At 62.7% G+C, this 55,849-nt stretch carries 56 protein-coding genes (2 of these 56 running past the window's edge); 22 read left to right on the forward strand and 34 right to left on the reverse strand.

The annotated features are described in order from the left end of the window. The 4 genes in view from AB6809_RS15735 to AB6809_RS15750 are tightly spaced (at most 21 nt apart) and all read left to right on the forward strand, a layout consistent with a single transcriptional unit that may run on beyond the window. Positions 1–493, forward strand: partial view of an efflux RND transporter periplasmic adaptor subunit gene (locus AB6809_RS15735; RefSeq protein ID WP_244230966.1) — the 3' portion only. The gene continues 872 nt to the left of window position 1, outside the view; the window shows 493 of its 1,365 coding nt (coding positions 873–1,365); its start codon lies off the left edge, out of view; it ends in the stop codon at positions 491–493. Positions 494–512: 19 nt separating this feature from the next. Then, positions 513–1,217 (forward strand): ABC transporter ATP-binding protein, encoded by a 705-nt coding sequence (locus tag AB6809_RS15740; protein ID WP_029970058.1) that lies wholly within the window; start codon positions 513–515, stop codon positions 1,215–1,217. A 21-nt stretch (positions 1,218–1,238) separates the two neighbouring features. Further along, positions 1,239–2,393: an ABC transporter permease gene (locus AB6809_RS15745; RefSeq protein ID WP_029970057.1), complete on the forward strand. Its 1,155-nt coding sequence runs from the start codon at positions 1,239–1,241 to the stop codon at positions 2,391–2,393. 6 nt (positions 2,394–2,399) lie between these two features. Next, a complete protein-coding gene (locus tag AB6809_RS15750) occupies positions 2,400–3,566 on the forward strand; it encodes an ABC transporter permease (RefSeq protein ID WP_006048456.1) in 1,167 nt (388 codons plus the stop codon). Between the two features lie 187 nt (positions 3,567–3,753). Here AB6809_RS15750 and AB6809_RS15755 read toward each other — a convergent pair whose 3' ends face one another. From AB6809_RS15755 to AB6809_RS15770, 4 genes are all read right to left on the reverse strand, one after another. Further along, complete coding sequence (locus AB6809_RS15755; protein WP_258196082.1) at positions 3,754–4,017, reverse strand: hypothetical protein; 264 nt, start codon at positions 4,015–4,017, stop codon at positions 3,754–3,756. Further along, positions 4,014–4,448, reverse strand: coding sequence for a hypothetical protein (locus tag AB6809_RS15760; protein WP_029970056.1), 435 nt, complete (start codon positions 4,446–4,448; stop codon positions 4,014–4,016). Before AB6809_RS15760 ends, AB6809_RS15755 begins: the two co-directional genes overlap by 4 nt. A gap of 255 nt (positions 4,449–4,703) precedes the next feature. Then, positions 4,704–5,534 (reverse strand): MFS transporter, encoded by an 831-nt coding sequence (locus AB6809_RS15765; protein WP_310034659.1) that lies wholly within the window; start codon positions 5,532–5,534, stop codon positions 4,704–4,706. Continuing rightward, complete coding sequence (locus AB6809_RS15770; RefSeq protein ID WP_029970054.1) at positions 5,531–6,388, reverse strand: class I SAM-dependent methyltransferase; 858 nt, start codon at positions 6,386–6,388, stop codon at positions 5,531–5,533. Before AB6809_RS15770 ends, AB6809_RS15765 begins: the two co-directional genes overlap by 4 nt. 130 nt (positions 6,389–6,518) lie before the next feature. Here AB6809_RS15770 and AB6809_RS15775 point away from each other — a divergent pair, with 130 nt between their 5' ends. After that, a complete protein-coding gene (locus AB6809_RS15775; protein WP_029970053.1) occupies positions 6,519–7,457 on the forward strand; it encodes a LysR family transcriptional regulator in 939 nt (312 codons plus the stop codon). 1 nt (position 7,458) lies between these two features. Here the strand turns inward: AB6809_RS15775 and AB6809_RS15780 are convergent, their stop codons facing one another. Together AB6809_RS15780 and gstA are read right to left on the reverse strand one after the other, a co-directional pair. Then, positions 7,459–8,220 (reverse strand): Imm50 family immunity protein, encoded by a 762-nt coding sequence (locus tag AB6809_RS15780; RefSeq protein ID WP_165919804.1) that lies wholly within the window; start codon positions 8,218–8,220, stop codon positions 7,459–7,461. An 88-nt stretch (positions 8,221–8,308) separates the two neighbouring features. Then, positions 8,309–8,920: a glutathione transferase GstA gene (gene gstA, locus AB6809_RS15785; protein WP_029970050.1), complete on the reverse strand. Its 612-nt coding sequence runs from the start codon at positions 8,918–8,920 to the stop codon at positions 8,309–8,311. A 241-nt stretch (positions 8,921–9,161) separates the two neighbouring features. Here gstA and gcvA point away from each other — a divergent pair, with 241 nt between their 5' ends. After that, positions 9,162–10,076: a transcriptional regulator GcvA gene (gene gcvA / locus AB6809_RS15790; RefSeq protein ID WP_310034655.1), complete on the forward strand. Its 915-nt coding sequence runs from the start codon at positions 9,162–9,164 to the stop codon at positions 10,074–10,076. Here gcvA and AB6809_RS15795 read toward each other — a convergent pair. From AB6809_RS15795 to AB6809_RS15810, 4 genes are all read right to left on the reverse strand, one after another. Next, positions 10,058–10,783: a hypothetical protein gene (locus tag AB6809_RS15795; protein WP_029970047.1), complete on the reverse strand. Its 726-nt coding sequence runs from the start codon at positions 10,781–10,783 to the stop codon at positions 10,058–10,060. The genes gcvA and AB6809_RS15795 overlap by 19 nt on opposite strands. Positions 10,784–10,939: 156 nt before the next feature. Beyond that, positions 10,940–12,259, reverse strand: coding sequence for an MFS transporter (locus tag AB6809_RS15800; protein ID WP_006048452.1), 1,320 nt, complete (start codon positions 12,257–12,259; stop codon positions 10,940–10,942). Positions 12,260–12,436: 177 nt separating this feature from the next. Further along, positions 12,437–13,195 (reverse strand): SDR family oxidoreductase, encoded by a 759-nt coding sequence (locus AB6809_RS15805; RefSeq protein WP_013587565.1) that lies wholly within the window; start codon positions 13,193–13,195, stop codon positions 12,437–12,439. A gap of 60 nt (positions 13,196–13,255) precedes the next feature. Further along, complete coding sequence (locus AB6809_RS15810) at positions 13,256–14,695, reverse strand: aldehyde dehydrogenase family protein (protein WP_006048450.1); 1,440 nt, start codon at positions 14,693–14,695, stop codon at positions 13,256–13,258. A 284-nt stretch (positions 14,696–14,979) separates the two neighbouring features. Here AB6809_RS15810 and ppa point away from each other — a divergent pair, with 284 nt between their 5' ends. After that, entirely contained in the window at positions 14,980–15,507 is a 528-nt protein-coding gene (gene ppa, locus AB6809_RS15815; protein ID WP_006048449.1) for an inorganic diphosphatase, read from the forward strand. 286 nt (positions 15,508–15,793) lie between these two features. After that, entirely contained in the window at positions 15,794–17,908 is a 2,115-nt protein-coding gene (locus AB6809_RS15820) for an FUSC family protein (RefSeq protein WP_029970044.1), read from the forward strand. A gap of 68 nt (positions 17,909–17,976) precedes the next feature. Here the strand turns inward: AB6809_RS15820 and AB6809_RS15825 are convergent, their stop codons facing one another. Next, entirely contained in the window at positions 17,977–18,294 is a 318-nt protein-coding gene (locus AB6809_RS15825; RefSeq protein ID WP_029970043.1) for a GIY-YIG nuclease family protein, read from the reverse strand. Between the two features lie 7 nt (positions 18,295–18,301). Then, positions 18,302–19,471 (reverse strand): GNAT family N-acetyltransferase, encoded by a 1,170-nt coding sequence (locus AB6809_RS15830; RefSeq protein ID WP_006048446.1) that lies wholly within the window; start codon positions 19,469–19,471, stop codon positions 18,302–18,304. Positions 19,472–19,619: 148 nt separating this feature from the next. Here AB6809_RS15830 and AB6809_RS15835 point away from each other — a divergent pair, with 148 nt between their 5' ends. Then, a complete protein-coding gene (locus tag AB6809_RS15835; RefSeq protein WP_029970041.1) occupies positions 19,620–21,377 on the forward strand; it encodes an NAD+ synthase in 1,758 nt (585 codons plus the stop codon). A 115-nt stretch (positions 21,378–21,492) separates the two neighbouring features. Then, positions 21,493–21,831, forward strand: coding sequence for a P-II family nitrogen regulator (glnK, locus tag AB6809_RS15840; protein WP_006048444.1), 339 nt, complete (start codon positions 21,493–21,495; stop codon positions 21,829–21,831). Between the two features lie 208 nt (positions 21,832–22,039). Here the strand turns inward: glnK and AB6809_RS15845 are convergent, their stop codons facing one another. From AB6809_RS15845 to AB6809_RS15865, 5 genes are all read right to left on the reverse strand, one after another. Then, positions 22,040–23,164 (reverse strand): porin, encoded by a 1,125-nt coding sequence (locus tag AB6809_RS15845; protein WP_029970040.1) that lies wholly within the window; start codon positions 23,162–23,164, stop codon positions 22,040–22,042. Between the two features lie 640 nt (positions 23,165–23,804). Continuing rightward, positions 23,805–24,584, reverse strand: coding sequence for an ABC transporter ATP-binding protein (locus tag AB6809_RS15850; RefSeq protein WP_029970039.1), 780 nt, complete (start codon positions 24,582–24,584; stop codon positions 23,805–23,807). A 41-nt stretch (positions 24,585–24,625) separates the two neighbouring features. Next, a complete protein-coding gene (locus AB6809_RS15855) occupies positions 24,626–25,339 on the reverse strand; it encodes an ABC transporter permease (protein ID WP_006048441.1) in 714 nt (237 codons plus the stop codon). Further along, positions 25,336–26,025, reverse strand: coding sequence for an ABC transporter permease (locus AB6809_RS15860; RefSeq protein ID WP_006048440.1), 690 nt, complete (start codon positions 26,023–26,025; stop codon positions 25,336–25,338). The genes AB6809_RS15855 and AB6809_RS15860 overlap by 4 nt, the downstream gene beginning before the upstream one ends. A gap of 312 nt (positions 26,026–26,337) precedes the next feature. Next, entirely contained in the window at positions 26,338–27,114 is a 777-nt protein-coding gene (locus AB6809_RS15865; protein ID WP_029970037.1) for an ABC transporter substrate-binding protein, read from the reverse strand. Between the two features lie 481 nt (positions 27,115–27,595). Here AB6809_RS15865 and AB6809_RS15870 point away from each other — a divergent pair, with 481 nt between their 5' ends. Further along, the gene (locus AB6809_RS15870) at positions 27,596–28,306 is read left to right on the forward strand and encodes a pirin family protein (RefSeq protein WP_029970035.1); all 711 of its coding nucleotides are present in this window, start codon (positions 27,596–27,598) and stop codon (positions 28,304–28,306) included. A 218-nt stretch (positions 28,307–28,524) separates the two neighbouring features. Here the strand turns inward: AB6809_RS15870 and AB6809_RS15875 are convergent, their stop codons facing one another. Beyond that, positions 28,525–29,058: a periplasmic heavy metal sensor gene (locus tag AB6809_RS15875; RefSeq protein WP_006048437.1), complete on the reverse strand. Its 534-nt coding sequence runs from the start codon at positions 29,056–29,058 to the stop codon at positions 28,525–28,527. A gap of 219 nt (positions 29,059–29,277) precedes the next feature. Here AB6809_RS15875 and AB6809_RS15880 point away from each other — a divergent pair, with 219 nt between their 5' ends. Both AB6809_RS15880 and AB6809_RS15885 read left to right on the forward strand, forming a co-directional pair. Beyond that, the gene (locus AB6809_RS15880; protein ID WP_006048436.1) at positions 29,278–30,003 is read left to right on the forward strand and encodes a response regulator; all 726 of its coding nucleotides are present in this window, start codon (positions 29,278–29,280) and stop codon (positions 30,001–30,003) included. Next, the gene (locus tag AB6809_RS15885; protein WP_006048435.1) at positions 29,987–31,306 is read left to right on the forward strand and encodes an ATP-binding protein; all 1,320 of its coding nucleotides are present in this window, start codon (positions 29,987–29,989) and stop codon (positions 31,304–31,306) included. Before AB6809_RS15880 ends, AB6809_RS15885 begins: the two co-directional genes overlap by 17 nt. Before the next feature lie 121 nt (positions 31,307–31,427). Here the strand turns inward: AB6809_RS15885 and AB6809_RS15890 are convergent, their stop codons facing one another. Together AB6809_RS15890 and AB6809_RS15895 are read right to left on the reverse strand one after the other, a co-directional pair. After that, positions 31,428–31,694: a hypothetical protein gene (locus AB6809_RS15890; protein ID WP_006048434.1), complete on the reverse strand. Its 267-nt coding sequence runs from the start codon at positions 31,692–31,694 to the stop codon at positions 31,428–31,430. 114 nt (positions 31,695–31,808) lie between these two features. Beyond that, complete coding sequence (locus AB6809_RS15895) at positions 31,809–33,500, reverse strand: sensor domain-containing diguanylate cyclase (RefSeq protein ID WP_029970034.1); 1,692 nt, start codon at positions 33,498–33,500, stop codon at positions 31,809–31,811. Between the two features lie 672 nt (positions 33,501–34,172). On the opposite strand from AB6809_RS15895, the gene AB6809_RS15900 reads away from it, so the two are divergent. Both AB6809_RS15900 and AB6809_RS15905 read left to right on the forward strand, forming a co-directional pair. Further along, entirely contained in the window at positions 34,173–35,924 is a 1,752-nt protein-coding gene (locus AB6809_RS15900) for an ABC transporter permease subunit (RefSeq protein ID WP_006048432.1), read from the forward strand. 103 nt (positions 35,925–36,027) lie between these two features. Beyond that, positions 36,028–37,374, forward strand: a complete 1,347-nt coding sequence (locus AB6809_RS15905) for an AAA-associated domain-containing protein (protein ID WP_029970031.1) — start codon at positions 36,028–36,030, stop codon at positions 37,372–37,374. A gap of 82 nt (positions 37,375–37,456) precedes the next feature. Here AB6809_RS15905 and AB6809_RS15910 read toward each other — a convergent pair whose 3' ends face one another. The 3 genes from AB6809_RS15910 to AB6809_RS15920 form a co-directional block, all read right to left on the reverse strand. Beyond that, positions 37,457–37,999 (reverse strand): hypothetical protein, encoded by a 543-nt coding sequence (locus tag AB6809_RS15910; RefSeq protein WP_006048430.1) that lies wholly within the window; start codon positions 37,997–37,999, stop codon positions 37,457–37,459. Then, positions 37,996–38,610, reverse strand: a complete 615-nt coding sequence (locus tag AB6809_RS15915; protein ID WP_029970028.1) for a hypothetical protein — start codon at positions 38,608–38,610, stop codon at positions 37,996–37,998. Before AB6809_RS15915 ends, AB6809_RS15910 begins: the two co-directional genes overlap by 4 nt. Before the next feature lie 242 nt (positions 38,611–38,852). Then, positions 38,853–39,911: a sigma-54-dependent Fis family transcriptional regulator gene (locus tag AB6809_RS15920; protein WP_006048428.1), complete on the reverse strand. Its 1,059-nt coding sequence runs from the start codon at positions 39,909–39,911 to the stop codon at positions 38,853–38,855. Positions 39,912–40,225: 314 nt separating this feature from the next. On the opposite strand from AB6809_RS15920, the gene AB6809_RS15925 reads away from it, so the two are divergent. The 6 genes from AB6809_RS15925 (at position 40,226) to otsA (ending at position 45,050) form a co-directional block, all read left to right on the forward strand. Further along, on the forward strand, positions 40,226–40,543 hold the full coding sequence (locus tag AB6809_RS15925) for a YqjD family protein (protein ID WP_006048427.1): 318 nt from the start codon (positions 40,226–40,228) through the stop codon (positions 40,541–40,543). Positions 40,544–40,645: 102 nt separating this feature from the next. Further along, complete coding sequence (locus tag AB6809_RS15930) at positions 40,646–40,927, forward strand: hypothetical protein (protein WP_029970026.1); 282 nt, start codon at positions 40,646–40,648, stop codon at positions 40,925–40,927. Positions 40,928–41,226: 299 nt separating this feature from the next. Then, positions 41,227–42,627 (forward strand): sigma-54 dependent transcriptional regulator, encoded by a 1,401-nt coding sequence (locus AB6809_RS15935; RefSeq protein ID WP_006048425.1) that lies wholly within the window; start codon positions 41,227–41,229, stop codon positions 42,625–42,627. A gap of 130 nt (positions 42,628–42,757) precedes the next feature. Continuing rightward, positions 42,758–42,973 (forward strand): hypothetical protein, encoded by a 216-nt coding sequence (locus AB6809_RS15940; protein ID WP_006048424.1) that lies wholly within the window; start codon positions 42,758–42,760, stop codon positions 42,971–42,973. 153 nt (positions 42,974–43,126) lie between these two features. Then, positions 43,127–43,390 carry a hypothetical protein gene (locus AB6809_RS15945; RefSeq protein ID WP_029970025.1) on the forward strand — a complete coding sequence of 88 codons (264 nt, stop codon included), beginning with the start codon at positions 43,127–43,129 and terminating at the stop codon, positions 43,388–43,390. A 226-nt stretch (positions 43,391–43,616) separates the two neighbouring features. After that, on the forward strand, positions 43,617–45,050 hold the full coding sequence (gene otsA / locus AB6809_RS15950; protein ID WP_029970024.1) for an alpha,alpha-trehalose-phosphate synthase (UDP-forming): 1,434 nt from the start codon (positions 43,617–43,619) through the stop codon (positions 45,048–45,050). Between the two features lie 170 nt (positions 45,051–45,220). On the opposite strand, the gene AB6809_RS15955 is transcribed toward otsA, so the two are convergent. The 5 genes from AB6809_RS15955 to AB6809_RS15975 all read right to left on the reverse strand — a co-directional run bounded on the left by AB6809_RS15955 (position 45,221) and on the right by AB6809_RS15975 (position 48,942). Beyond that, positions 45,221–46,669, reverse strand: a complete 1,449-nt coding sequence (locus tag AB6809_RS15955) for an MFS transporter (RefSeq protein ID WP_081653042.1) — start codon at positions 46,667–46,669, stop codon at positions 45,221–45,223. Positions 46,670–46,817: 148 nt separating this feature from the next. Then, positions 46,818–47,321: a YbhB/YbcL family Raf kinase inhibitor-like protein gene (locus tag AB6809_RS15960; protein WP_006048419.1), complete on the reverse strand. Its 504-nt coding sequence runs from the start codon at positions 47,319–47,321 to the stop codon at positions 46,818–46,820. A 172-nt stretch (positions 47,322–47,493) separates the two neighbouring features. Then, a complete protein-coding gene (locus AB6809_RS15965) occupies positions 47,494–47,940 on the reverse strand; it encodes a very short patch repair endonuclease (protein WP_006048418.1) in 447 nt (148 codons plus the stop codon). Positions 47,941–48,190: 250 nt separating this feature from the next. After that, complete coding sequence (locus tag AB6809_RS15970; protein ID WP_006048417.1) at positions 48,191–48,577, reverse strand: hypothetical protein; 387 nt, start codon at positions 48,575–48,577, stop codon at positions 48,191–48,193. A 95-nt stretch (positions 48,578–48,672) separates the two neighbouring features. After that, complete coding sequence (locus AB6809_RS15975) at positions 48,673–48,942, reverse strand: hypothetical protein (RefSeq protein ID WP_006048416.1); 270 nt, start codon at positions 48,940–48,942, stop codon at positions 48,673–48,675. Positions 48,943–49,500: 558 nt separating this feature from the next. Between AB6809_RS15975 and AB6809_RS15980 the strand changes: the two genes are divergently transcribed. Further along, positions 49,501–49,971: a hypothetical protein gene (locus tag AB6809_RS15980; protein WP_310034637.1), complete on the forward strand. Its 471-nt coding sequence runs from the start codon at positions 49,501–49,503 to the stop codon at positions 49,969–49,971. 71 nt (positions 49,972–50,042) lie between these two features. Here the strand turns inward: AB6809_RS15980 and AB6809_RS15985 are convergent, their stop codons facing one another. The 6 genes from AB6809_RS15985 to AB6809_RS16010 form a co-directional block, all read right to left on the reverse strand. Next, complete coding sequence (locus AB6809_RS15985) at positions 50,043–50,993, reverse strand: LysR family transcriptional regulator (RefSeq protein ID WP_006048414.1); 951 nt, start codon at positions 50,991–50,993, stop codon at positions 50,043–50,045. A 217-nt stretch (positions 50,994–51,210) separates the two neighbouring features. After that, positions 51,211–52,095, reverse strand: a complete 885-nt coding sequence (locus AB6809_RS15990) for a LysR family transcriptional regulator (RefSeq protein WP_216649244.1) — start codon at positions 52,093–52,095, stop codon at positions 51,211–51,213. 46 nt (positions 52,096–52,141) lie between these two features. Continuing rightward, complete coding sequence (locus AB6809_RS15995) at positions 52,142–52,819, reverse strand: ABC transporter permease subunit (RefSeq protein WP_029970016.1); 678 nt, start codon at positions 52,817–52,819, stop codon at positions 52,142–52,144. 1 nt (position 52,820) lies between these two features. Next, positions 52,821–53,558, reverse strand: a complete 738-nt coding sequence (locus tag AB6809_RS16000) for an amino acid ABC transporter permease (protein WP_029970015.1) — start codon at positions 53,556–53,558, stop codon at positions 52,821–52,823. 26 nt (positions 53,559–53,584) lie between these two features. Beyond that, a complete protein-coding gene (locus tag AB6809_RS16005) occupies positions 53,585–54,505 on the reverse strand; it encodes a glutamate/aspartate ABC transporter substrate-binding protein (RefSeq protein ID WP_029970014.1) in 921 nt (306 codons plus the stop codon). A 31-nt stretch (positions 54,506–54,536) separates the two neighbouring features. After that, positions 54,537–55,849, reverse strand: the 3' portion of a protein-coding gene (locus AB6809_RS16010; RefSeq protein ID WP_029970013.1) for a hypothetical protein. 10 nt of this gene lie beyond the right edge of the window; only the last 1,313 of its 1,323 coding nucleotides appear in the window; the start codon falls outside the window, past its right edge; its stop codon occupies positions 54,537–54,539.

A 55,849-nucleotide genomic window follows, 5' to 3' on the forward strand; every position in this document is an offset into this window, starting at 1 on the left:
CATCGCCGACATGGACACGCTCGAAGTCGAGGCGGATGTCGCGGAGTCGAACATCGCGAAGATCGCCGTCGACGCGCCTTGCGAGATCCAGCTCGACGCGCTCCCCGAACTGCGTCTCGCAGGCCGCGTATCGCGCATCGTGCCGACCGTCGACCGCTCGAAGGCGACGGTGCTCGTCAAGGTGCGCTTCGTCGATCGCGACCCACGCGTGCTGCCGGACATGAGCGCAAAGATCGCTTTCCTGTCAAAGCCGGTGCCGCCGCAGGACCGGCGGCCCGTCGTCGCGGCGCAGCCGGCTGCCGTCGTTCAGCGCGACGGACGCAGCGTCGTCTTCGTCGTCAAGGACGAGACCGTGCATCAGGTGCCGGTCACGACGGGCGCGAAACTCGGCGACCTGATCGCACTCGACGGCGTGCGCGCCGGCGACGTGCTGGTGCGTGCGCCCGACGCGCAGTTGACGGACGGCGCGAAAGTCAACGTGGCGAAGCCATAACATGAGCGGGCAGCCAGCTATGAACCGCGCGAATGGCGCTGCGCCGCTCGTCGAGATATCGCACCTCGTGAAGTCGTACCGGCGCGGCGTGCAGACGGTGCCGGTGCTGTCGAACATCACGCTTTCGATAGAAGAAGGCGACTTCATCGCATTGATGGGGCCGTCGGGCTCAGGCAAGAGCACGCTGCTCAACCTGATTGCGGGCATCGACCGGCCCGATGGCGGCGTGCTGCGCGTGGGCGGGCTCGATATCACACAACTGTCGGAAGCGGCGCTGGCCGACTGGCGCGCGGCCAACGTCGGCTTTATCTTCCAGTTCTACAACCTGATGCCGGTGCTGACAGCGTTCGAGAACATCGAGTTGCCGCTGATGCTCACGAGACTCACGCGCAAGGAGCGGCGCGAGCGCGTCGAGCTGGTGCTCGAGATGGTCAATCTCGCGAACCGCGCGCATCACTATCCGTCGGAGCTGTCGGGCGGACAGCAGCAGCGCGTCGCGATTGCCCGCGCAGTCATCACCGATCCGACGCTGATCGTCGCCGACGAACCGACCGGCGACCTCGATCGCACATCGGCGGAAGAAGTGCTCGCGATGCTGCAACGTCTGAACCGCGAACTGGGCAAGACCATCATCATGGTCACGCACGACGCGCATGCCGCAGGCGCCGCGAATGCGCTCGTGCATCTGGACAAAGGGGAGCTGACCGATGGCGACACACGCTGATCGGCGCGACGGCAGCCTGTCATGCACGCGCTGAAGCTGATTACGCGCAACGCGCTGCGTCACAAGCTGCGCACTGCGTTGACGGTGCTCGGGCTCACCATCGCGGTGCTCGCATACGGGCTCCTCAATACGGTAGTCGATGCATGGTATGCGGGCGCCGCGGCCGCATCGAATGCGCGCCTCGTCACGCGCAACGCCATTTCGCTGACGTTCTCGCTGCCGCTCAGCTACGAGAACCGCATTCGCGGTGTGGAAGGCGTGACGCTGGTTGCGCGCTCGAGCTGGTTCGGCGGCGTGTATCGCGAGCCGAAGAACTTCTTCGCGCAGTTCGCCGTGTCCGACAACTATCTGGACCTCTATCCCGAGCTGATCGTGCCCGCTCAACAGCGCAGCGATTACGTACGCGACCGCAAGGGCTGTCTCGTCGGCCGGCAACTCGCGACGCAGTTTGGCTTCAAGGTCGGCGACGTCATCCCGATCAAAGGCACGATCTATCCGGGCACCTGGGAGTTTGTCGTGCGCGGCATCATGGATGGCCGCGACGAATCCACCATCACGCGGCAACTCATTTTTCATTGGGACTATCTGAACGAATCGGTGCGCAAAATGCCGGGGCGGCGCGCGGATCAGGTCGGTGTTTACGTGCTGGGCATTGCTGTTCCCGAGGAGGCCGCCGCGATCTCGCGCAACGTCGACGACGTGTTCAGAAACTCCCTCGCCGAAACGCTGACCGAAACCGAGCAGGCGTTCCAGCTCGGCTTCGTCGCGATGTCGAATCAGATCATCGCGGCGATCCGCGTCGTGTCGTATGTGGTGATCGTCATCATCATGGCCGTGATGGCGAATGCGATGGCGATGAGCGCCCGCGAGCGCACCGTCGAATACGCGACGCTCAAGGCGCTCGGCTTCGGGCCGGGCTTTCTCGCGCTGCTGATGTTCGGCGAGTCGTTGACGCTGTGCATCGCGGGCGGCGGGCTCGGCATGCTGCTGACGCCGCCCGCCGCCAGTATCTTCCGGCAGGCAACGGGCGGTGTATTCCCCGTCTTCCACGTGTCACGCGACACCGTGCTGTTGCAGGCGGCGTGTGCGGGTGTCGTCGGCGTGGCGGCGGCGATCATTCCGGCGATCCAGGCGGCGCGCGTGCGGATCGTCGAAGGCCTGCGGGCCATCGGGTAGCGCATCGTGGCCATTCCGCTTTCATATATTGCTCGCAACCTGTGGACCCGCCGGCTGACGACGGCGCTCACGGCGGGCGGACTCGCGCTCGTCGTATTCGTGTTCTCGACGGTGCTGATGCTCGACGCGGGCCTCAAGAAAACGCTCGTCTCGACGGGCGAAGAGGACAACGTCGTCGTGATCCGCAAGGGCGCGGAGACGGAAGTGCAGAGCGCGATCGACCGCAATCAGGCCAACGTGATCGAGATGCATCCGGCCGTCGCGATCGGCGGCGACGGACGAAGGCTCGCGTCGAAAGAGTCGGTCGTGCTGATCTCGCTAGCGAAAATCGGCTCGGGCAAGCCGTCGAACGTGGTGATCCGCGGTGTGTCGCAGGCGGGCATCGGCTTGCGGCCGCAGGTGCGGCTCGCATCGGGGCGCTTCTTCACGCCGGGTTCGTCGGAGATTGTGGTCGGCAGCAGCATTGCGAAGGGCTTCGCGCGCACGCAGCCCGGCGAGCACTTGCGTTTCGCGCAGCGCGAGTGGACCGTGGTCGGCACCTTCGACGCAGGCGGCAGCGGCTTCGATTCAGAGATCTGGGGCGATGCCGATCAGCTAATGCAGGCGTTTCGCCGGACGAGTTATTCGTCGATGGTCGTGCGGCTTTCAGAGAGCGATCAGTTTGAGCGCTTCAGGAGCGATATCGACGTCGACCCGCGCCTCGCCGACGACGCGAAACGCGAGCGAACTTTTTACAGCGACCAGTCGAAGGCGCTGTCGACGTTCCTCAACATACTCGGCTTCACGCTGTCGGCCATTTTTTCGATTGCCGCGATGATCGGCGCGATGATCACGATGTATGCGTCCGTAGCGAATCGCGTGGCCGAGATCGGCACGTTGCGCGCGCTCGGCTTCAAGCGCGCGAACGTGCTCGCGGCGTTCCTCATCGAAGCGATGCTGCTGGGGCTCGTCGGCGGACTGGCGGGGCTTGGCTGCGCAGCGTTCATGCAGTTCGCGTCGTTCTCGACAACCAACTTCCAGACCTTCGCGGACCTGTCGTTCCGCTTCATCCTGACGCCCGCTATTGTCGGGAAGACATTGGCGTTCTCGGTGACGATGGGGCTGGTCGGCGGCTTTTTGCCCGCGTTGCGCGCGTCGCGGATGAATGTTGTGGATGCGTTGCGGGCGAGGTGAGTGGATGGCGTGTGGGGAGTTGGAATTGCCGGTAGGTAGTGTTTGCGGGAGTGGTGGCGGCCAGGAGTACATCGCTCAACGTTGGAGTCTCTTTCCAACTCCGAGAACGGAGCACACTTCGACCGGATGACTTGGCGGTGTTCTAGTCGTTCAACGTAGTAGAACTAGCGGCTCGCTAAGCTCACCCCTAAAGCGCTTCCACACACTTACCGCCGAAATGCACGGCAATCACGCCGATTACAAGCGCGACAACGGCGCGCAAAAACCACACCTTGAACGCAATCGCAACGTCAAAAACGTCGAACGCCTGGATCAGGCCGAAGAGTCCGAAGCAGATCGACGCGATGCCCAATGCGAGCAAGGAGACAGCGAGCGTTTGAAGCCGGGACCTGCGGGGAACGTCCGCCGTTGCCGCCGGCAATTCCTCGCGCGGCTTACCAATCGGCCTCACGTGCTCAGCTTCCGCATTTGCTGACCCGGGGCGCTCGGCGAGCGCAGCGCGTCGTCGGACGGCTCACCGACGGTGACGAACTGCACCATGAAGCACAGTACAAAGCAGAGAATCATGAAGCAGCGGCCCGTCGAGAAGAAGGCACTCTTTCCGGGGACGATGAAATTCACGGTAACTGTTCTGTTATCGGCGACGACGCCCTGCGCGATCGTGGCTCGCGAGGTGGGTCCCTGCAGTGCGGCTGGCGTCCCTTGCACGAAACGGGTACCGGCTAGTGCCCCGACGAACGAACAGACTATATGCAGCTGCATCAGCCATAGCGGCTGGGCATGCCCTGGGTTGACGAGCATGAGATTGACGTAGGCCACGATACCGGCACAGGCAGCGCTCAGTGCGAGGGCCAGTAGCCAGGATTTCAATCGCAAGTTCATGAATTTCCGCATCGATAAAAAACGTTCTTATTGGATTTCGGTAAAACGCGAATTTTCTTTAGCGATTCGTTGATTGGCGCCATGCTGATTCGGACCGAAAATGCCTCGGCAATGTCATGACTTGCAGAAAGACGAGTAACTGCGAGCCGCCTTACGCTGAGGGCGCAGCAGCAAAAAGAACGCGGAAACATGCGTTCCGGTGGCATGTTGCCTCCTGTCAGATGTTGTCTCGCGCATTGAAGTCCATGATGCAAATCAGCGGGCGCGTCGCCGGATCAACTGACGCAGCGACAGCGCGTGCAACAGGATCGAGCCCGGCACTACAAACGCAGGTGTCAGCACGTCGGGATAAGCGCCCGCGCCGATGCTCGGCATAGCCGGATGGATCAACTGCAACGGGCCGGGCGAGGTGAGCATCCCCAAAGTAATCGCGACGGCGAAGTCGGCGAGGCCGAAGAGGTTCCAGGCGATCGCAGCGTTCCGCCCTCGACTCGCACCGCTCGCCACGGCGATTGCCACCGGCACGGCGAACAGGCCGGTCAACACATCGCCAATTCCCGCCGGCAACGCGAAGACGCCTGGCAGCAGTCCATGCAGCCAGGCAGCGAGCGCCCAACTGCCGAATACGCGGTAAAGCTGAAGAGCGACGAGCCAACTGGCCGGCATCGCATCGAGCACGCGTCCCACCCGCTTCGACAACAGCAACAGCGGTGCGCCGATCATCACCGGCAGGAAGATCGCCAACGGCAACAACGGCAATGGTGAGACGCCTGCGCGGAAAGCGCCATTGATCGCCGCGCTCCAGACGACAGCGAACCAAAGCGTGTCTGGGATCATGACCGCGAGCCAGGTGGCACGGCGTTGGGCCGGCGTGAGGTCTGTGCTTTCGAGGCCGAGCCACAAACCTAGTGCAATCAGCGCATGAGCACTCAACTGATGAACTGTGGTCGGAACGCCGCTGGTCGGGATAATCGGCTGCCAATAGATCAACGCGATCCATAGCGCGACCAACGGGACGAGCCAAAGCAGGCTGCGCCACGCTGGACCCGGCGAGACGCTATCGACGGGAACGCGGACGGCGGTCATTGACCATTCTCCAGGTGATGCGCAGTCTTCGCGGATGCCGCCTCGAACACCGCTGTCAGTATGCCGAGTCGGCCTTCCAGGATATTTCGCCCAAGGTTGGTCGTAAGCTGCGCGAAGTCCGGACCCATCACCACGCCGAGATTGGGCGAGGGCGGCGGCCCTGACGCACGCAGCTCTGCAAACCAGGCCTTTGCAGTGTCGGTGTCGTCTTGCCATGCCAGCGTGCGAAGACCTGCTTGCTCGATCGCCTCGCGCGTTGCATCGGCGGTCAGGAGAAAACTTGTTGCCGGCGTTCGTGCCCAAGGCACGGGGTAGTGTGGTTCGCCGCCGTTTGCAACGACGACGTCGAACGTCGCAAACCTGCCGCCTGGCTTCAGCACGCGTTCGATCTCCCGGTAAAGCCGTGCGCGATCGGTGATGTTCATCGCCACGTGCTGCAGGAATACGGCGTCGAATTGGGCGTCTTCGAAGGGAAGTTCCAGCGCGCTCGCCGTATGGAACGACACCTGTTCGCTTTGCCCCGTTCGCTGCGTGAGATAACGTGCGGCATCCACGAACGGCTCGCTGAGATCGATACCTGTCACGCGGCAACCATACGTAGCGGCCAGAAAACGGGCCGGCCCGCCGACGCCCGAACCGACGTCCAGCACCGACATATCCGCGGTGATCCGGGCCAATCCGGCAAGCTCGGCGGTGGCGGCAAGACCGCGTGTGTGAAACTGGTCGAGGGCGGCCAATTGCTGCGGTGTTAGCGGCTGATCCTCCGGTCCAAAGGCACTGAGGGCGACCTTCAGCCGCCCGGTCAGGCCGGTCGCGCGATAGTGACCGCGCACGTCATCCAGTGCATCGTTCATTGCAGGTTTCTCCACGGTCCTGGCGGGTTGTCGAAGGCTTGCGAGCCGGCGTTGGCGCGACTGCTCGTCGACAGACATAGGTGTACCATCGTCACTCGCGAGCGACTATTCCTCACAATGTTGACGGGCTATGAAGCAGATCTTCACAGTCAGGCAGGGCGCGCTGGATGGCGTGGAGGCGTTTCTGAGCGTTGCCCGGCATCGCAGTTTTCGCCGGGCAGCCGCGGAACTCGGCGTGACGCCGTCGGCCATCAGCCAGGCGGTGCGTGTACTGGAAGAACGCATTGGCGCAGCGCTCTTCATGCGGACTACGCGCAGCGTCGGACTGACTGAAGCCGGCGAACAATTTCTTGCGCGCGCGAAGCCCGCCTTCGAGGAGCTTGTCGCCGCCAGCGAGGTTGCGCGTGGCCTCGGGCAGCGGCCCACCGGATTGCTGCGTCTTTCAGTGCCGCGCGCGGTGGTGCCGATCCTCCTCGAACCCTTGATCGCAACTTTCTGCGAGGCTTATCCCGAGATCGAAGTGGAGATCGCCGCAAGCAACGAGCTGATCGACCTTGCAAGCGAAGGGTTCGACGCCGGCATACGGCTCGGTCAGTTCGTCGACGCCGACATGGTCGCGGTGCCGTTGACGCCGCCGTTTCGTTTTGTTGTCGTCGGCAGCCCTGCATACTTCGCGGCGCGCAGCCGGCCCGAGCACACGGACGATCTGCGTCAGCACGCGTGCTTGCGATGGCGCAGGTCCGGCGGCGCGCTGGCGCCGTGGTCATTCAACGACGACGGCAACGCGATCGAGATCGCCGTAAGCGGCCCTTTCATCGCCCATGATTTCCCCACGATGCTCGGCGCGGCCGTCGAAGGCATAGGCCTTGCCCAACTGCCTGAGCCGATGGTCGCTGAAGGACTGCGAACCGGGAAACTGGTAGCTGTGCTGGAGCGGTTCGCACCGATGATGCCGGGCGTGTTTCTCTACTATCCGAGCCGCCGGCAGATCATGCCGAAGCTGCGCGCGTTCATCGATCATGTGAAGAGCCGTGCGGCGGGTAGCAGGAAAGTCCCGGGGACGAGATGACTTACGGCTCGATACGTGTCACGGTTGCAGCACGGCAGTAAAGCAGAATGTCCAAACCTGTCGACGGATTCAGGTCGACCTGGATGCGACCATCGTCGCAGTGAGAAAACCGCAAATCATAAATCCACGACGGATCAGACACGTTTTCAGTTGTGAACCCGCTTCCCTCTACTTCCTCAAGAAAGAATGTAATCCTGCAAGGCGCATGATGCCCGTTCCATGCCGGATTGTCCTGTCCACTATGACGGATTACGAGCTCCATATCGGTATGCCATGCTCCGTTCGCATTCACCCGGCGCAGGGTTACTTCAAGTACCTCGGCATCGTGAAAGTTGGGCCAATAACCAAAGATACTTCGTATCAACCAGGCATGCTTGACCGCACTCTCGTCCGTTTCCTTGCGGTTCTTGTATCGGTCCGATTCCCACGACTCCGGCAAACCCTCGACTATCAGCTCCAGCTTGTTTACGAGGTATCGTTCCGCCTCTTCGAGCGATCCCCGGAAGTCAAGCGTAGTCGCGCCGCTTGCGAGGCGACCATTGCCCTTCTCCTGTACGATTTCAAAGCCATAGATGAAGGTACCGTCGTCGCGCTGAATGAGGTGATAACCAATGTCATAAGGCAAGCGCCTTTCATTCTGCCGAACGCATCTAAACGTCTTGGCGTAGTTTGACTGAAGCTGCATTTTTATCTCTCTCTCGGTACTACTGGTCATCAATCCTTCTATGCCGCGCTTGGGATCGGACGCTGTATCCGCGCTCATATAGGAAATCGCCGACGTTCTAACAGGCATCATCGTAGAGCGCAAGCTATTTGCAGATCGATCGCGATACTGTCGCTCTCGCGTAGCTTTAGACCGCGGGCGCGGCTTCCTCGGCTGCCAACGCGGCTCGAGTTGAACGGCGTGCGCCAATGCGGTCCTGAAAGCGTGCGAGTGCCGGCCAGCGCTTGATGTCTATCGAGAATATCGGCAGCCACGACAGCACCGTGTACAGATAGGCGTCGGCCACGCCGAACTCGTCGTGCAAGTAGTCTTTGCGCGAAAGCGTGGCGTCGAGATTGTCGAGGCGCTTATAGAACTTCTCTTTGACGATGTCCTTCACGCTCCCAGGAATCTCGCTGCTAAACAGCGGGGCGCAGCCAGCGTGAATTTCCGACGTGATGAAGTTCAGCGTTTCCTGGAGTCGCACACGTTCCCAGGTGCCGTTCGCCGGCGCGAGCATCTTCTCCGGCTTCAGGTCCGCCAGGTACTGAAGAATCGCCGGCCCTTCGGTGAGCACTTCGCCGTTGTCGAGTACGAGCGCGGCGACATAGCCCTTCGGGTTCACGTCGAGGAAACTGCGGCCGTCGGACGTCTGCTTCGTCTTGTTGTTGACGCGGACCAGTTCGAACGGCAGGCCGAGTTCGCGCAGAACGATATGCGGCGACAGAGAGCACGCATTGGCGGCGAAATAGAGTTTCATGAGTTAGGTCCTTCTGTTGCGGTCAGATCGAGCGCGAAGCATCGCAACAAGCTGGTCTCCTGGCAAACGACATCTCGCCTGCTACGATATGAGAAATTGTCATGACGGCAGCGAGATGCCGAATCGACCGCTTAACGAGCGTGGTCTGTCTACAGGTCTGCTATACACGGTGCAATGCAAAATGGCGGGGAAACTTCCCTCACTGAACGGCTTGAAAGTATTCGAATGTGCCGCGCGTCATATGAGCTTCACCAAGGCGGCCTCCGAACTGAATGTGACGCAGACGGCGGTTAGCCATCAGGTACGGCGTCTCGAGGATGAACTGGGCATCCGCCTGTTTCATCGCTTCAAGGAGCGCCTCGAATTGACTGCGTCGGGGCAGGTCTATTTGCAGGGAGTGAGCCTCGCGTTTGAGCAGTTACGCTTCTCCACCGAGCAACTGCTCGAAGGCTCCAACAAGAGTACGCTCACCATTTCCACGCTTGCCACGTTCGCATCTAAATGGCTGCTGCCACGCTTGGGGTCATTTCGTCTTAAGCATCCCGATATCGACATTCGCCTGAGCGCTTCGACTGACTTGATCGATTTCGTGGCCGGTGGCGCGGACGCGGCAATTCGTTACGGCAGCGGCGAATGGAAAGGGCTGCGCGTGGACCGGCTGATGGACGACGAGATCTTCCCGGTATGCAGTCCAAAGCTGCTGACGGGCAGTCATCCATTGACGAGCGTCGACAATCTCGCTCATCACACGCTATTGCAGGTGAGCGGCGTGACAAGCAACGATTGGAGCATCTGGCTCGACGCGGCCAAGCTGCCAACCAATTTGCGCGGGGGCGCGCGGCTGACTTTCGATCTCGCGCTGATGGCCGTGCAAGCCGCGGTAGAGGGTCACGGCGTGTGCATCGGCCGGCGTGCTTACGTGGAGGACGACTTGCGCGCGGGCCGCCTTATCGCGCCGTTTGGCAAGTCGGTCATAACCGACCGCGCGTTTTATCTCGTCTCGCCGCATGATCTCGCCAACTGCGCGAAGGTGGTGGCGCTGCGCACGTGGCTCATGGGCGTGATTGGCGATTCGCGAAATGAGGCTACCGTTGGGCTCGCCGATTTCGATGACAACGTTGACGCGGTCGGTGACGATCACATTGCGCTGTCGTAGAACGTATGAAATTGAGTGATCGGCGCGCTGACAGCCAATGCTTGAAGCGGAAAGCAGGATGCGAGTTCTCTCACTGTCGTTGTCTTCGAAAGCCTGCGCAAAAAGTCCTCAGTAAAGCCAACTTTCAATCCTCCGTTGCGGTCGAGAAATTGGCCCCATAAGGACATGTTACGAAAGCGGTTGTCCGCAACCGTAGCGCTTGCGATATACGCTTCCGGAAAGAGTCGCTGATAGGCCCGGAGGTTATAGAGCCATGAAGTCCCGAGTACGCTTTCGGCCTCTGGTTCGTATCTGCGTACGTGATCGAATAGCGCCCGAAGTTCGGAAAGCCGCATCGGCAGCCGATCAATGCTCAACGGCGAGACGGTCGCGGTATCGGTGTTCTGAAAGTGCAAGCGTATGGATTGGCTATCCGGTGTTGCATACGAAAAGCAGCCGAATGTCGCCACCAACGGTGTCTCTCTGCCTGCCTGCGCATGGGCGAGATAAAAGCTATATGTCCAGTCGCTCGCGTGCGTGGTTTGGCTTAATCCTTGTATATATCGGCGCCACGTCGGGTGGTCCTGATCGAACGCTCTGCCCAGCCCGAAGCGCACGTACAAGTTTGTATAGTCGAGAAGTGCTTGCTCCAACGGTATCGCTGCCAGCGCAGCGACCACGCGCGCAAAGCGAAGTTGCAGGTCGAAAAACTCTTTGCCGTATCTCATGTGCGCCCTCGAAAGCGTATAAACCAAGGTAAACGTACAGAGACCTATGGTTCGTCGGGGGCAATACCGTGAACTCGACGACATCGCGTTTGTAACAGCATAAAGCCCCAGCGGCACAACGCCGCTGGGGCTTCAACATCGGCAACTCACTTAAACTCACCGATTAACCATCCTCGCGGGCACACTAATCGCCAGCAGTCCCCCAAGAACCAGAAACGCCGCGAGCATATACATCCCCGAATCATTAGCCGCAGTCGCCTGCTTCAACCATCCCACCGCATACGGACTCAAAAACCCCGCAAGATTGCCAATCGAATTAATCATCGCAATCCCGGCCGCGGCACCCGTTCCCGCAAGAATCGCCGTCGGCAAACTCCAGAACAGCGGCAACGTAGTGAGAATGCCCATCGTCGCAAGCGTGAGAGAAGCCATCGCGAGCACGGTGTTGTGCGTGTACACCACCGAAAGCACCAGTCCAACGGCGCCCGCAAACGCCGGTAACGCAATATGCCAGCGACGCTCGCGCATGCGGTCCGCGCTGCGCGCAACCAGCACCATCGCCACCACCGCCGCCGCAAACGGAATCGCGGAGAGCAGGCCGATCGCGAACGCATCCGTCACGCCAGTCGCCTTGATGATCGTCGGCAGCCAGAAGCTCACGCCATACAAACCCATCACGAACGAAAAGTAAGTGAGGCTAAGCATCAGCACGCGGCCGCTCGTCAGCACCTGGCGAATCGGCATGTCGTGCTTGGTCGCTTCTTCCGCGGAAACGTGGCGCTGCAGCAGTTCTTTTTCTTCGTCGGTCAGCCACTTGGCCTTCGAAATACGATCGTCGAGTGCGACGAAAACCAGAATGCCCACCAGCACCGACGGCAGCCCTTCGAGCAGAAACAGCCACTGCCAGCCGTGCCAACCGTTCACGCCATTGAACGTCTTCAGGATATAGCCCGACACCGGCCCGCCGATCACTCCCGAGAGCGCAATCGCCGTCATGAACCACGTCGTCATGCGTCCGCGCCGATGCGACGGATACCAGTAGGTGAGATACAGAATGATGCCGGGAAAGAAACCCGCTTCGGCAATACCGAGCAGAAAGCGCATCACGTAGAACATGGTCGGCGTGGTGACGAACATGGTCAGCATGGAGATCACGCCCCACGACACCATGATCCGCGCAATCCACACGCGCGCGCCCACCTTGTGCAAAATCACATTGCTTGGGATCTCGAAGAAAAAGTAGCCGACAAAGAAAATGCCTGCGCCAAAGCCATAAACCGCATCGCTCAGGCCGAGGTCGCTCGTCATTTGCAGCTTCGCGAAGCCAACGTTCACGCGGTCGAGATACGCGACCACGTAGCAGAGCATCAGAAGCGGCGCGAGCCGCCAGTTGACCTTGCGATAGGTCGCCTCTTCGAAAGTGGAAGGCGGCGCTCCCGCGCCGGGATGGTGGAGCGGATCTGCGGGACTAGCCATGGTGTCTCCTCTTTTCTTGTGGAATTGAAGTGCCGCGTCGATCGATTCTAGCCGTGCGGCGCGGCTCGCACGTCAATTAGATACCGGGGGAAAACACTGAGCCCGGCAAGCGCCGTATGTGAACGGCGCTTGCTCAGGGCAACGCCACCAACGCCAAACCCAACGCCAGAGCCACGACTACACGCAGCGCCCGCCATCCACTTCCAGACACACGCCGGTGATGAACTCCGCTTCGTCCGAAGCCAGATAGAGCGCGGCGTTCGCAATGTCCTGCGGCGTCGAAAAGCGTCCCAGCGGAATGCCCGCGAGAAAGCGCTTGCGGTTCTCAGGCGTATCTTCGACGCCCATGAATTCGGACAGCAAAGCCGTTTCGCCGATCACCGGATTCACGCAGTTCACGCGGATGCGGTCCGGCCCGAGTTCCACCGCCAGCGACTTGCTCGCGATGATCACCGCGCCCTTGCTGCCGTTGTACCAGACGAGTCCGGGGCGCGGCCGCACGCCCGCCGTCGACGCGATATTGATGAAGCTGCCGCCGCCTTGCTCGCGGAAGTACGGCACGAACTCCTGCACGCTCCAGTAGATGCTCTTGACGTTCACCGCGTACACGCGGTCGAACTCGGCTTCGGTCACTTCGAGCACCGGCTTGTTGCGATGCGTGGTGCCCGCATTGTTGACGACGATCTGCACGCTGCCGAAGTCTTCGAGCGCCGCCTCGCGCAGCTTTTGCCAGTCCTCGCGTTGCGCGACGTTGCCCGCCACGGCAATCGCCTTGCCGCCCGCCAGCGCGATTTCGCTCGCGACGCGCTCGGCGGCGGGGCCGTTGAGATCGTTGACGACGACGTTCGCGCCTTCGCGCGCGTAGGTCTTCGCGATGCCTTCGCCGAAACCCGAGCCGCCACCCGTGACGATGGCCGTTTTACCTGTCAACCGCATGATGTCTCCATTGTTTGTCGTAGATGTTGATGCGTAAGTCGGGGCATGCAGAGACACGAACTACCCGTGCCGGATCGCAATCGTCTTCAGCACCGTAAAGCCATACAGCGCCTCGAATCCTTTCTCGCGTCCGTGGCCCGAATGTTTGACGCCGCCGAACGGCAACTCGACGCCGCCGCCCGCGCCATAGTTGTTGATGAACACCTGGCCCGAGCGCAGACGCCGCGCGAGACGCATCTGGCGCGCGCCGTCGCGTGTCCAGATGCCGGCCACCAGGCCGTATTGCGTGCCGTTGGCGAGCGCGAGCGCTTCGTCTTCGTCGCTGAAGGACATGGCGGCGAGCACGGGGCCGAACACTTCGTCGCGGGCAAGGCGGTGGCTCGCGGGCACGTCGCGCAACAACGTGGGCGCCTGATAGAAGCCGCTTTCCGGCGCCTCGGGAATCACTTCGCCGTGCGCGGCCATCGCGATGCCGTCATGCTGCGCGTCGGAGAGAAAGTCCCACACACGCTGCTGCTGTTTCGCGTTGATGAGCGGCCCGCAATCCAGATCCGCATGCGACGGACCGACGCGCAGCGCGTTGAACGCGCCGCTCAGCCGGTCGAGCAGCGGCTCGTAAATCGCGCGGTCGATCAGCACGCGGCTGCCCGCCGAACAGGTTTGCCCGGCGTTCTGCACGATCGCGGAAACGAGCACGGGCAGCGCGGCGTCGAGGTCCGCATCGGCGAAAACGATTTGCGGGGACTTGCCGCCAAGCTCGAGCGTGACGGGCACGTGGTTCTCTGCGGCCATTTGCGTGACGAGCTTGCCGGTCTCCGGCGAGCCGGTGAACGAAATATGATCGATGCCCGGATGACGCGCGAGCGCCGCTCCCGCGTCGTGTCCATAACCGGTGACGACATTGAGCGCGCCCGCGGGCAGGCCCGCTTCGGCCGCCAGTTCGGCGACGCGCAGCACCGAAAGGCACGCATCTTCGGCGGGTTTGACGACGCACGCATTGCCCGCCGCGAGCGCCGCGCCCACGCTGCGCCCGAAAATCTGCATCGGATAATTCCACGGCACGATGTGGCCGGTCACGCCGTGCGGCTCGCGGATCGTCATCACCGTGTAGCCGGCCTGGTAGGGCAGCGTCTCGCCATGCAGCTTGTCGGCCGCGCCCGCGTAGAACTCGAAGTAGCGCACGAGCGCAGCCGAATCGGCGCGCGCCTGCTTGAGCGGCTTGCCGGTATCGCGTGCTTCGAGCTGCGCCAGTTCTTCCTGATGCGCGGCGACGAGCATCGACAGCCGGTACAGCACGCGTCCGCGTTCGGCCGCGCTCGCCGCGCCCCATGCACCTTCGAACGCGCGGCGCGCGGCGTGCACGGCGGCGTCGATGTCCGCCGCGGTGCCGCGCGCGAGTTGCGTGAACGGCTGGCCGTCCGAGGGATCGAGCACGGCGATGGTCTCGCCGCCTGAAGCAGCGGCCCACTCGCCGCCGATGAAGTGTCGGGCTTCTTCCATGCAGACTCCTTGACATGTCCGCAACCGGCGCACGTTCCACAGAAGTTCGACGGAACGCTGAACGAACGCCGTTACGCGGTGTTCATAAACGAGAGGCACAATCGAGCGACGCCTGATGATTATCGCGCCGATCCGCCGACGGATGCCATCGGCCGATTGGCTATAATGGCGCATTCCGCACTGTCCGGCCGCAGCGCTCGCGTTCGGGGCGAGTTTCATCATGCATCGCCTCGGGCCACGCGCCGCATGCCGTGCTCCGAATTCCATCTGACCAGAGAGCGCTCATGAGCTTCAATAACGTCCCCGCAGGGAAAGACCTTCCGCAAGATTTCAACGTCATCATCGAAATCCCGGCGCAAAGCGACCCGGTGAAGTACGAAGCCGACAAGGACCTGGGCCTGCTCGTCGTCGACCGTTTCATCAGCACCGGCATGCGCTATCCGGCCAACTACGGCTTCATTCCGCAAACGCTGTCGGGCGACGGCGACCCGGTCGACGTGCTGGTGATCACGCCGTTCCCGCTGCTGGCAGGCTCGGTGGTTCGCGCCCGCGCGCTCGGCATGCTGCAAATGACCGACGAATCGGGCGTGGACGCGAAGCTGATTGCCGTGCCGCACGACAAGATCTGCCCGATGACCGCAAGCCTGAAGTCGATCGACGACGTGCCGGCCTACCTCAAGGACCAGATCAAGCACTTCTTCGAGCAATACAAGGCGCTGGAGAAGGGCAAGTGGGTGAAGGTCGAAGGCTGGGCCGACATGGAAGCCGCGCACAAGGAAATCAGCGAAGGCGTGGCGAACTACAAGAAGTAAATGGCTTTAGCGCGTCGATGAGATCGAATCATCGGCCCGCCAAGTAAGACGCCAGACGCCAGCCAGGTGCGCAAAACCGCGCGAGCCCGAACGGGCCGCGCGGTTTTTTATTGGCAATTGCACTCGCGGCACGCTCGTATAGCCCAACTGCATCGCGCGGATGAACCGAAGCCATTTTTATATCCAGGTATAAACCCTTATGATTTGTGACCGCGGCGGATTGTCCCGACCGCGGCCCAATCTGCCATTGCCCAGCCACACGCCGCCTCAGGAGCCCACTGTCCGGATGACGAACCGCAAGTCCACTACGCCGCGTTCCTTGCCTCGCTGGTCGAACCGGCTGTATGCGATCGCCACGGCGATCTATCGCAAGCGGCCGGTGTGGATGGTGTCGTTCTCCGCCAGCGAGGCCAGTCTCTCCGAAGGCTTGCGCGCCGCGTGCGCATCGACGGCGATGCTCGCGCTCGGCAACTTGCTGCACGATCCGGTCTTCGCGTGGGCCGCGATCGGCGCATTCTGGACCTGTCTCGCCGATGCCGCCGGTTCAAACCGCGCCCGCTTTGCATCGATGATGGGCTTCGCGCTGCTCTCCACCGCATGCGGCGGGCTCACCGCTTTCGCGTCGGCGAGCGGCACGGTGGTTGCCGCGCTCGCAGTCCTCGTCTTCACGAGCCTTGGCGCGTTCGGCCGCATCTGGGGCGCGGCGACCTCGCAAGTGACGATTCTCGCCGCGACCGCCTGCGTCGTCATGGTCGACCGGCCGATGCACGACGTCCGCGAAGGGCTCGCGTTTCTCGGCGTCTATCTGATCGGCTGCCTGTTCGCGGTCGCGTTGAGCCTGACCGTGTGGCGCATTCAGCCGTTTGGCGCAAGCCGCGCTTCGTTACGCACGGTGTATCTGCGGCTCGCGGATATTGCGTTCGACAGCGCTCGTCTGCTGCAGCAGCGCAGCACGCCGCGCGAGTGGGCGACGCATGCCGCGCAGTTTCGCGCCGATGCGCGCGCGGCGCTCGAGCGCTCGCGCAAGGCGCTGGCGCGCGTGCCGCCGACGCGAACCGCCGCCCGCGAGACCTACGACGCGCTGCTCGGCTTGCTGACGGAAGGCGAGGCGTTGTTCGCGTATCTGATCGCCGTCTCCGGCGCGTGCGAAAAAATGCCCGGCGACGAACACCACGCTCGCCACATCAGACGCGCGGCACGTTTGCTCACGGCGCTGGGCGAGACGCTGCGCAACATCGGCGCCGATGCGAACGAAGCGCGCTGGACGCATCTCGTGAAATTGCAGTTGCGCTTGCGCCGGCTCGCGCGGCGTCTTGAAACCGCGCTGATGGAGCCGGTCAAGCTGAAGTCCGACTTCGAACTCGTCGACTTCACGCCGGTACAGGCGCCGCCGCATTTCTTAGGGAGTGTCGCGATCACGTTGGCGCGGGTCTGGTCGACGCTGAAGGCAAACCTGTCGCTGGAGTCGGTCGGCTTGCGCCATGCGGCGCGCGTCGGCGTCACGACGACCGCGGGCTTTGTCGTGATCCGCGTGCTCGGCTTGCCGTTCGGCTATTGGGCGACCATGGCGACGCTGCTGATCTTGCAACCTTCGATTGCCGCGACCTGGCCGCGCAGCATCGAGCGCGCGGCGGGCAGCATTGTCGGCGGTGTGCTGGCGGCGGGCATCGGCTATGCGATTCATTCGCCGCTCGGCATTTCGCTCGCAGTCTTTCCGCTGGTGATGGCGACGATGGCCTTGCGCCCCGTCAGCTACAGCTTGTTCGTGTTGTTCCTCACGCCGACGTTCGTGCTCGTGGCCGACTTCGCGACGCCCGGCGCGAGCGAGATCGCGTATGCGCTCACGCGGCTCGGCAACAATGTGCTCGGCTGCGTGCTCGCGCTGTTCGCCACGTTCTATCTATGGCCGACGCGCGAGAAAACCGATTACCGCGCGTATCTCGGCGACGCCGTGCGCGCCAATCTGGCGTATCTGCTTGCCGCGCTCGAATCGCCGCGTCGCACGGAAAAGGATATGGAGCGCCTGCGCAGGGCGGCGGGCCTCGGCAGCAATAACGCCGAAGAGGCGATCGCACGGATTCGCCTCGAAAAGCTGGAGCACTCGATGGTCGACACGGTCACGCTGACGGTGCTGAGCGTGCTGCGCAAGATGGCGGGCACGGCGACGCAGTTGCGCTTGAGCGCGAACCGGCGTGAAGCTCACGATGTGCACGCCGAGCTTCGCGCGTGGGTGGAGGCGGTGAGCGCGGACATCGAGGCGTCGCTGAATCGCGCGATCGTGCCGCTGCGGCATGAGTTGCCGGCGCGCGAACGTTTGACATCGCTCGAAGCGGATGCAGTGGGCGAGCTTGCGTTGATGCAGCGCTTGCTGACGGAGCGGATGCGCGAAGCGCGGGGGTGATTGGGCGTTAATGAAGCGTGGCTGACGGTGGCACAGTCACCGCCAACTGCTCAGCGAACGCACGCCGTTCACGCCGCGTCGCCTTCGACTTCATCATCATCCAGAGCCGGCTCAGGCTCCGGCATCACCGACTCGAGCGTCCGCCCACCCGCCGCCAGCGTCCGCTTCTGCGCGGGCGTCAAGCGCTTCACCCAATACTCGGCGCGCGACGCGCTCGAACGATCCGCCAGTTCGAACGATGCCAGCACGCGCACCGGCTTGCGCGAGCGCGTATAGCGCGCGCCGGCGCCGCTGACGTGCTTTTCGAAACGCGCGTCGACGTCGGTCGCAATGCCGGTGTAGACGCTGCCGTCCGAGCATTCGAGCAGATAGAGAAACCACGCCACGGACGCGTCAGCCTTTGAACGGATTGTGTTCGCGCAGCTCGTCCACATAAGCGTGGATGCTGTTCTTTTCGTTGTCGAGGAAATGGCCGACCGCATCGGCGAAAGCGGGATGCGCGAGCCAGTGCGCGGAGCGCGTCACTGTGGGCAGGAAGCCGCGCGCCATCTTGTGTTCGCCTTGCGCGCCGCCTTCGAATGCGCCGAGTTTTTCTTCGATGCAGAACTCGAGCGGCTGATAGTACGCGGTCTCGAAGTGCAGACAGGGCACATGTTCGAGCGCGCCCCAGTAACGGCCGTACAGCGTGCCGCCGGTTTTCGCATCGCGCTGATACACGACGAGCGAACTCGCGATCGGCTTGCCTTCGTACTCGGCGATCACGAGCAGCAGATTCTCCGGCATCGACGCGCCGATCATGCGGAAAAAATCGAGGTTCAGATACGGCGTCGAAAAGTGCTCGCGGTAAGTCTGCCGATAGCACTTGCTGAAGAAGCGCCAGTCCGCGTCCTGAATGTCTTCGCCGCGAATACGGCGCATCGTGATGCCGGCGTCGTGGACTTTGCGGCGTTCCGCGCGGATGTTCTTGCGCTTCTTCTGTTCGAGCGTCGAAAGAAAATCGTCGAAGTCGCGATAGCCGTCGTTCAACCAGTGAAACTGCACGCCTTCGCGCTGCATCATGCCCATCTCGGTGAGCGCGTTGGCTTCGGTTTCGGTCGGAAAGAGCACATGCAGCGACGACACGTCGGCCTGCTCGGCGAACGCCATCAACGTCGCAGCAAGGTGGCGCAACGCGTGCGAATCGGCGGCGAGCAGGCGGTTGCCTTGCACCGGCGTGAACGGCACGGCGCACAGCAGCTTCGGGTAGTAGGGCAAGCCGTTGCGCTTATAGGCGTCGGCCCAGGCCCAGTCGAACACGTACTCGCCGTATGAGTGGCCCTTCAGATAAACCGGCGCGGCCGCGGCGAGCTTGCCCGTGAGCGGGTCGGTCAGCGTGACGAATTGCGGCGCCCAGCCGGTGTCCGCGACTGCGCAACGGGTCGCGTGCAGCGCGCTCAGGAACTCATGCCGCAGAAACGGCGTGGGTTGCGTCTGCTGCGCGAGGAGGGCGTTCCATTCGGCGGCGTCCACCTCGGAGGGCGACGCCAGAATGCCCGTGCGATAATCAAAGCGTTCCTGATTCAATCTGTGTGACTGTCCCAATGAGCGACGCGGTGCGTCAAGCACGTACTGCGTCGTTCGTTTATCCGAGTTGTCCGTTCCGTCGAGCCCACAACAAGCCGCTTTATTTGCAAGCCCTCCGCAAGCCTTTCGCTTGCCCGTCGATCCTGCCATGAAGACACGAATCGCTCTTGCTCAAATCAATGTCACCGTCGGCGACTTCGCCGGCAACGTCGCGAAGATCGTCGCCGCCGCGCGTGACGCGCACAGCGCCGGCGCGAAGCTGCTGGTCGCGCCCGAACTCGCGCTGTCCGGCTATCCGCCCGAAGATCTGCTGCTGCGCCCCGCGTTTTATACCGCGAGCGCTGCTGCGTTGGCGGACCTCGCGCAACAACTGAAGCAGTTCGCCGGCTTGCATGTGATCGTCGGTCATCCGTTGCGCGACGCTGCCGACAGTGTTGCCAACAGCGCGGCGAGTGGTCATGGTAATGCAAACGCGCCGATCCAGCGCGGCGTGCCGCCGGTCGACACGTTCAACGCGGCGTCGCTGGTGGTGGACGGCCGGATCGCCGGCACGTATCGCAAGCAGGATTTGCCCAATACGGAAGTGTTCGACGAGAAGCGCTACTTCGCGTCCGACGCGCAGCCGTTCGTCTTCGAACTCGACGGCGTGAAGTACGGCGTGGTGATCTGCGAAGACGCGTGGCATGCGTCGGCCGCGCAAATGGCCAAAGCCGCGGGCGCGCAAGTGCTGCTGATCCCGAACGGCTCGCCGTTTCACCTGAACAAGGAAGCGGTGCGCTTCGACATCCTGCGTGCGCGGATTCGCGAGACGGGACTGCCGATGGTCTACGTGAACATGGTCGGCGCGCAGGACGAACTGGTGTTCGACGGCGGCTCGTTCGTGCTCGACGCGCAAGGCGAACTGGTCGCGAAGATGCCGCAGTTCGAGGAAGCGACGGCGTTTGTCGAGTTTGAAAACGCGGTGCCGTTGCGCGGTCATGGCGACGCGCAGCTCGTCGGCAGCGCAACCCGCGCCAACTCCGCCATCGCCCCCGAGCTTTCGCTCGAAGCACAGGTCTATGCGGCGCTCGTGATGGGCGTGCGCGACTACGTCAACAAGAACGGTTTCCCAGGCGCACTGATCGGCCTCTCGGGCGGCGTCGATTCAGCGCTCGTGCTGGCGGTCGCGTGCGACGCGCTCGGCGCGGATCGTGTGCGCGCGGTGATGATGCCCTCGCGCTACACGGCCGACATCTCCACCACCGACGCCGCCGAGATGGCCCGCCGCGTCGGGGTGCGCTACGACGAAATTGCGATCGCGCCGATGTTCGATGCGTTCCGCAGTTCGCTCGCGCAAGAATTCGAAGGACGCCCGGAAGACGCCGCCGAGGAAAACATCCAGGCCCGCATCCGCGGCACGCTGTTGATGGCGCTGTCGAACAAGTTCGGCTCGATCGTTCTCACGACCGGCAACAAGAGCGAGATGGCGGTGGGCTACTGCACGCTTTACGGCGACATGGCCGGCGGCTTTGCGGTGATCAAGGACATCGCGAAGACGCTCGTTTATCGGCTGTGCCACTACCGTAATCAGGCCACGGCCTTCGGCACGCAGAACGTGATTCCCGAGCGCATTCTGACGCGCGCGCCGTCCGCGGAATTGCGCGAGAACCAGACCGACCAGGACAGCTTGCCGCCCTATGACGTGCTCGACGCGATCATGCGCATGTACATGGAAGAGGACCGCTCGCTCGCCGAAATCATCGCCGCGGGTTATGCGGCCGACGACGTGAAGCGTGTCACGCGGCTCATCAAGATCAACGAGTACAAGCGCCGCCAGGCGCCGATCGGCATTCGCGTCACGCATCGCGCGTTCGGCCGCGACTGGCGCTATCCGATCACGTCGCGCTACACCGAACCGGTGGAATGAATCGGAGCCGCGGGCATTGCGACGCACGCCGGACTGCCGCAAGGCATCCGGCGCGGCGTAGAATAAAAATCATCCATTTCCCTTTCACTCTTCCAGTCACGAGACGAGGTTCGCCATGAAGCGCATCACCGCAGTCATCAAACCGTTCAAACTCGACGAAGTGCGCGAGGCGCTCGCTGAAGTCGGCCTCACGGGTCTGACCGTCACCGAGGTCAAAGGATTTGGCCGGCAGAAAGGCCATACCGAGCTCTATCGTGGTGCAGAGTATGTGGTCGACTTTCTGCCGAAGGTGAAGATCGAGGTCGTCGTCGCGGACAACCAGTGCGATCAGGTGATCGACGCGATCATCGGCGCGGCGCGCACGGGCAAGATCGGCGACGGCAAGATTTTCGTCGCGGACGTGGAGCGCGTGATTCGCATCCGTACCGGCGAAGAAAACGAAGCGGCCGTCTAAGCCGCTCGCGCACCGAAGCGGTGCGCCGGCGCGAGCAGGAGACTTTGCGCAACGTCGACAGAACTCGCGAAGCCTTCGCGCCAATAAAAAACGGTGCGATACCCTTTCGGACATCGCACCGATACGCGCCTCTCGCAGCAGCGTGAAAAAGATTCTCTTGAAGAACTTCTAAGCCCCGAAGGCGCCGCCTTCGGGGAACACCGTTCGATTAGAACGAGTGTTGAATGCCTGCGTACACGCCGGTCTGGCTGTGGCCCGGCAGCGGGTTCTCGTTGTACGAGACCGTGCCGTCCGAAGCGGTGATGTTGCCGCCACGGCCTGCGTTGTTCGCATCCAGACCGAAGTTAGCCGACTTGCTGTTGCGCACGGTCGCGACCTGGATGTCCAGCAGCGTGCGCTTGGACAGGTTGTACGAACCGCCGATCGTGTAGATCGTTGCGTTGCCGCCGCCCTTGTTCGCGTTCACGTGATACACAGCCGCGATCAGTGCTGCAGCCGGCGTGGCTTGCCACGTCACACCGCCCCATTCGTGATCGAGCGAGGTCGGCGCAGCGTTTACCGCGCTGGCAGCCGCGGACGTGCGCACTGCCTGATACGCGCCCTGGATCTTGAACTGACCGAGGAACACGTTGAACGCAGCCGTGTACTCGCGCGATGCCGTGAACGGGTCCGTGAAGTTGCCGTTGGTGCTGTTGCGGATTTCGTCGTACATGCCGCGCAACTGGAACAGCGACGAGGTGTACGTCACTTGCAGACCGGCTTCGCGGCCTTGCGGCGTCGTGCCGTTACCGTTCCAGTTCGTCGCGTTCGACAGCGCGTACTGACCGTACACGTCAAAGCCGTAGAACTTCGGCGACTGGTAAGCGATGTTGTTGCTCGATTGCGGCCAGTTGCGGCCACGCACCAGCGACGCCGACGACCAGTTCGACTGACCGAACGGGTCGAAGTCCCACACGCCGTTCGAGATGAAGAGCATGCGGCCCATCGTCAACGTACCGTATGCGCTGTTCGACAGACCGACCGTTGCCCAGCGATTGAAGAGACCGCCGCCGCCAGGACCCTGACCGTTCATCGTGTTGAACGAGCCTTCCAACTGGAACAGGACCTTATTGCCGCCGCCGATGTCCTCGACGCCCTTCATGCCCCACAGGCTCGTGCCCCAGTCACCACTTTCCGCGCGAAAGCGCGAGGTTGAACCGGTATAGTTGGCGTTCGGCAGGCCGCTGATGTATTCGAGACCTGCGTCCAGGCGGCCATACAGCGTTACGCTGCTTTGGGCATGTGCAACAACCCCGGCCGACATCAGCGCAGCGGCGAGCAAAGCTTTCTTCATCTTCTCCTCCATACCCTGTCAAAAAGTGAAACCCAGTACTGCGAATGGTGTTCGGACGCGAGTTGCGCCGAACAGAAATCGGTACCAGGGAGATTAGCGGGCGGATTGGTCTCCTATCCTGACGTGCAGCCTTGGGGCTGTCTGGTCGTCATGCCGATCCCTCGCCGACCGGTTCTCCTCTGTGCTTTGAAGTAAAACTACTTTTAATGAACTTAGTTTTGCTACTTTGGTTACTAATTTATCAAAAATACACTTGAGTGTGAGAAGAAATTAGTACCGGCGTTGACCTGTGTCTCCAAATTGCAATACCGATGTGGGCAAAGACCCATTGCCGCCTGTGTCAAAACGGCTAAAGCCCTTATGCGACAAGGAAATCACGGATCGACGGGGGCAAGATTAAGGATTGCCACTATTGACGCTTCGGATACGGCAGGGTAGGGGCGAAAAGACGCGTTGGGAGGCGTCCACGCGACGGTTTCGCGGCCGAAAAGCGCGGATTACACAGGTGACCGAAACAAAAAAGGCGCTCGTAAGCGCCTTGTAAAAAGTACTTCGACTACAGCCCGGTCATGAGGCGTTGCGATGAGTCATCGCCAAATCTCAAATACCAGGCTGTGCGATATGTTTTGCTACCGCATTGCTATTTCAGACTGCCGGACAGGAACTGCTTCAGGCGCTCACTGCGCGTGTTTTTGAACACATCGTCGGGGCGGCCTTCTTCTTCGACGCGCCCCTGGTGCAGGAACATGACGTGGTTCGACACGTTTCGCGCAAACGCCATTTCGTGCGTGACGACGATCATGGTGCGGCCTTCCTCGGCGAGCGTCTGCATGACCTTGAGCACTTCGCCGACGAGTTCGGGATCGAGCGCGGAAGTCGGTTCGTCGAACAACATCACGTCGGGATGCATCGCCAATGCGCGCGCGATCGCCACGCGCTGCTGCTGACCGCCCGACAGATGCGACGGATACTGCTTCTCGAGACGCGGCGCGAGGCCCACTTTCTCGAGATATTCGCGCGCGCGGTCTTCGGCTTCCTTGCGCTTTAGGCCGAGCACATGCACGGGCGCCTCGATGATGTTCTCGAGCACGTTCATATGCGACCACAAGTTGAAGTGCTGAAACACCATCGACAGTTTGGTGCGCACGCGCTGCAACTGTTTCGGGTCGGACACGCGCAGCGCGCCCTGGTTGTTCTTTTGCGTGCGGACTTCTTCGCCGTCCACGAAGATGCGGCCGGCGTTCGGCTGTTCGAGAAAGTTGATGCAGCGGAGCATCGTGCTCTTGCCCGAACCGGACGAGCCGATCACGCTGATGACGTCGCCGGCGTTCGCCTTCAGCGAAACACCTTTGAGGACTTCGTTATCGCCGTACTGTTTATGAAGTTCGTCGACGAAAAGCTTTTGCTTCGTGTTGTTCATCGGGGTCCTTGGGCGTGCTTAACCGCGGGGCGTGTGCCCGCTTATTTGCCTTGCGGCCGCAGGTAAGCGAGCCAGCGGCGCTCGGCGCGGCGGAACAGCCACACGAGCGCGAAAGAAATGCACAGATAGAGCAGGGCGGCAATGCCGAACGCGTTGAACGACTGATACGTCGCCGAGTTCACGTCGCGCGCGATCTTCAGAATGTCCGGCACGGTCGCGGTGAAGGCGACGGTCGTGGCGTGCAGCATCAGAATCACTTCGTTGCTGTAGTACGGCAACGCGCGGCGCAGCGCCGACGGCAGGATCACGCGCCGGTACAGCGTGAACGACGACATGCCATACGCGCGCGCCGCTTCGATTTCGCCGTACGGCGTGGCCTTGATCGCGCCCGCGAAAATCTCCGTGGTGTACGCGCAGGTGTTCAGCGTGAAGGCGAGCAGCGTGCAATGCATGCCGTCGCGGAAGAACGCGTTGGTCAGCTCGTGATTGCGGATGACTTCGAGGCTGTACAAGCCCGTGTAGCACAGCAGCAACTGCACATAAAGCGGCGTGCCGCGAAAGATGTACGTGTAAAGCCACACGAGACCGGCGAGCCATTTCCTCTTCGAGACGCGCGCCACCGCAAGCGGGATCGACAGGCAGAAGCCGAGTCCGATCGACACCACCAGCAGCCACAGCGTGATCGCGAGACCCGTGAAGCGGTAGCCGTCCGTGTAGAGATAATTGCGCCAGTATTCCTGAATGATCTCGATCATAGATCCGCCTTTCGCACGCCGGTCGAGTAACGCTTTTCGAGGTACATCAGCACGAAGTTCGACACTGTGGTGATGACGAGATAGATCGCCCCCGCAAGCAGGGTAAAGAAGAAGAACCGCAGGGTGCCCTTGCCCGCATCTTGCGAAGCCTTGACGACGTCAGCGAGTCCGATGATCGACACGAGCGCCGTGGCCTTCACCATCACCTGCCAGTTATTGCCGATGCCGGGCAGCGCGAAGCGCATCATCTGTGGGAACATGATGCGCGCGAACACCTGCCAGCTCGTCATGCCGTAGGCCGCGCCGGCTTCGAGCTGACCGCGCGGCACCGCGAGAAAGGCGCCGCGGAAGGTTTCGGTGAAGTACGCGCCGTAAATGAAGCCGAGCACCGCGACGCCGGCCACGAACGGGTCGATGTCGATCTGGTCCCAGCCGAGCAGGTCGGTCAGATTGTTGAGCCAGATCTGGATGCTGTAGAACAGCAGCAGCATCAGCACGAGGTCGGGCACGCCGCGCACGAGCGTCGTGTAGACGGTGCCGGCGCCGTGCGAGAAGCGGTTCTTCGACAGTTTCGCCGCCGCGCCGAGAAGGCCCAGCAAGAAAGCGAGCGCCAGTGACAACACCGCCAGCTTGACGGTTTGCCAGGTGCCGTTGAGAAGCAGCGGGCCGTAGCCTTGAAGGAACATAGGGGGTCCTTGACGATGCGCTTGCGGCACACCGCGAAAGACGCGGGCGGCCTGGCGCCGCATGTACCGCGAGCGTGGCTCGCCGTGATCCGCGGCGCACAGCGCACCGCTGTGCAAATCATGACTGCATGGCCGTTGCCGGTCCTGCAGCGCGCTTTTCGACTCTCTTTGAAACTAGACCGACTGTATTACGAAGCCTCGCGAGCGCCCATGCGGGCGAGCCCGAGTCTTTTCATTGCTGCGATTGCTGCACCGGACCGGAGCGGCGCCCGGTGCCCAAAGGCGGCGCTCCGACGGTGCCCAGGTGCGTGCTCAGTGTGCCGGATAGATCTCGACGTCGAAGTACTGCTTTTCGAGCTCCGTGAACGTGCCGTCCTGATGAATCTGCGCGAGCGCCTTGTTGAACATCGCCTTCAGTTCGGCATCGTCCTTGCGCAGACCAATGGCCGTGCCTTCGCCGATGGTCTTCGGGTCCTTCACTTCCGGGCCCGCCCACGCGAAGCCCTTGCCGCGCGGCGTCTTCAGGAAACCGGCGTCGGCCTGGATTTCGTCCTGCAGCGCGGCGTCGAGCCGGCCGGACGTGAGATCGGCGTAGACCTGATCCTGGTTCTGATAGGGCACCACGGTCACGCCCTTCGGCTCCCAATACGCCTTGGCGTACGCTTCCTGGGTCGTGCCCTGCTCGACGCCGACACGCTTGCCCTTCAGCGATTCAGCCGTTGGCAGCAGCGGCGAGCCGGCTTTGGCGATCATGCGCGCGGGGGCGTCGAAGAGCTTGTCGGAGAAGTCGATCTGCTCGCGGCGCTTGTCCGTGATGGTCAGCGACGACACGATCGCGTCGAACTTCTTGCCCTTCAATGCCGGGATGATGCCGTCGAAATCCTGCTCCACCCACACGCATTTGACGTTCATTCGCGCGCACAGCGCCTTGGTCACGTCGACGTCGAACCCGACGACCTGGCCGCTGGTCGCCTTCGATTCGAACGGCGGATAACTGGCGTCAACCCCGATGCGTACGGTTTTCCATTCTTTTGCCATGGCGCCGGTGGCCATGACGGCGAGCGCTACGCACAGTGCGAGCTTCTTCATGTTTCTCCTGGGTCAAACTGATCGTCGTGGTGTCCGATCCCGACGAAGCCGGCTCGTGGCCGGCCGTCGCCTCGGCTCGTGGCCGGCCGTCGCTATTCTAGGCGGTCAAAATTGTCGCGCCGCCGCGGTTTTCCGCGTGGTGTCCGGCCTTGCCAGGCCATTGCGAGCCTTTGCCAAGGCTTTGGCAGGCGAGCCTTCGGCCACCCTATGCGTTGAAAAGCGCGGTATTTTACCCGAACAGGGGCGCGGCGCCAGTGCGCGTTGCCCGCGGCGCCGGCGCCGCATGAAGGCCGTTGCGTATGCGCGACGCATTCGCGCGGCGCGTTGCGAAAGCGGTAGACGACGGTTCGATGGGCGCGGCCCGCTTCGCCAACTTCGATTAAGCGGATTTGCGAAACGATCCGGTGCGCCCGCGCCCGATTGTGGATCGGATGGCGAGCCCATACATTCTCGCCATCGCCAATTTCACCGGGAGTACGTCATGATCGAGATTCGCCGCTCCGACGAGCGTGGCCACGCCAACCACGGCTGGCTCGACTCGTATCACAGCTTTTCGTTTGCCGATTATCGCGATCCCGAGCACGTCCATTTCGGGCCGCTGCGCGTGATCAACGAAGACCGCATCGCGGGTGGACAGGGCTTCGGCACGCACGGGCACCGCGACATGGAGATCGTCACGTATGTGCTTGAAGGCGCGCTCGCGCACCGCGACAGCATGGGCAACGGCTCGACAATCCGTCCCGGCGACGTGCAGCGCATGAGCGCCGGCACGGGCGTGATGCATAGCGAGTTCAACGCGTCGCCGGACGAAGAGGCGCATCTGCTGCAGATCTGGGTGATTCCGCAACGCGCGGGCGATCAGCCGGGCTACGAGGAAAAGCGCTTCGACGCCGCCGACAAGCGCGGCCGCCTGCGCGTCGTCGCATCGCCCGACGGCCGCGACGGCTCGGTGACGATCCACGCGGACGCGTCGATTTACGCGGGCTTGATCGACGGCGCGGAGACGGCCAGCTTCGCGGTGCCCGCGGGACGGCTCGTGTATGTGCACGTCGCGCGCGGCTCGCTGACGGTGAACGGCCAGGCGCTGCAAGCGGGCGATGCCGCGAAGCTCAGCGATACGGACACGGTGACGCTGGAAAAGGGCGATCACGCCGAAGTGCTGCTGTTCGACCTTGGGCGGCTCGATAGCTGAAGCGAGGGCAGTTGTTGCCCGCCGCTCAACGCGGAGTTGGTTGAGGGCGCAACCAAGACGGCGCAAAGGGCGCGTGCTGCAAGCTCAGTTTCAGCGGGAATGCGCACGCGCGCCGCTATATGTATATATGGAAAACGCCACGGAGTTTTTGAACTGCGCTCCGTGGCGTTTCTATTTCCGCGAAGCCGCCGCGCTTTGCAGCGCGGCGACCGCGCCGCTTACTGGCTCGCAGCCGGCGCCGACGCCGCGCCGTGATGCTGCTGCCAACGCTCGCGCATCTTCTCGTGACGCGACTCCATCTTCGCAAAGCGCTGCTTCAGCGCCGTGCTGACAGTCGTCTTCTGCTGGTCGTTCAGGCCGTTATAGAACTTGAGCCAGGCGTCCGTGGTTTGCTGGCGCAACTGCGCGTCCTTCTGCTCGATCTGCTGATGAGCCGAGGCCATCGCATTCAGATCCAGAATCTGCTGCTGCTGCGCGGCCTTGAACTGGTTCTTCATCTGCTCGTGGTTCGCGCGCATCGCTTCATGGCCTTGCTTCATCGTGTCGAGTGCGGCTTGCCACTGCTTTTCCTGATCCGCGTTCAGCTTCAACTGATCATGTAGTTGCGTGAGCTCTTTCATGAAGTGACCGTGCCATCCGCCCGGACCGCCGTGGGCCTCATGAGCGGGTTGGGCGGCATAAGCAGCGCCCGCGCCGATGGCGAGAGCGGTGGCGGCAACGGCGAGGGCGCGCGAGATTTTTTTGGTGGACATGTAAGGCTCCTTGTAATGGAATAGCCGACGATGCATCCGATCCAGTTGACGGCCTGCATTCGGTAAGACACAGCGTAGAGAACTGCATCCGGCGCTGTGTTACGCGCCTTTGCGCCGCTGTTACGGGCCATTACGCGCAGCTTTCACCGTAACACCCGGTAACCCTTGAGGCCTCTGTGAAATCGAAAACCGCTGCTGCCGCGCGTTAAACTTCATTCCATGGCTACTCAAATACTTGTTGTCGACGACGACGTCGAACTGCGCGATCTGCTGCGCGACTATCTGGCCCGTCAGGGCATCGAAGTCTCGGTGCTGCACGACGCGGGCTCGCTCGAGCGCAGGCTCGAACGCGAGCGTCCCGACCTGATCGTGCTCGACCTGATGATGCCGGGCGTGGACGGGCTCACTGCATTGCGCAAGCTGCGCGCGTCGGGCGACGATATCCCGGTCATCATGCTGACCGCGCGTGCGGACGACGTCGACCGGATCGTCGGTCTGGAACTCGGCGCGGACGACTATCTCGGCAAGCCGTTCAATCCGCGCGAGCTGCTCGCGCGCGTGCAGGCGGTGTTGCGCCGGCGGCGCACGCTGCCTTCGGCGGCCGCGCCCGAACAGCGCGAGCCGTTCAGCTTCGGCCGCTTCACGCTCGACTTCCAGTCGCGCACGCTGCATCAGGAAGACAAGCCGCTCACGCTGTCGGGCAGCGAGTTCGCGTTGCTGAAAATCTTCGTGAACCATCCCATGCGCACGCTGACGCGCGAGCGTCTGCTCGAGCTGCTGCACGGTCCCGAATACGACGGCACCGACCGCGGTATCGACGTGCAGGTGTGGCGTCTGCGGCGCATTCTCGAAACGGACCCGTCCACGCCGCGCTTCATTCAGACAGTGCGCGGGCGCGGCTACGTGTTCGTGCCCGACGGCGATCAGAATGCGCCGGCCCATTGATTCGTTGTTCGGACGGCTGGCCTTGCTGGTCGTCGCGGTGCTGCTGCTGTCGCATTTCGCGTGGTATGCGCTCATGCGCCTCGAGCGCAGCCAGTTGCAAACCCGCTACGCCGTCGAAGAAGCCACGTTCCTCGTCGACGCGGTGCGTCAGCACGTGGCCCGCAATCCCGATCAGCCGCTGCCGTCGCGCGTAAAGCTCGTCGATCCGGCGAGTCCCGAAGTACCGCCCGAGACATCGAATCTGCCGCCGCCGCTCGAACGGTTTATCGAAGACGCGCGCGACCGCATGCCGTCCGGCACACAGGTCCGCGTCGGTTTGCCGGGAGCGCCGCCCACGCTCTGGGTGCGCGCACCGAGGGACCGCAGTTGGATCGTCGTGCCGGTGCAGCCGCTGCGGCCACCGCGCTCGCTCGACCGAACGGTGCTGTGGCTCGTCATCATCTTCTCGTTCGCGGTGATGGCGGCGCTGTTCGCCGCATGGGCGTTACAGCAGCCGTTGCGCTCGCTCGCCCAGGCAGTGGCGCGCTTCGGCCGCGGCTTGCCGGTGCCGCCCGTGCCCGAGCGCGGACCGCGCGAGTTGCGGCAATTGACGCATGGCTTTAACCAGATGGTGCAGGAAGTCGCGCGCACCGAGAACGACCGCGCGGTGATGCTCGCGGGCGTCGCGCACGATCTGAAGACGCCGCTTGCGCGCTTGCGTCTGCGCGCCGAAATGATGGACGAAGCGAAGATGCGCGACGGCGTCGTGCGCGACGTCGATTCGATGACGCACATCGTCGAACAATTCCTGGTGTTCGCGCACGACGGCGCGGATCGCAGCGAAGCCGTCGAGGTCGATGCTCAATGTGAACGCGTCGTGCGCAGCTATCGCGCGGTGGCCTCGGGCGCGCCTGCGGTGCAGACCGATCTGCGAGCCGGCCCCGGCTTCATGCTGCCCGCCGCCACGCTCGACCGGATTCTGTCGAACCTGCTCGACAACGCGCATGCGTACGGAGCGCCGCCTATCGTCGTCGCCACTGCGCGCACGGCGGAAGGCTTCACGTTGTCGGTGAGCGATAACGGCAAGGGCATCGCCGCGCAGGATCTCGTCAACGCAAGCCGGCCTTTCGTGCGGCTCGACCCCGCGCGCGGCGGCAATGGCCACAGCGGTCTTGGGCTTGCGATTGTCGAGCGGCTGGTGCGGCGCGCCGGCGGTGAGTGGCAGATCGGCAACCACGACGGCCGCGGCTTGCGCGTCTTGATGAGCTTCCCGTTTTCGGCGGTGCCTCAGGCGAGGGCGGCGTCGGAGAGCAGTGTCTGGTGATTTGAGTTGCAGGCGCGGCGTTGCGTCGCGCCTGGTTTTGTCGTGGGCTGGTGTGGTCCGCCGCCGAGGTCATCCCAGGTCATTACTGCGACCGCGACCACAACTGCTTCCCGCTCGCGAGCTAATCCGAAAACAACGTATTCAGCGCGTTCGCGGCTTCGCTATCCACCGTATTCCACGTCACGGTTTCGGCTTCGAAAATATAGTGGGTCGTGTACTTGCCGAGGCGGCCGAGTATCTCTTCCTGAATGACTTCCGGCGCGACATCGAGCTTCAGATACCACGCGGTCGACGACAGCCGCGTCTGGAACGCGCCATACTCAGCCAGCAGATGGTCGAACGCGTCAGCATCCTGATCGCGGCAAACAATGACCAGATTTCCCTTCATGCGAATCTCCCGTTAAAGCGGTAGCGACAACTCGAGGTCAGTGTCGATCATACCTGCTTGCTTGCGGAAGGCTCGAAGCTCCGGCTTGCGTCGCGTCAAGGAGCGGACTCGCCGTTACCAGACGCTTGCGACCGTGCGCGCGGGCGGGGCGGTGTCGTCGGGCGGCAGCGCTTCGGTGCGGTCGCGCCCGCCGGTCTTGGCGGCATAGAGCGCCATGTCGGCGCGGCTCATGATCCGCTCGGGGAGGTCGTCGACGGACAACTCCGTGATGCCGATGCTCACGCTAAGCGTAACGGACGCAGGCAGTTTCGCCGACGGCACCGCTTTCAGACGCAATCGCAGGCGCTCGACCACTTCGCGGCCGCCCGCGAGATCGGTGCCGGGCAGCAGCACACCGAACTCCTCGCCGCCGAGCCGGCCGATCGCATCGGCGCCGCGCAGTTCGGCGCGGCAGGTCTCGACGAAATGCTCGAGCGCGCGGTCGCCGGCGGCATGGCCGAAGCGGTCGTTGATCTGCTTGAAGTGATCGAGGTCGGCAATCGCCATGCAAAGCGGCTGGTTGCCGAGGTGCGCGCGATCGATCTCGTGACGCAGCAGATCGAGGAAGTAGCGGCGCGACAGCGCGCCCGTCAACGCGTCGTGACGCGCCTCCGCCGAAAGCAGCGTATTGGCCGACTGCAACTGCTCGGCGAGATCGCGCGTGGCCCGATGATGGCGCCGCTCGCGCACGTACGACACGGTGATCACCCACGCGAGCGCCACGGTGCCCGCCAGCGTCAGAAACACCAGCAGATGATCGCGCTTATGGTTGCGCAACAGCTCGGGCCAGGCCGAGAGCGGTTCGACCAGATGCGCGGAGAGCCCCGAGTTCAAACCGCCGCGCGTCTGATACAGCGACGGCCCCAGGCGGCCGGCCGAGCCGAACAGTTGCCCGGCGACGGTCGCCGAGACCCACGGCGCCTGCTCGCGCACTTCGTTGTCGACGCGAATCTGGATGTCCGGGAACGCGTCGCGGCGATAGGTCACGGTGCGCTCGGCGACGCTCATCTTCGTCACGCGCGAATCGGGCAGCGCGTGGCCTTCGAGCTTGCTGTCGTGCGCCATGATGATGACGCCGTTATCGTCGGCGACGAAGGTGCCGGCATGCGCGACCCAGTGGCGCAACCGCGCGATGCCGACCTTGGCGACGACCGCGCCCGCGAGTTCGCCGTCCGCATAGACGGGGACCGCGATGAAGATGCCGGGTTCGCCGCTCGTGCGGCCCACGCCATAGGTTTCGGAGAACGCGCCGAGCAGCGCGTTGGTCAGATACGCGCGCACCCGCATGTCGACGCCGACGAACGAGGCGCGCCGCCTCTGCGGATCGCCGGAGACATCGCTCGAGGCCACGCAGATGCCGTTGGCATTCACGAGCCACACCTGATCGAGCCCGGAGAAGCCCTGTGCCCGGTGCAGGAAGGTGCTGACCGCGCCAAGATGCGGGTCTTTTAGCAACGCGGCGCGCAGCGCGGGTTCCGTCGTCTCGCCGTTCGCGGCATAATTCCGGGATTGCACCAGCGCGTTCTGGACCACGTCCATTTCGGCCATGGTTGCGGGAATGGCTCGCGACATCGCGAGGTCGCTTGCGATCACCTCCGCCATGTTGTCGACGATCGAGGCGGCCATCTGACGCTGCGCGTGCAACGCCGCGTTGAGCTCTTGCTGTACCATCCGGTCCGCGACCATGCCGGCCACGAACCAGCAAGCCAGTACGATCAGCACGAAGCCGATCGGGCCGGTTGCCTGGCGCAAGGTTGTCCTGTTCATCGACCCTCTGATCCGTCTGGCTGAGACATGCAACTAGCTTATTCGTGGCAGCGCCGCGGCGCCGTTTCGCCCGGGGTTGCGCCGCGCGGGCCGGGATAAAACCATCCATACGGGCGCATCTTTAGTGGATTCTAACCGTCATGGGGCCAGACGGCACCCTTATCGCGGCAATGAATCCAGATGGGCTGCACCCATCAGGCTCTTAACGGCAACCGCGCCGTTTTCTTGATGCCGGGAGCGGCAATAGGCCACGCGCGACGAGACGCGCAACGAGGCTCGCGGTCTTCACGGAAGCTTCGCGGAAGGCCACTGTCAGGCCATTGCCGGGCCGTTGTCAGGCGGGGCGCAGCAAGTTGCCGGATTTGCCTTCAAAGGTTGTGCCTGAAACATAGGATGGTGTAGTGTCGTGCCGTCCAAAACAAAGGAAAGCTCGCCAGCCTACGGGCGGCGCCTGCGGCGACAGGACTCAGGCTTGACGGTTGCGGTTCGGGGGCGGCTTGCCCATCGGCGCTTCCGTTGCCGGTCCACCTGTCTCGTACGCTAACGATTTACCGCGCACACGCGTTTTGCCATGCCTGATTTCCGCTTTCCGGACCGAACTTCAGACCGCCGCGCGGCAGCCGCGGCCTCCTTCGCGCATTCGAACGCCTGTATTAACGAGGAGCCGGTCTGATGGATTTCAGCTTCAACCTGAAGCGCACCGCCAACGCGTCGGCATGGCGCGTGCTGCCCAACCGCTGGGACTTCGTCGCGTTTCCGCTCATCATCTGCATCATCGCGATGGCGGCGATCGGCTTTCACGAGACGCTCGCGCCGATGTCGACGCTGAAGACGCAGGCGATCTCGCTCGATCCGGCGAATCTGCCCGAGTACGCAATGCGCACCACATTGCGCATGCTCGCGGCGATGGTCGCGTCGCTGATCTTCACGCTCGCCTACGGCACGCTGGCCGCGAAGAGCCGCCGCGCCGGACTCGTGCTGGTGCCGATTCTCGACATCCTGCAGTCGGTGCCGGTGCTCGGCTATATCTCGTTCACGGTCACGTTCTTTCTCGCGCTCTTTCCGGGCCGCGTGCTCGGCGCCGAACTCGCGGCGATCTTTGCGATCTTCACGAGCCAGGCGTGGAACATGACGTTCAGCTTCTATCAGTCGCTGCGCACGGTGCCGCGCGATCTCGATGAAGTCTCGCGCGGTTTTCATCTGACGTCATGGCAGCGCTTCTGGAAACTCGAAGTGCCGTTCTCGATGCCCGGCCTCATCTGGAACATGATGATGTCGATGTCCGGCGGCTGGTTCTTCGTGGTCGCATCGGAGGCGATCACGGTCGGCAATAACACGATCACGCTGCCCGGCATCGGCGCGTATCTCGCGCAGGCGATCGTGGTCAAGAACCTGCATGCGATCGGCTGGGTGATCCTCGCGATGACGGTCGTGATTCTCGCCTACGATCAGCTCCTGTTCCGTCCGCTGGTGGCGTGGGCCGACAAGTTCCGCATGGAGACCACCAGTTCGGGCGACGCGCCCGAATCGTGGCTGCTCGATCTGATTCGCCGCACGCGGCTGATTCACCGCTTGCTGGTGCCGCTCGGCTGGATGTTCGCGAAGGCCGCGCGCGTGCCGTTCCGCTTGCCCGCGCTGCAGGCGCCGCGCTTTCCGATTCCGCAGATCCAGAAGAGCTCGCGCATCGGCGACATCGTGTGGGGCGCGCTCGTGCTGGTCGCCACTGTCTATGTGGTGTATCGCGTGTTCATCTACGTGCGCACCGGCGTATCGCTCGATGAAGTCGGCCACGTGTTCGTGCTCGGGCTGATCACGCTGCTGCGGGTTGTGGTGCTGATCGCGCTGGCGTCTGTGGTCTGGGTGCCGGTCGGCGTGCTGATCGGCCTGCGGCCCGCGCTCGCCGAGAAGATTCAGCCGCTCGCGCAGTTTCTGGCCGCGTTCCCGGCGAATCTGCTGTTTCCGGTCTTCGTGATCGTGATCGTGCGCTTCAACCTGAACCCGGATGTCTGGCTCTCGCCGCTGATCGTGCTCGGCACGCAGTGGTATATCCTGTTCAACGTGATTGCCGGCGCGACTTCGTATCCGAACGACTATCGCGAGGCGGCCAAGAATTTCCATATCCGCGGCTGGCAGTGGTGGCGTCAGGCCATCTTGCCGGGCATCTTCCCGTACTACGTGACGGGCGCGATCACCGCGTCGGGCGGCGCGTGGAACGCGAGCATCGTCGCGGAATTCGTGCAGTGGGGCGACACGAAGGTGGCCGCGCACGGGCTCGGCGCCTATATCGCGCAGTCGACGGCGGCGGGCGATTATCCGAAGATCATCGTCGGCATCGCCGTGATGTCGCTATTCGTGACGCTGTTCAACCGCCTGCTGTGGCGTCCGATGTACGCCTACGCCGAAGCGAAGCTGCGGCTGGACTGAGGCCACGAAGCCCTGAGGCCCTGACGCTACGCGCCTGGCCTGCCGCGGTGCACGACAAACCTGCGCGGCCCGGTGTTTTCCTGAGAATTGAAGGCATAACGCGATGCAAAATCCTAAAGCTGCCACGACCGCCACGCCGATCCAGACGCCGCCGAAGCCGCCGCGTCTCGGCGAAGAAATCCTGCGCGTCAAGGACGTGTGCCGCGGTTTCAACAAGTCGCAAGGCGAACTGCTGGTTCTCGACGACGCCAACCTGTCGCTGCGCGAAGGCGAGATCGTCGGTCTGCTCGGGCGTTCGGGCTCGGGCAAGTCGACGCTGCTGCGCATCATCGCCGGTCTGATCGAGCCGACCGACGGCGAAGTCACGTACATGGGCAAGCCGCTCGACGGTCCCGCGAAGGGCGTCGCGATGGTGTTCCAGACCTTCGCGCTGTTCCCGTGGCTGACCGTGCTGCAAAACGTGGAAGCCGGGCTCGAGGCGCAAGGCGTGGCCGCGCGCGAGCGGCGCGAACGCGCGCTCGCCGCGATCGACCTGATCGGCCTCGACGGCTTCGAGAACGCGTATCCGCGCGAGTTGTCGGGCGGCATGCGCCAGCGCGTCGGCTTTGCGCGCGCGCTGGTGGTCGACCCCACACTGCTTCTGATGGACGAGCCGTTTTCCGCGCTCGACGTGCTGACCGCCGAGACGCTGCGTACCGACCTGCTCGACTTGTGGACGCAAGGCCGCATGCCGATCAAGGCGGTGCTGATCGTCACGCACAACATCGAGGAAGCGGTCTTCATGTGCGACCGGATTCTCGTGTTGTCGTCCAATCCTGGCCGGGTGATCGCCGAGATCAAGGTACCGTTCAAGCATCCGCGCAATCGTCTGGATCCGGCGTTCCGGCGTCTCGTCGACGAAATCTACGCGAAAATGACCGCGCGTCAGACCGACGAGAAAACGCGGAAGGGCCTCGAGCTGCATAGCTGGTTGCCGCACGTGTCGACCAACCTGATGGCCGGTCTGATCGAGACGCTCGCCGCCGCGCCGTATCACGGCCGCGCGGACATGCCGGAAATCGCGCGTTCGCTGCATCTCGAAGTGGACGATCTGTTCCCGGTCGCGGAAGTGCTTCAGCACCTCGGTTTCGCCGACGTCCGCGAAGGCGATATTTTCCTGACGCCGCCCGCGCGCGTGTTCGCCGAATTCGGCACGCAGGAGCGCAAGATGATGTTCGCCGAGCATCTACTGCGGCATGTGCCGCTCGCCGCGCGAATCAAGAAGGTGCTGAACGAGCGGCCGGGGCATCGCGCACCGCGCGTGCGCTTCGAGCAGGAACTGGAGGATTTTCTGTCCGACAGCGCCGCCGAAGAAACGCTCGACGCGGTCATCAACTGGGGGCGCTATGGCGAGATTTTTTCCTACAACGACCAGACCGAAATCTTCAGTCTGGAAGACGTGGAGTCGTGACCACCGCGGCGCTCACGTAGTACGGTTCAATGAAAACGGCAGGGGAGACCCTGCCGTTTTTCGTTATGCGGTGCGATTCGTTTTATTGCAGATTGCCCCAGCGCTCCACGGCCGGTTCCGCCGACGCCCATTTCCAGCCTTTCTCCTGCTGACACGCGCTTGCCGTGTACCAGTCTTCGCGTGCGTTCGGTCCGTCGCCGTCCTGCACCGAGAACACGAACTCCTTGCATAGCGCGAGCGCCGAGCCGAACGCGCGCGTGACGCGCACCTGGCCGTGGCCGTTCTCGATGGGCAGCGTATGTTTGACGGACCACGGACGCGTTTCGCCGACGGGCATCGCGCCGGCCAAAGCCGCGATCAGATTCTGCTGGTCGCTGTGCATGCTGCGCATGTAGCGGCCGATGGCTTCGTCGGTGGCGGCTTGCACCGCGATACCGACGCCGATGCCCACCGCCGGATTCGACGTGACGAGGCCGGACGCGACGCCGGCGGCTGCGCCGCTCGCCGCGCCGATCGACGAGCAACCGCTCGTGAGCAGCGTCGCACTGAGACATAGCACGCCGGCGAGCGCCGTCAGACTCGCGCGATGCAGCCGCTGAGCGGCCGGAAACGCACGCGCGGTCATTGCAATGCGCCCCAGCGTTCGGTGGCGGGTTCGGCCGACGCCCATTTCCAGTTTTCGCCGTCGCGGCAGATGGAGGCCACGTAGAACGCGCTGCTGGCCGGGACGTTTTTCGTCGCGATGTGGTCGACCGAGAAGACGATTTCCTTGCAGTCGAGCGCGCCCGCGCTGATCGTGCGGCTGACCGTGACGCGGCCGTGTTCGTCGTCTTCGATCGGCATGGAATGCGTGACGCTCCACGGCGCGATCGCGCCCACTTCGAGCGGCCCGGCGATCTTCGCGATGCCGTCCTGCGTATTCCGGTGGACCACGCGCTCGGAGTACTGCACGCCCGCTCGCGCCGCGGCCACCGCGCCGAGACCGATGCCGGTCGCGACGGCGGCGTTGCTCGTAACCTTCGCCGCGAGCGCGGCGCCGGCGATACCCGCGCCGGCGGTGGCGCCTTCGGTGTAGAACGAACTGCAGCCCGAGAGCGCCGACGCAAACGCCAGGCTCAACGCAACGAGGACCGTTGCGTTACCCCATCCGCGCCTCGCTTCTGGTTGACGGCGCACTTTCAAGCGCGGTTTCAAGCCTGGTTCCAGGCACCCGGCGCACAGCATTTTCTTTTGCATCCCTGTCTCTACTCTTGCAAGTGCTCCAGCTCGCGTGCGAAGGCAACGGCGAGCCGGCGGCATGTCGTCCCATCGTCGAAAATGGGCTGCTGCATTTTGCAGGATGCGTTTTGTAAATGGCAGAGGGAAAGTGCAAGCAATTGCAAAACATGGTGCGCACCAAACCGGTTTCTGCTCACGCTGCAGACCGGTTTGATTGGTGGTGCGAACTGTTTGATGAGGAAACTTCTGCTGAAGCGCGTCTACTGTTCGGTGTCTTCGTCGGTACTTTCGTCGCCATACGCGCTCAAGCGGTTGTAGAGCGTTTTCAGGCTCACGCCGAGTGCTTTTGCCGCACGCCGCTTGTCGCCGCCGCAGTACTTCAGCGTGCCGAGAATGATCTGCTTTTGCGCGTCGGCGAGCGGCGTGCCGATCCATACGCTCATCGCGTCGCCTTGCGTCACGGGCCGCTTCACTTTCGACGCGAGGTGCGGGTGCGGCAACTCGACCGTTTTCTCCGCGAGAATGAACGCGCGGTACACCGCGTTCTTCAGCTCGCGCACGTTGCCTGGCCACGACCACGTGCGCAGCGTTTCGATCGAGCGTTTGCTGAAGCTCTTGCTGGTGCCTTCCTGCTGATTGAGCTGCGCAAGAAAGTGTTGCGCGAGCAGTTCGCGGTCGTTCTCGCGCTCGCGCAGCGGCGGCGCGCGCAACGGAAACACCGCGAGCCGGTACATCAGATCCTCGCGCAGACCGTTTTCCTTGACCGCGACGGCCGGGTCGCGATTGGTCGCGGCGATCACGCGCACGTTGCCGCTGATCAGCTCGTTGCCGCCGACGCGATAGAACGTGCCGGTCTCGAGCGCGCGCAGAAGTTTCACCTGACGCACGGGCGCCATTTCGGTGACTTCGTCGAGAAACAGCGTGCCGCCGTTCGCATGCTCGAAGTAGCCGACGCGCCCTTGGACCGCGCCGGTGAAGCTGCCTTTTTCGTGGCCGAACAGTTCGGCCTCGATGAGCTCGTCGGGAATCGCGCCGCAATTCACGGCGACAAACGGCGCCTCCCTGCGGCTGCTTTGATCGTGAATCGTGCGGGCGATCAGCTCCTTGCCGGTGCCCGATTCGCCGATGATCAGCGCGGTCGCGTCGGTGCTCGCGACGCGCTCGATCTGCTCGTACAGGTCGAGCATCACCGGGGACGAACCGTACAGCAGGCCGTACGATTTCAGTCCCGCGACGCCGTCCGCTACGCGCTGCTTTGCCTGTGCGGAAGCGCTGCCGCCGGCGGACACAGTGGGCGAGGCCAGATCGATTGACGCCATAAACGGGGAAGTCCTGTGCAAATGAGTTCGTTGGTGCGGCGCGCAGGCCTGGGAACGAGACGACCGAAGTTCTATCTCACAAAGGTCGATTTAACCACTTTGACAGCGCTTCCTGCAATCTATGTGAAGGCGATCGGCCGCGCATCGCCGCGAGTCGGTCGAAACTGCGCGTGGCGCGCGCCGGCCGCGCCCGCGAACCCGCAAAGTTACCGGGCACATGCATTGCAGCTTGCCCCCGGCACGCGTGCGCTCAGGCCGCGGACACCGCGGACGCCGCAGTCCGCGCGGGCGCTGAACCAGACGAGGAGTGAAAGATGACAGACACGACGCAACAGCTCGCACTCGGCGGCCAGAAGATCGTCCAGGATCTGCGGGTGCTGCTGAAGGATTCGGAAGAAATGCTGCGGCTTGCCGCCAATGTGCCGGGCGAGGGCGTCGGCGCGCTGCGCCAGAAGCTCGGCACCCATGTCGAGACGCTGCAGTCCGCGCTCGGCGACGCACAGGAAAACGCGCAGCGGCGCTATCGCTTCGCAACCGTCAACACGGAACGCTACGTGCGGCAGAACCCGTGGAGTTCCGTCGCGATTGCGGCTGGCGTCGGCTTCGTCTTGGGCGTGCTGAGCGCGCGCTAGGCGCGGGTTCGGCGTCCGCTGCGGCCGGCTGCGCGGCGCGGCGGTTTGCACTCTCTGCCTCTCTGCATCTAACGATCACAAAACGACCACAAGGAGTTCATGATGGCTCGACCCAAAATTGGCATTTTCGGTGCGCTGATGGCGCTCGGCGGCTACCTCGCGGTGCGTTATGTGCAGCGCAGCCGCGCCGCGCAATCCACCACCGGGCGCGAGTTGAACCGCTGGGAAGACGAGGGCGGCGCGGTCGTCACGCCGTCGGCGGCGTCTTCGTCCGCTTCCTCCGCGCAGTCCGGCACGGGCTCGCCGGCATCCGCCGGTCCGGGCGCGCATGGGCCGAACGGCTCCGCTCACCCGGACGCCTGGCCGTTCCCGCACAGCAGCTAGGCTGCTTTCCCGCCGCGCGCCGCCGCCGATCCGCTGGGCATGCGGCGCGTCTCCGGGACTGTTAAATTGTCTCTATAAAGCCGTATAATAGGTAAATACAGAACAATAGTGCCGATCACGTCGCGATTTATGCGTGTATTGTTGCAATATTGAATGGAATCGGTGACCAAGCGCTGTCGGAAGTTGGCGTACGCTCACTTTGAGACAGGTATGCCCGCCACCCGCGCGAGGTCGTCGGCGCTTTTTCAGCATGCTCGCCGCATGCTGTTCCTCCCACGCTTGCAGGCTTTCGAGACGCGATGCCACATGTACTGATTGTCGATGACGACGCAAGTACCCGCGAGGCGCTTTCCGCCATCATCGGGGAAGACGGTCTGACCACCGCCACCGCGGGCGATCTGCGCGAAGCGCGCATTCAACTGGTCCGGCAAATGCCGGACGTTGTCTTTACCGATCTCAAGCTGCCGGACGGCAGCGGGGTCGAACTGTTCGAAGATCTCGATCCACGCTCCGGCGTGGAAGTGATCGTGATTACCGGCCACGCCACGGTCGAGTCGGCGGTGAACGCGCTGAAAATGGGCGCCACCGACTACCTGGTGAAGCCCATCAACATGCAGCGCGTGAAGGCGATTCTGTCGCGCCTGCCGCGTGCCGGCGACCTGAAGGCCGAAATCGGCACCTTGCGCGGCGAACTGCGCCGCATGGGCCGCTTCGGTCTGATGCTCGGCAATTCGCCGGCCATGCAGGAGGTCTACGACCAGATCGGCCGTGTCGCGCCGACGGCGGCTTCGGTCATGCTGGTCGGCGAATCAGGCACCGGCAAGGAAGTGGCGGCGCAGACGCTGCACGAGCTCAGCCTGCGTCGCAAGCATGCGTTTCTCGCAGTGAATTGCGGCGCGATTTCGCCGAATCTGATCGAGTCGGAAATGTTCGGCCACGAGCGCGGCTCGTTCACGGGCGCGGATCGTCAGCACAAGGGGTATTTCGAGCGCGCGAACGGCGGCACGCTGTTCCTCGACGAAATCACCGAAATGCCGATCGAATTGCAGGTCAAGCTGCTGCGCGTGCTCGAAACCGGCATGTTTATGCGGGTCGGCACGACGAAGGAAATCGAAACCGACGTGCGCCTGATCGCCGCGACCAACCGCGATCCGGAGCAGGCGGTGCTGGAAGGAAAGCTGCGGCTCGACCTCTACCATCGGTTGAACGTGTTTCCGATCAGCCTGCCGCCGCTGCGCGATCGCGGCAAGGACGTCGAACTGCTCGCGCAAGCGTTCCTGGAGGAACTCAACGAGCGGCACGGCACGAAGAAGCATTTCCCGCCCGCGGTGAAGGAGATGCTGCTGTCGTATCCGTGGCCGGGCAATGTGCGCGAGCTGAAGAACTACGTGCAGCGCGCGCACATCATGTCGGGCACGGACTCGGACAGCACCGCGACCGTGCCGTTGCAGATCACGTTGTCGAAGCCGGCTGCGGGCACGGCGATCACGATTCCGTTCGGCACGTCGCTCGCCGAAGCCGACCGTCAGTTGATTCTGGCCACGCTCGAGCAGTGCGGCGGCGTGAAGACGCGCGCCGCGGAAATTCTCGGCATCAGCTTGAAGACGCTGTACAACCGCCTCGTGGAATACGGCAACGACGCGCGCGAAGACGGCGATGCCGCCGACGAATCGCGTGCGCTCGGCGGCGCGGACGCTTAACGTCCTGCGCTTAAAGTCCGGCGCGTAAAGTCCACGCGCCGCTTCCACCCGCCGCTTCCCGTCGGGAGCGCCGCTTCAACGGCACAGCCCTTGCTGCATTCAACACAAATGCATAGCGAGGACCACTGACATGCCGCACTACGCTGCCGCTCCCGCGCTGCCGCTTCGCCAGCACGCGCATCGACCGGAGCCGATCGAGCCGCCGAGTCCGGGCGAGCCGGATACGGTGCCAAATCCGGATCCTGAACCGATCGAACCCGTCGAGCCGCCGATTGGCGACCCGCCTCCGCAGCCCACGCAGACTCCGCAGGCCAGTCGGCGTCCGCCAATCTCTCTGCAACTCTGAATTCCTTGCCGTTCGCGCCTTGGCGGGCGCAGCAAATTTGTGTACATGTTACAAATGCGACGCATGATTTACCGGCAATTCAATGTCGTCGCTCCTAGACTGTGTTGATGCCGCCGCTGCCAGGCGGCGCGGCTTTGCCCGGAGGCATCGATCATGAGACATCCAGCGCTGCGGCGTTCCGCGCGCCATTCCAAGCGCGACAGCCGTTCTGCGGACAAGAGCGCTCCACCGCCGGCTTCGTCCGGACCCGTTCCGGCCGCCGCGGCCGCTGCGGCCTCGTCCGCGCCGCACCACGATCCGTCCGCGCAGAATCGCGTCGCCCCCGACGCCCCACCTGACGGGGAATACAACCAGGGCGGCGTGCGTCAGGAAGGCCTCGACTACCAGCGCGACCTGGGCTCTGAGCAGGACGCATAAGACTGCTCGGCAGCCCGAGCTTCCAGCCCGAGCAAGACGTTTCCACTTTCATGTGACGAAACGGAAGAAACTCCTTCGCCGCATCATGGCGGCGCGGGTTTGTGCTCGTTTGTCACATTTGCACACATTTTTATTTCCCATTTGCACCGAAACGGCACGCGACTTGCGTGCAATCTTGCCGCACATGTCCGCATGCAACGAAACAACTGAACTAGGTGGAGCACCAATGAGCAGACTGATCGTGGTATCGAATCGTGTCGCGCCGACCCAGGAGGGCCGGCCCGCAGCGGGTGGCCTGGCGATCGGCGTGCTGGACGCGTTGAAGGAAACCGGCGGAGTCTGGTTCGGCTGGAGCGGCGAGACGGTGAGCGAACCGTCGGCGCCGGTAATCGAGAAGCAGGGCAACGTCACGTATGCGACGGTCGGCCTGACCAAGCGCGACTACGACCAGTACTACCGCGGTTTTTCGAATGCGACGCTGTGGCCCACGTTCCACTATCGCAACGACCTCTCGCGCTACGATCGGCAGGAATACGCGGGTTATCAGCGCGTCAATGCGACGCTCGCGAAGCAGTTGAAGGAACTGCTGCGGCCCGACGACATCATCTGGGTTCACGACTATCATCTGCTGCCGTTCGCGCGCTGCCTGCGCGATCTCGGCGTGAAGAATCCGATCGGCTTCTTCCTGCATATTCCGTTTCCGGTTCCCGAGGTGCTGCGCACGATTCCGCCGCACGAGGAACTCGTCAAGGCAATGTGCAGCTACGACGTAATCGGCTTCCAGACGGAGGCGGATCGCCAGTCGTTTGTCGATTTCATCGAGCGCGGTCATCACGGCACCTCGAGCGAAGACGGCATGGTCCACGCGTATAACCGCTTCCTGAAGGTCGCTGCGTATCCAATCGGCATCTATCCCGATGCGATCGCGAAGGCCGCCGAGCAGTTCACCGACCGAAAGCCGGTGCGCAGCCTGCGCGACGGCATGCGCGGACGCAAGCTGATCATGAGCGTCGATCGCCTCGATTATTCGAAGGGGCTCGTCGAGCGCTTTCAGGCGTTCGAACGTCTGCTGCTGAATGCGCCGGGATGGCACGGGCGCGTGTCGCTGGTGCAGATCGCGCCGCCGACGCGCTCCGACGTGCAAACATATCAGCGGATTCGTCAGACGCTGGAAGGCGAGGCCGGCCGCATCAACGGACGCTTCGCGCAGCTCGACTGGACGCCGATCCAGTACCTGAACCGCAAATACGAGCGCAATCTTCTGATGGCGCTGTTCCGTCAATCGCAGGTCGGCTATGTGACGCCGCTGCGCGACGGCATGAATCTCGTCGCGAAGGAATACGTCGCGTCGCAGGACCCGGCCGATCCTGGCGTGCTCGTGCTGTCGCAGTTCGCGGGCGCGGCCGAACAATTGCCGGGCGCGCTCGTCGTCAATCCGTTCGATCTCTCGCAGATGGCCGAGGCGCTCGAACGCGCGCTGTCGATGCCGCTTGCCGAGCGGCAGGCGCGTCACGCCGACATGATGGCGCCGATGCGCGAGAACAACCTGTCCGTGTGGCGCGATACGTTCCTGGCGGATCTGCGTAACGTGGCGACCGCGTCTTCGGTGACGGCCAAAGCGGTAAAGCTCGCTGACGTGACGGCGTCGTCGTCGTCCTAGGAGTTGTGGGCGGCTGCGCGGTTTCTTTGCGTTTGTTAGAAGCCGCGCGAAGCTGATCACGTCGAAGTGAGAGCCTGGAAGGACGCGTTGGAGCAGGGTAGAGAAAGGGCGCACATCATGCGATGCGCGCCCTTTTTGCATCTGCGTCGTTTGTTGGATGCGTGGCGTCGTTACGCGGCGCGCGTATTGACCCGCTGCATCACGCGCATTGTGCTGACCACGGCGGCCACGGCGGAAAAACCCGCGGCAACATAAAGCGCGATGACCGGCCCGCTGTGCGGCGCGACGCCGAAGATCAGCGCGACGAGCGCCGCGCCGAGCGTCTGACCGGTCAGGCGCGCAGTACCGAGCATGCCGCTTGCGCCGCCGCTGCGTTCGCGTGGCGCGGACGACAGCATCGTGCGGTTATTCGGCGACTGGAAGATGCCGAAGCCCGCGCCGCACAACGCCATGCGCCACGCGATCTGCCAGGCGTCCGGATGCGGGCCGAGCGTCGCGAGCAGGAGCAGGCCGACCGTCATCGCGGCGAGCCCCACGCCGCCGAGCCAGCCCGACGAGACCTTGTCCGACAGCACGCCGGCAATCGGCGCGGCGACGATGATGATCGCGGGCCACGGCGTCATCAGCAGACCGGTGTCGACCTGCGAGAAACCGAGCATGTCCTGCAACATGAACGGCAGCGACACGAACGCGAGCATCTGCGCGCAGAACGAACACACCGACGTGCCGATCGACAGCGCGAAGATCGGAATCCTCAGCAAATCGATCGGCAGCAGCGGCGCGGGGCGGCTCAACTGACGGCGCACGAAGAAGTAGCCGATCACCACCGCGCCGATCAGTTCCACGACGACATAGCCGAGCCGTTCGCCGTGGCCGAGTCCGTCGACGGCGAAAATCAGCAGGCCGAATACGAACGCGTTCATCACCGCGCTCAACAGGTCGTACGGGGAATCGTGGCCGCGGTTCATCGGCAGCGCCTTGAAGCCGCCGATAATTGCCGCAATGCCGATCGGCACGTTGATCGCAAACAGCCACGGCCACGGAGCGACCGCGAGCACGCCGGAAGCGACCGTGGGTCCGACTGCGGAGGACACTGCAACCACCATCGCGTTGATCGAGACGCCGCGTCCGAGTTGCGTCGGCGGATAGATCATGCGCACGAGCGCCGTGTTCACGCTCATGACGCCCGCCGCGCCGAAGCCCTGCACGACGCGAGCAATCGCGAGCGTCGGCAGCGAGGTCGAGAGCGCGCAACCGAACGACGCCACCGTAAACAGAATCAGCCCGGCCAGATAGATGCGCCGATAGCCGATGCGGTCGCCAAGCGACGCGAGGGGCAGCAGAGAAATGGTGATGGCGAGTTGATACGCGTTGACGATCCAGATGGAGCCGGCCGCGCTCGCCTGCAAGTTCCGCGCGATGGTGGGCAGCGCGACATTGGCAATCGCGCTGTCGAGCACCGCAAGCGTCAGCGCAAGAGCGATGACGAGCATCGCCCAATAGCGTTGCGGCGTGGGCAGACCGGGTTCGTTATTGGACGGCCGCGCGCTGTCAGGAGCGAGCGTGTCCGCGGCATCCGGCGGTAGGGTCCCGCCGTTGCGGGATGGTTGTGCGTGCATCGGTTGTTCGAGTTGCCTTCAGCGTTCCGCACGAAAGCGCGGCGGGTCGCGACTTATGGCTGCTTTCGCGAAAGGTTCGCGCGCGCTGCGCCGATGCCGCGCCGCTCAATATGATGGCGTGCGTCGCGGCATCCTCCGCAGCTCGCCGCTATTTGAGCTCGTAGAGCCCGGTGTGCGTCGTCGAGTCGATCTCGTTCAGATGAGTCATGAAGCGCGCGACCGCGTTGGTGGTCTCCGCGGTGATGGGCAGATGCGGCACCTTCAGCGCATGCAGCCGGAAAATATAGCGATGCGTTCTGTCGCCGCGCGGCGGCGCGGCACCGCCGAAGCCGACCGTGCCGTAATCGTTGCGCACCTGCAGCGCGCCTTGCGGCAGCAGCGAGCCGTCGGCCTTGCCGGCGTTGCGCGGCAACGAGCGTGCGTCCGCGGGAATGTTGACCACGACCCAGTGCCAGAAGCCGCTGCCCGTTGGCGCGTCGGGATCGTGCACGGTGAGCGCGAAGCTTTGCGTGTCGGCCGGCGCGCCTTCCCATTGCAGCGCGGGCGAGATGTTTTCGCCGTCGACGCCGAATGCCTTGTCGTCGTATTCGTGCGCCTTCGGCATGAAGCCGCTATTGGGAAAATCGTCGGACCACAGACGGAAATCAGCCATTGTGTGCCTCCCTTGCTGGCGGGTTTGATGGCCGAAGCGAGCACCGTGAGTGCCGTGCCGGCGTGAAAGTCGGCGGGCTTAAGTCGCTTCGGGTTAGCCAGTCGAGTGTATCACCGAGGGCTTTCGGTTCGCTCGCCAAACCGCGCGTAGCAGGCGGTGGGCAAGGGCGCTTTCAGGCGCGTTCTTCGAAGCTCGGCGCGTCGCTCTTCAGCCATTCGACGAGACGCGTCAGCACGCCCTCGATGTCGCGATTCGCGCCGCGCAACGCGCATTCCCACACGACGCCGACGCGCCAGCCGGCCGCGAGCAGCGCGGCGCGCACCTTGTCGTCGTTCGCGCGGTTACGGCCGATCTTCTCGCGCCAGAACTCGGGGCGCGTCTGCGGCCATTTGAAAAGAGGGCAGTCGTGACCATGCCAGAAGCAGCCATGCACGAGCACGACGGCGCGGTAGCGAGGCAGCACGATGTCGGGGCGCCCCGGCAAGTCGCGCGCATTCAGGCGAAAGCGAAAGCCCTGCCGATGCAGCAGGCTGCGGATCAGCACTTCGGGCTTCGTATTGCGGCCGCGAATGCCGGACATCATGCGGCTACGCGTGGCGCTGTCGACGATATCGACCATGCTAGCGCGGCGAGTTTGCGCAGCCCGAACAAGTCGGCGTGCAGGAAAGGCACTGGTATCGATTCATGCGATGGCTCCTGAAGCGGTGCGATAAGCAGCGTTGCCTACGCAAGAGCACGATGCGCGCCACTTCGGGCGACGCCGGGATTCGATTGAAACCGCGCGCAGGCAAGCCGGCGTATGCCGGCACCCGGCAGTTTACGCAAAATCGCTTGCACCGCGCGCGTATTGGAGAAAAGCGGTCGCGTCGTCAGGATCGACGTACCAGCATGCACAGGCTTTGCAAGCTGTGCAGACCCGCGTCATAACCTTCGAGCGTATGGCCGAGGAGCACTCTGCGCGCCATGCGTCTTTGCTCGAAGCTCTTCCTCTCGTCGCTTGTCGGCACCCAGTAAATCCCGGTGCGGGCCTCCTGTATATGGCGGACCGTGCCGGCGTCGACGAGCTGACTCAGCGAAGCCTTGATTTGCCGAGTGCTGCTATTCAACTGATTCGCGAGCGCAACGCAGGTATAGCGCACGCCTGGTGTCATGATGGCGTCGAGACTCGACGCAGTCAGTCTTCTGCGTTTTGCTGCCTCCTCTTTTGCATGTGTGTCCTTTGCGTGTCTATCTGTTGCCTCGTTATCCCGGTTCATAGTCGACGCCTCTCTTCTTGCTGCGTTAGCAGTGCTGGATCGTCTTTACATCGCGTGCCGGAACGCGCGTTCTCCGGCCGCGCCAATAAGACCGCCTATTGAGCGGCGTCTGCGGGAACACCGTCGCGAGCAGCGGCGACGGCGGCGTCGCGCTCTTTCGCTGCGGCCGCTTTCTGCCGCATATACACGCGCTTGGCGGCGGCCACTTTGCCGTCATATACGTGATTAGCCGCGGAAATGCGCTCGTGCATCTGCACGATCTGATCGCTTGTACCCGGCGATGTTTTATTCGCCGGGGTTTGTGCCCAGGATGTCGACGCCGCGCTAATCATGCAGAACAACAGAGTGGAAACGATTTTCTTCATGGGCGCTCCTGCTGAAAAAAAGGCGGCCGCCTTAGCGGCCGCGAAAGTCCACCACTCAGACCTTGGTAAGTGGCGGCTCGGGGTTCGTTACTCGCTGCAACGTGTTGGAAAGTTAATGCAAGCGAACCGTCGGCGGAAGAAGCGGAATGGCGTACGCGTAAAGCAAAAGCGAACGCGGTTCATTGAAAGCGATATGGATCTGTTGCGGCGACGCGCGTGCGTATGCGGAATGGAGCGCCCGGCTCCTTGCGGTGCCGTTCGGAAGCGATTAACGCGTTCAGCATTATGTTGCTTCACAGCGTGCATGGGCTCGCGATACGTTCGCTGCTGGCAGTCAACAGGCGACCGGTTAATTAAAGCGCTGATGTTGTCGAGGACTGCCCACCACACCTACTCACTATGAAATTGAAATCGGAGCAAGTTATGCGTGCACTTACAGCGCAATCGTCGAGTATGTTAAACCTCGCCTTTGCCGCGGCATTATTGCTGGGCTATCCGGCAGCAAGTCGCGCGCAAGACGATCGGACACCTGCACCGGCAAGCGCACCGGGTGCGCAAATGGTAGCCTGGCTCACCAGCCGTATCGTCAATATCGACGCGCAGATGAACCGTATCACCGTGCAGGGATCGCACGGCGAGATAGTAGTGATGGAGGTCGATCCCGAGGTGGCCGACATCAGGCTGCTCAAGGTCGGCGACGAGATACAGGTCCAATACAAAAGCGCGCTGTTGTTGTCGGCGGAAAAGGTGGCGGCCAAGGGCGTGCGCTCGCGAGTCGAAGAAGAATCCGCGAGGCCCATATCGCACAGCATGGCCGTGAAGCTGCGCAAGGTCGACGTGGTCGCGACCGTGCAAAGCATCGACCGCAAGAATCGCCAGGTCGTATTGCGCGGACCCTCGCGCAGCATGCCGCTGCAAATTGCCCCGAACGTACCGCTCGACAAGATCGCGGTAGGCGACAGCGTGCACGCGACATATAGCGCTGAGACGGCGGTTCTCATCACACGCGACGGCAAGCCGATTCGTTAATCGTTATGATGAGCCGGCGGTGAAGTGTAAAGCCGAGTACAGCCGCCGGCGTTGCAGGACAATGGCGCGAATTAGAACAGCCGCTCAGTCGATTGCAGAACCCGCTTTGCTTCTACGCTCCCTGTGTTGTCGCTATCGCGGATGGTTTCCAGAAGTATGTCGATAAGGCAATTTGCCGCCGCGCTTTGAGGATGGCCAAGGCGCGAAACGATTCCGATGGATGTATCTTCGAGTTCTTCTCTCAGCGGGAACGCGCAGAACTTGAAGCGCGTCACACAGAGTTCCGCGAGTGGCCACGGGAAGATACTCACCGCGTCGGTTCTTTGCAGTACCGATGCGGCCACCATCAATGAATGCATGTAGTGAACGTTACGCGGTTCCGGCAAGCCATTGCGATAGAACATTTTCTTCGAGAGCCGGCACTCCATATCCGAGTCGAGGCACACCAGCCAATCGGCATCCATCAGATCCGCAAGAGAGCGGGACTGCGCGAGTGGATGTCCACGCCGCGCGACCACGGTCAGGCCGCACGACAAGAGCGGGCGGAAATTGAATTCCGTGTTGACCGTATCGGGAGCCTGCTGGCCCACGAATACTTCGACGCTGCCATCGCGCAAACGCGGATAGGCGATCGACATGAGGCCTTCGAACATCTCGAGTTGCACATTCGGCATCAGCTTGCGGAACTGAATGAATATCTCGGGAAGAAAACATAAAGCTATCCACGGCGTGATCGCGAGCGACAGTTTTCCGCACGGCTCGCCGCGCATCTCATTCAAAGCGCCATGCGCGCGCTCTACTTGCGACACGATAAGTCTTGCATGAGGGAGCAGCGTATTGCCGCATTCCGTCAACGTCGCCCCTGACGATGCGCGCACGATCAAAGGCGCGTTGACGCGGTCTTCGAGATCTTTCAGCGCCTGCGTGATGGCGGAGGGCGACAATCCCAATGCCCTGGCTGCGCCGCGAACGCTGCCGGCGTCTGCAATGGCGACGAGCGCGCGAAGTTGATGGTTCTTCATCGGGTCCTCACCGTTTGAAGGTATGCATGACTAATTGTCAAAACTGTTTGACGATTCAGGCGATTTGTTGGCAGTGCCCTTTCGCAGTGCCCTTTGTTGTGTAACGGGTCAGGAGGTATTTGAAGTTTGCGTTGATGCTGCGCAACGCCTTTGCGATTATGACCGTGGCGAATGCACGGCGCCATCGTCCCAGAAATAATTCTGGATTAACGTGCAGTTATCGTTCGCTGGCTCGGGTTCGCCTGGCGATTTCAATGGCCGTCTCGAGTACCACACATCTTCTGGTTTGAGCGCGCCAGAAAGCGACCAGCCGTCGAGCGGGAATGTCCGCGAGAATTATGCGATTTAACTCACAGGATGCCATTAAGTCCTCTGGGACATGTTCTGGCAATAGCGCAATCGCTCCGCTAACCGACGCCATTCGCAATGACAACTCGAGCGAGTCGCATTCTATCGACGGCTGTATCGCACAACCGAGCACGCGCTCCACGTAACGCCGCACGCCGAAGTGACGAGGCGGCAGCACCAGCTTCAACTCCGACAAACGCGACATGGCTTCGCGGCTGACATCAGTCCGCGCGCTGTGGTAAAGCGCGAGGCGTTCTTCGTGAAGCTCGACGCTTTGAAGGTCGGTCGTGCTCAACTCGGTGGAATAAGCCAGGCCGAGATCGGCCGTGCCGCGCAAAACCATTTCAACGACGCTACTGGAAGTGCTGCATTGCAAAGAGAGACGCGTCTGCGGATAGATTCGCAAGAGTTCGCGGCCGAGGCTCGGTACGAAGTGTCCAACCAGTGTGTCCACTGTGGCAATGCGCAGCGACAGTCCCCAGCCGGGCCCATGCGCGGTGGCGTGCGAAACCGACTGGTCCAGCGCGTCGAGAAGCGGCTCTACCGCCCGAAACAACGCTTCGCCATCCGACGTCAGTTGCATTCCGCGACCATGCCGCCTGAATAGCGCGTGGCCGAGTTTCGATTCGAGCGACTGAATATGCCGGCTCAAGGCCGGCTGCGTGATGCCGACCGCTTCAGCCGCCGCGCGCAGCGAATGGAACTTCGCGACGGCGACGAACATGCGCAATTGCGTGTCGTGGCTGGTACTCATCGTGATGGCGCGTGTCCATGCCGTTTAGAAACGTCTTTCAATGCAATCATTTTGCGAGCCTCGTCCGAACGCAATGAGTGATCGCGATCATCATCGTGGTGATCGCCCAGTAAGCCACGCCCGCAACGATGAGCACGGGGACGATGGTGCCGTCGCGTTCGCCGATTGCCGTCAGGCGCCTGAAGAAATCGCCCAGCGCGATCACATAGACGAGCGACGTGTCCTGGAAGATGACGATGCACTGTGTAAGCGCAAGCGGCACCATCGCGCGAAACGCCTGCGGCAGAATCACATAACGCAGCGTCTGCATGGATGTCATGCCGAGTGCGTATCCCGCCTGAAGCTGTCCGCTCGGCAAGCCGGCGATGCCCGCGCGAATGATTTCGCAGAAGAACGCCGCCTCGAGTAACGAATAAGCAGTCAGTGCAGAAACGAGCCGCAAGTCGACCGTGGACGGAAGATTGAAGAGCGCCTTCAGCAGTTGCGGCACGATCAGGTAGAACCACAACAACAGCATGACGAGCGGAATTGATCGGAATAGCGCTACATAGGTTTGCGTAAAGAGCCGCAGTGCGCGATTCGCCGACAAACTGAATATCGCGAGTACCGTGCCCCAGGCGAGACCGACGAGAATCGCGACAACGGTAATCTGCAACGTGACCTGCATGCCTGAGAGCAACACGTCTCTCGAGTCGATGAGCGCTTGCCAGTCCATCTCGAACATATCAACTCCCGATCATTCCGTGCAGCGCAGTGCGCCGGCGAATCCAGCGCATGCCGCGCAGAATCGCGAAGTTGAGTGCCATATAGGCAAGCGTCACGCAGATAAACGATTCATACGGCTGCGCGGTGTAGTCCACCAGTTGCCGCGCTTGGCCCGAAAGTTCCAGCAAACCGATCGTGGAAGCCACAGCAGAGTTCTTGGATATGATCAGGAACTCGGATGTCAGCGGGCCGAGTATCGTGCGAAACGCGACAGGCAGCAGAACATGGCGATAGGCCTGGGCTCGCGTGAGCCCGAGTGCGAACGCCGCATGGAACTGTCCCACGGGTCGCGCCTGTATGCCCGCGCGCACTTGCTCACAGATTCGCGAACCCGTGTACACGCCGAGCGATACAACCGACGCAATCAGAAACTGCGGATGAGAGGGCAGGCTCTTGAACCAGTCGCCCGCAGCGGTGGGCAGTACTTCTGGCACGACGAAGAACCAGATGAAGAACTGCACGATCAGCGGTACGCCGCGAAAGATTGAAACATAGGCCGCACTCGCCGCATTTGCCGCGCGGTTCGGCAAGGTGCGCATGACGCCGAATACGGTGCCCATTGCAAGTGCAAGCGAGAAGGCAAGCAAGGTCAATTCGACGGTATTCACGAGTCCGGAGAAGAGCCAGTCCAGATAAGTGGCGGGCTCGCCGGTCGCGACCGGCTGCAGCAGCACGCCCCAGTGCCATCTGTAATCCATTGAATACCTCTAGCCTGCGACGCGGCTCACGATGTCGGCTTGTCGCCGGGGTTGGCGAACAGAGTCTTCATTCGCGGCGACAGCGGTACACCGAGATTGAGTTGCTTTGGCGGAATGGGCTGCTCGAACCAGCGCGTGTACATCTTCGCGGCCAGGCCGGACTTCTGGGCGTCGGCGATCGCGGCGTCCATGATGGCTTTCATCGGCGCGTCGTTCTTGCGCAGCATGCAGCCGTACGCCTCGTAGCTCTGCGGCGTGCCGACAATTTCATAGTCATTGGGATTGCGCGTTTTGGCGCGTTCGCCGGCGAGCAACGCGTCGTCCATCATCATGGCTTTCGCGCGGCCCGTGGTCAGCATGAGAAACGATTCGGCATGGTCTTTCGCGCTGATGATGTCCATGTTCATCGACTTCTCGGCATTCATCTTGCGCAGGATCTTTTCCGAAGTAGTGCCCGCGCCGACCACGACGGTTTTGTCTTTCAGATCGTCGAAGTCCTTGATGCCCGACTTCGTGTTGACGAGCAGACGCGTGCCGATAATGAAGAAGCTGTTTGAAAAGGACACTTGCCGCGCGCGCTCGGCGTTGTTCGTCGTGCTCGTGCATTCGAAGTCGATCGTGCCGTTCTGAAGCAGCGACATGCGGTTCTGCGAAGTGATCGGAATAGTGCGGACCTTCAGGTCCGGAAGTTTCAGATCTTTTCTGATGCGCTCGATAATCAGATTCGCGACGTCGATCGAGTAGCCGATCGGCTTTTGATTCGCGTCGTAGTAGGAGAACGGAACCGACGCATCGCGGTAGCCAATGGTAATCACTTTGTCTTCGCTTACTTTCAGAAGCGTGCCCGTGAGCGCGGGTTCCGCCGCCTTCACGCCATGAAGCTGAAGCGCGCTCGATGTTGCAATTGCAACGGTGACGATGGCGCGGGCGAAGTACTCTCGTTTCATCGTTGTCTCCACGGTCTTCATTATCTTTGCTTCAGCGTGCGCCGGTAATCTGCGAAACGTCGATCACATACATCTGGCGTTCACCCTCGTGAACGGAATCGATGCACACGGCGAGACCGTCGCGATTCCAGCGCGGGTGCAAGTCGCAGCGGTTTTCTTTTTTCAGCTCCGGCGGTGCATGGAATTCGCCGATCTCATAGCGCACGCCTTCACGCATGTCGTAGATAAACAGAATGCGTGTGTTGGTCCGCGAATCAGGATAGGTGTCGGATAACAGCCAGCGCGTGTCGACCGGCGAAAAGCTCATATGCCCGTTCTCGGTCAGCAGGTCGCGGCCGATCACTTCCACCTGGCCGTCGTCGGCGTCTTCATACAGATGATAGTGAATGCTGCCGGCGTGCGGGCTCCATGCGACGACGTGCGCATCGTCTTGCCACAACGGGTGCGAGATCTGGTATTCGGACTTCTCGTAGTCGAACGTGCCGACTGCGGACGGATCGAAATCATCCGCCAGTTGCGGCAGCGGATGGTCCGAGCATTCGAGCAGGCGCATGCCGGAGCCGTCGGCGTTCATCGTAATCAGCCGGTGCAGGAAGCACGTTTCGTCGGCGGTGCGCTCTGTCCAGCGGTGCAAAAACAGCATGCGCGACGACGCAGGATTGATCTCGATGTGGCTTACCCAGTGGATCGCGCGCTCCATCGACGCAACCGGGTGGAACTCGCGCAAGTCGTCATAGCTGACAATCAATGCAGTCTCGCCGGTTGCGAGATCGAGGCGATGGATGCCGTCGTCTGCGGGCGCCAGCTCTAACGTGAATGGGCCGCCATGCTCCGCGTAGCCTATCGTTTCGTGCGTCACATAGAGGCGCCGGTAATCGACGCAAAGCGCATAGCGGCTATCGGGTGCGCATACATAAACGGGCATTGAAAGCGCCGTCTTTTTCCCGCTGTCGATGTCGAAAACAATCGCGCCGAAACCTGGGCAGCGCGCCGACGTATCGTCGGTACGTATGTTGTAAATGAACTTGTGGCCGGGCTCGCCGTCGAGCCATTGCAACTGGCAGCCCATTTGCCAGTTCCATGCGGTGGTTGTGTCGATCGCATGAAAAAGTTCGCGATCCTTAAGGTCGAAGTACCCGACGTTGGCCCGCAAGTCCGGCGTAAGCGGCGCATCCATCATTGCGACCTCGTTGCCGAGCAGATAGCGGCCCGTGCGATCCCACGCGCTCTTGTTGTAATAGCCGAAGAAATGATGCCGCTCGCCGCCGCGTAGCCGCTGGATAGGACAGGTGCGCCGAAGGGTTCGTGCGCGGTGGCCAGGGCGGTCGGCAATGCAAAGCGGCG

Source organism: Paraburkholderia sp. RCC_158 (assembly GCF_041355255.1).
Lineage (GTDB): Bacteria > Pseudomonadota > Gammaproteobacteria > Burkholderiales > Burkholderiaceae > Paraburkholderia > Paraburkholderia graminis.

Excerpts from the sequence above, each read along its gene's own strand:
- AB6809_RS15740 (WP_029970058.1), top strand. The coding sequence starts at position 513 with ATGAACCGCGCGAATGGCGCTGCGCCGCTCGTCGAGATATCGCACCTC.
- AB6809_RS15745 (WP_029970057.1), top strand. The coding sequence starts at position 1,239 with ATGCACGCGCTGAAGCTGATTACGCGCAACGCGCTGCGTCACAAGCTG.
- AB6809_RS15760 (WP_029970056.1), bottom strand. The coding sequence starts at position 4,448 with ATGAACTTGCGATTGAAATCCTGGCTACTGGCCCTCGCACTGAGCGCT.
- AB6809_RS15765 (WP_310034659.1), bottom strand. The coding sequence starts at position 5,534 with ATGACCGCCGTCCGCGTTCCCGTCGATAGCGTCTCGCCGGGTCCAGCG.
- AB6809_RS15770 (WP_029970054.1), bottom strand. The coding sequence starts at position 6,388 with ATGAACGATGCACTGGATGACGTGCGCGGTCACTATCGCGCGACCGGC.
- AB6809_RS15775 (WP_029970053.1), top strand. The coding sequence starts at position 6,519 with ATGAAGCAGATCTTCACAGTCAGGCAGGGCGCGCTGGATGGCGTGGAG.
- AB6809_RS15780 (WP_165919804.1), bottom strand. The coding sequence starts at position 8,220 with ATGAGCGCGGATACAGCGTCCGATCCCAAGCGCGGCATAGAAGGATTG.
- gstA (WP_029970050.1), bottom strand. The coding sequence starts at position 8,920 with ATGAAACTCTATTTCGCCGCCAATGCGTGCTCTCTGTCGCCGCATATC.
- gcvA (WP_310034655.1), top strand. The coding sequence starts at position 9,162 with ATGAGCTTCACCAAGGCGGCCTCCGAACTGAATGTGACGCAGACGGCG.
- AB6809_RS15795 (WP_029970047.1), bottom strand. The coding sequence starts at position 10,783 with ATGAGATACGGCAAAGAGTTTTTCGACCTGCAACTTCGCTTTGCGCGC.
- AB6809_RS15800 (WP_006048452.1), bottom strand. The coding sequence starts at position 12,259 with ATGGCTAGTCCCGCAGATCCGCTCCACCATCCCGGCGCGGGAGCGCCG.
- AB6809_RS15805 (WP_013587565.1), bottom strand. The coding sequence starts at position 13,195 with ATGCGGTTGACAGGTAAAACGGCCATCGTCACGGGTGGCGGCTCGGGT.
- AB6809_RS15810 (WP_006048450.1), bottom strand. The coding sequence starts at position 14,695 with ATGGAAGAAGCCCGACACTTCATCGGCGGCGAGTGGGCCGCTGCTTCA.
- ppa (WP_006048449.1), top strand. The coding sequence starts at position 14,980 with ATGAGCTTCAATAACGTCCCCGCAGGGAAAGACCTTCCGCAAGATTTC.
- AB6809_RS15820 (WP_029970044.1), top strand. The coding sequence starts at position 15,794 with ATGACGAACCGCAAGTCCACTACGCCGCGTTCCTTGCCTCGCTGGTCG.
- AB6809_RS15835 (WP_029970041.1), top strand. The coding sequence starts at position 19,620 with ATGAAGACACGAATCGCTCTTGCTCAAATCAATGTCACCGTCGGCGAC.
- glnK (WP_006048444.1), top strand. The coding sequence starts at position 21,493 with ATGAAGCGCATCACCGCAGTCATCAAACCGTTCAAACTCGACGAAGTG.
- AB6809_RS15845 (WP_029970040.1), bottom strand. The coding sequence starts at position 23,164 with ATGAAGAAAGCTTTGCTCGCCGCTGCGCTGATGTCGGCCGGGGTTGTT.
- AB6809_RS15850 (WP_029970039.1), bottom strand. The coding sequence starts at position 24,584 with ATGAACAACACGAAGCAAAAGCTTTTCGTCGACGAACTTCATAAACAG.
- AB6809_RS15855 (WP_006048441.1), bottom strand. The coding sequence starts at position 25,339 with ATGATCGAGATCATTCAGGAATACTGGCGCAATTATCTCTACACGGAC.
- AB6809_RS15860 (WP_006048440.1), bottom strand. The coding sequence starts at position 26,025 with ATGTTCCTTCAAGGCTACGGCCCGCTGCTTCTCAACGGCACCTGGCAA.
- AB6809_RS15865 (WP_029970037.1), bottom strand. The coding sequence starts at position 27,114 with ATGAAGAAGCTCGCACTGTGCGTAGCGCTCGCCGTCATGGCCACCGGC.
- AB6809_RS15870 (WP_029970035.1), top strand. The coding sequence starts at position 27,596 with ATGATCGAGATTCGCCGCTCCGACGAGCGTGGCCACGCCAACCACGGC.
- AB6809_RS15875 (WP_006048437.1), bottom strand. The coding sequence starts at position 29,058 with ATGTCCACCAAAAAAATCTCGCGCGCCCTCGCCGTTGCCGCCACCGCT.
- AB6809_RS15880 (WP_006048436.1), top strand. The coding sequence starts at position 29,278 with ATGGCTACTCAAATACTTGTTGTCGACGACGACGTCGAACTGCGCGAT.
- AB6809_RS15885 (WP_006048435.1), top strand. The coding sequence starts at position 29,987 with ATGCGCCGGCCCATTGATTCGTTGTTCGGACGGCTGGCCTTGCTGGTC.
- AB6809_RS15890 (WP_006048434.1), bottom strand. The coding sequence starts at position 31,694 with ATGAAGGGAAATCTGGTCATTGTTTGCCGCGATCAGGATGCTGACGCG.
- AB6809_RS15895 (WP_029970034.1), bottom strand. The coding sequence starts at position 33,500 with ATGAACAGGACAACCTTGCGCCAGGCAACCGGCCCGATCGGCTTCGTG.
- AB6809_RS15900 (WP_006048432.1), top strand. The coding sequence starts at position 34,173 with ATGGATTTCAGCTTCAACCTGAAGCGCACCGCCAACGCGTCGGCATGG.
- AB6809_RS15905 (WP_029970031.1), top strand. The coding sequence starts at position 36,028 with ATGCAAAATCCTAAAGCTGCCACGACCGCCACGCCGATCCAGACGCCG.
- AB6809_RS15910 (WP_006048430.1), bottom strand. The coding sequence starts at position 37,999 with ATGACCGCGCGTGCGTTTCCGGCCGCTCAGCGGCTGCATCGCGCGAGT.
- AB6809_RS15915 (WP_029970028.1), bottom strand. The coding sequence starts at position 38,610 with ATGCAAAAGAAAATGCTGTGCGCCGGGTGCCTGGAACCAGGCTTGAAA.
- AB6809_RS15920 (WP_006048428.1), bottom strand. The coding sequence starts at position 39,911 with ATGGCGTCAATCGATCTGGCCTCGCCCACTGTGTCCGCCGGCGGCAGC.
- AB6809_RS15925 (WP_006048427.1), top strand. The coding sequence starts at position 40,226 with ATGACAGACACGACGCAACAGCTCGCACTCGGCGGCCAGAAGATCGTC.
- AB6809_RS15930 (WP_029970026.1), top strand. The coding sequence starts at position 40,646 with ATGGCTCGACCCAAAATTGGCATTTTCGGTGCGCTGATGGCGCTCGGC.
- AB6809_RS15935 (WP_006048425.1), top strand. The coding sequence starts at position 41,227 with ATGCCACATGTACTGATTGTCGATGACGACGCAAGTACCCGCGAGGCG.
- AB6809_RS15940 (WP_006048424.1), top strand. The coding sequence starts at position 42,758 with ATGCCGCACTACGCTGCCGCTCCCGCGCTGCCGCTTCGCCAGCACGCG.
- AB6809_RS15945 (WP_029970025.1), top strand. The coding sequence starts at position 43,127 with ATGAGACATCCAGCGCTGCGGCGTTCCGCGCGCCATTCCAAGCGCGAC.
- otsA (WP_029970024.1), top strand. The coding sequence starts at position 43,617 with ATGAGCAGACTGATCGTGGTATCGAATCGTGTCGCGCCGACCCAGGAG.
- AB6809_RS15955 (WP_081653042.1), bottom strand. The coding sequence starts at position 46,669 with ATGCACGCACAACCATCCCGCAACGGCGGGACCCTACCGCCGGATGCC.
- AB6809_RS15960 (WP_006048419.1), bottom strand. The coding sequence starts at position 47,321 with ATGGCTGATTTCCGTCTGTGGTCCGACGATTTTCCCAATAGCGGCTTC.
- AB6809_RS15965 (WP_006048418.1), bottom strand. The coding sequence starts at position 47,940 with ATGGTCGATATCGTCGACAGCGCCACGCGTAGCCGCATGATGTCCGGC.
- AB6809_RS15970 (WP_006048417.1), bottom strand. The coding sequence starts at position 48,577 with ATGAACCGGGATAACGAGGCAACAGATAGACACGCAAAGGACACACAT.
- AB6809_RS15975 (WP_006048416.1), bottom strand. The coding sequence starts at position 48,942 with ATGAAGAAAATCGTTTCCACTCTGTTGTTCTGCATGATTAGCGCGGCG.
- AB6809_RS15980 (WP_310034637.1), top strand. The coding sequence starts at position 49,501 with ATGGTAGCCTGGCTCACCAGCCGTATCGTCAATATCGACGCGCAGATG.
- AB6809_RS15985 (WP_006048414.1), bottom strand. The coding sequence starts at position 50,993 with ATGAAGAACCATCAACTTCGCGCGCTCGTCGCCATTGCAGACGCCGGC.
- AB6809_RS15990 (WP_216649244.1), bottom strand. The coding sequence starts at position 52,095 with ATGAGTACCAGCCACGACACGCAATTGCGCATGTTCGTCGCCGTCGCG.
- AB6809_RS15995 (WP_029970016.1), bottom strand. The coding sequence starts at position 52,819 with ATGTTCGAGATGGACTGGCAAGCGCTCATCGACTCGAGAGACGTGTTG.
- AB6809_RS16000 (WP_029970015.1), bottom strand. The coding sequence starts at position 53,558 with ATGGATTACAGATGGCACTGGGGCGTGCTGCTGCAGCCGGTCGCGACC.
- AB6809_RS16005 (WP_029970014.1), bottom strand. The coding sequence starts at position 54,505 with ATGAAACGAGAGTACTTCGCCCGCGCCATCGTCACCGTTGCAATTGCA.